This is a genomic window from Methylotuvimicrobium sp. KM1 (genome assembly GCF_044788715.1).
Classification (GTDB): Bacteria; Pseudomonadota; Gammaproteobacteria; order Methylococcales; family Methylomonadaceae; genus Methylotuvimicrobium.
The window spans coordinates 2,940,522-2,998,192 of sequence record NZ_CP173170.1; the positions used below are offsets into that span (position 1 = coordinate 2,940,522).

A 57,671-nucleotide genomic window follows, 5' to 3' on the forward strand; every position below is an offset into this window, starting at 1 on the left:
GGGACTCAGAAATTGTGGAGTCTGAGGAGGAGTTCTTGATGCAGCTAGAAAGGACCAATGTTGCGGTGTCGCGCGCTATGGCCAAGTGCATAATGATTATGCCGAAGTCACTCGCCTATCATTTGCCAAGCGACAAAAAGATCGCAGAATCTGCCAGAGCACTAAAATCTTATATCGATGAGTTTTGTTCTGAATCACAAAAGTATGTTCATCCGCTATCCAGCGGGGACAGAGAGTTCGAACTGAGATGGCATGAAAGCGTGTAAGCTAAACTCTTAGCACATGAAAATCGAACTCGGATGATGCCGTCGAGTTCGATTTCATTTGCCCAGCTTGTCGCTTTCCTTCATCAGCTGTTTTTGCATTTCTGACCGATACGACTTTCCAGCTAGCACCTGATGATTCAAGTGATTCCAAAAAAAGTTTTTTTGCATCGACTTTAGCAGAAGGAATGATTCCAAATCGGATAAACATTCTGAGCTGATCAGAAGTAGATAGCGCCATGTTGCTCCACACTTTCCCTAGCGATGCAGCGAAGACAGCTTGGCCACCATGATCCAATTGCTCATCGACACTATAATCGACATAGTCAGGACCACCCAAAAACCAGTTTCTTAACCACTGATCCTGCACATATGTACGCATCCCATAGTAAGGCGGTGAAGTAATGACCGTAGTAAAATCTCTTCTTGAGCTGTTAAATGATTCAATAAGTCGCGAATCACCATTCAAAATTTGCTGGAAACTTCCAGAGACTTTATCACCAAGACCATGCAGACGCAGCGTTCTTTTGCTTACGACCGTTAAAACATCGATCTTAGGCGGCTTCATGTTACGCTCTTTCCAGTACCTAACTGAGTAGTCTGGCTTGGACGAAAATGTGCGTGGCATCTGATTTGAGAAATAGGACGCCGTATCAATCGATTTAGTGAGAGGACCATGCAGCGCCCCCAAACAAACTGCCCTTAAGACAACCGATGCATCAGTCTCTCGTCTAATGTTAAGAAGCCCATTTCTGATTTTACATATTTGTGAAAGTGTGTCTTTGTGGTATGCCCAGTTGAAAAAATATGATGTGGGAACTTGGATATCTTCTACCGTGAAAAGCAACTTCTGAGCAAGCTCAATAACCTCATTGCTTTCACAGCTTGCGAGTTTTGCTCTGGCTATTGCTACCGCAACAGGAGAAGAATCTATGCCCCATGCATCTAACCCAAATTTTCGGGCAGCAAACAGCGAAGTTCCTCTCCCGCAAAAGGGGTCCATTACAACCGGTGATTCTGATTTGAGTCTCTTTAGAATTTTGGTTGGGTATTCCAAGGGAAACATTGTGAAATACGGACAGACTGCGTTTAGCGCATTTTCTGTCAAATTACTCATTTTCCCCATATTTCAAGAAGTCCAAATTCAGTGTAAATAGATGGAGGTATACTAGCTTATTTTGCCGCTATAATGTAAGCGTCCAACGCCACCATCTAAAAAACTTTCGTAAGCGTCCAGCCGAGCCACCTATTCGTACTCAACTGAGCATGATTTAATCCAGATGGTCGAAAGGCAACAGCTCGTCGATCCGGCTATTGGGCCAGGTAGGGAGTTTTTCCAGGGTTTCATTTAACCAAGCGGCGGGATCGAGGCCATTGAGTTTGGCAGTGCCGAGCAGGGTTTGGATGACGGCGGCCCGTTGACCGGCACGCTCGGATCCGGCGAACAGCCAGTTTTTTTTGCCCAGGGCAATGGGCCGGATGGCGTTTTCTACCGGGTTGTTGTCTATGGGTAAATCGCCAGTTTCGGCATATCGTGTCAGGGCTGGCCAGCGTTTTAACGCGTGATCGATGGCTTTGGCGGTCGCGGTATTCGGTGCGGTGCGCAACCGGGTTTGGTGCAGCCAGTCGTGTAAGTCCGTGAGTGCCGGCAGGCTTTTTTCGGCCCGAAGGGTTTGGCGCTCTCGGGATGTCAGTTCCCGCGCGTCGGCTTCTACCACATATAAGACCGCGATACGATTTAACGCCTCCTGCGCGATCGGGCTCTGATTGGCCTGATACAGATCGAAGAATTTTCGGCGCACATGCGCCCAGCACGCCAATTCGACACACGGTTCGAGTAGGCAAGATGATTCGGGATGCGCACGCGCCGTCGCAAACAGGGCTTTGTAGCCACTGTAGTCATCGACCAGCAGGTGACCGTGCCAGCCTTGTAGAAATTGCTGCGCATGCCGGCCACTCCGGCCGGCTTGGTAGTCGAAGACGAGGATCTTGGGGCCGGGTTGCAAATCGTTGCTGCGATAAGCCCATAAATAGGCTTTCTTGGTTTTGCCGTTGCCGGGATCCAGTTGCGAAACCGGGGTTTCGTCGGCATGCAAGCTATCGCGATGCAATAAGTGCCAGGTTAAACGATCGGCCAAGGGCTCCAGGGCGACGCCGAGGCGTCCGACCCAATCGGCCAGTGTCGAGCGGGACAAGATCACACCGCTACGGGCGGCGATCTGTTCCAATCGGTACAACGGCAAGTGATCGAGGAATTTGCCGATCAGCACCCAGGTCAGCAAGCCGACTGCCGCCATACCGCCGTCGATCACGGCTGGAGGAATCGGCGCCGCCGTGACGGTTTCACAGGCTCGGCAGGCATATTGCGGGCGGATATGACGATGGACAAAGAATTTAGCCGGCTCGACGTCCAGTTGTTCGGTGACGTCTTCGCCGATCTTGACCAAGTCCTTGCCGCACTGACCGCAAGTGCAGGATTCGGGGTCGTGACGGTGCTCGATGCGGGGCAAATGATCCGGTAAGGGCTGGCGGCCGGCGCGCGGACGTTTGGGGCGAACCACAGTATCACACGCCGGGCCGTCTTGAAGCTGCTCGACCTCGGCTTCGATAGCGGCAATGTCGGCATCGAGAGTTTCCTCGAACACGTCGCGTTGCAGTGGTGCCAGCGCTTCGCTCTTGGTGCTGAAGCGGATACGCTTGTAGTAGGCCAATTCGTAGGTCAGGGCGCCGATTTTGAGGTCTTTAGCCTGGATGTCAGCTTCTTTAGCCTCAATGGTTTTGGCGTCCTGAGCAGCTTGATCAAGAAGCGCCTGCAGCAACGCCGCGACATGGTTTTTCGCGGCGGGCTCCAGGTTCAATTGATCGAGTTCGGCCAGTGGATTCATGGGGCTTATTATACCCTATCAAGCCCTCTGAAGCACTTGATTCAACTGGGTTTCTACGAATTTTTACGTGTTTTTTTCAGGCCTTTTAGACTTGCCAATCGGCTGACGATGACGCCGATAAGCGCTGCCAATCGACCCCGGCAATCAACCATTGCCACTGCGCCTGACTCAGGGCAAATACGGTTTCGGAGGCCTTGGGCCAGGTAAACGAGCCTCGATGCAGACGGCGTTGACACAACCAAACGCCATTGCCGTCCCACAGCAACACTTTCAAACGATTACCGGCGCGATTGCGAAAAATAAACGCTGCCCCGGCGCATGGCGCATGTCCTAAGCGCTGTTGGACAATCGCCGACAAGCCATCGATGCCCCGCCTCATATCGACCGGCTCGACCGCCAGCCAGATTTGCGCCGGACTCTCAATCAAACCAGACATTGCAGCAACTCCCCGAGCCAATGCGGCGATACACTGACCGGCAGCTCTAAAACGTGGCCTTGCGGCCAACGTAACGACAACGAACCCGAGACCGCCGGCTCCGGTTGCAGCCGGACCGGTATCAATGTCGGCGCATCGGCGTCAACCGCTTGCCGAGCCAATCGGCACCAGCGGCCAAAGGTTTTGACGTTCAAACCCGTCTGACGGCAATACGCTGATTTCGTCAATCCGCTGGCTTGCCAGGCTTCGATGTGATGTTTCTGTTTGTCCGATAATGCCATGTGCTCTCCTCGTGGAAAAATCCTGAGGATAACAGTGGCTGCGAGGGATTTTTAGATGGTGGCGTTGGACGCTTACTCCCGTGTTACTTGATTGGTGTATTGGACAGGAGTAGGAAACTCCTCGCCAAACTCGGTGGGCCCATTGAGAAGAGGTAAACTTCCGTCGATATATGTATCAAAGCAATTTGAGCCTTTAGGAGACTGACCCATGACAATATCAGCTATTTCTTGAAGCTCAATCATTCCACTATCAGAAACAAACTCTTTGGACCTCAATGCATTTGTTGCTTGATCAACAGCAATAATGCTGGCATCGCAGTGACTAATTGTTTCCTCAGATTTTTTAAGGAGTTGCAGTAATATCGACTGTTTGTCTTCTGTGGGAATAACAAAACGCTGCTCGCTAAGCACTTTCCATTTAATAGTTGGTGATAATGAGCCTTCAGATATAGCTACCGCGCGATTCATAAACACATCTGACTGCATAAAAAATGGCAAAAATTCTGGTACTACATTTTTAGGATTTGCCTCCAGCACCATGGCGTGTGCGGAACAAATACAGTCCCAATCAGCAACCGCCACTTTGCGTTGATAGGCGCGTCGCTTACCAAAAATGACTTGTCCTTTTTTCACCAACAGCTTTTGGCCTGCAACATCGCTGGGTACACCATGACGCTTTATTTTTAGGCTATCTGCATCTAAATGTTCCAGGCCGACATAGATTTCTAGGTCAGTTTCGCTGGGCTCGACACGCTTAGAGATATGTTTGGCGATATCGCCAAACTTTATCATTTGCCAGCCTTCAGGTAATTGCTGTTCGCTCATTTATTGTTCCACCTTGCTTTCAACGGTGTATCCAAGCTTTGCAAGGCTTTGGAATAATTTATTAGTCTGTTTTTTTAATTGCACTCGGCTGACTTTCCACGCCTCGATAGCATGTTCAATATCGTGCACTTCGCCATTGTTTTGCGCTTGCACATAAAGCGGAATCGACAGGTTGTAGAGGTTCTCTTTAAGGGTGTCGATATCCACCAACGCAGCAATGTCGCTTTGCTTCTCGGGTTCAAAGTACGCCTCGCAAAGCACGGTCAAATCATCATCTGACAGGCGGCTGTGGGCGCGCTCGCGGGTAACGTATTCCACGCCATTGATAAACAATACTTTGTTTTTTCGCTCGGCTGGCTTGTTGCAATTGAGCACTACCACGCAGGATTCCATCGGCGAGTTGTAAAACAGGTTTGGCCCAAGGCCAATCACCGCTTCGATAATGTCGGACTCAATCACTTGTTTACGGATTCTTTGCTCGGAATCGCGAAACAACACGCCGTGTGGCCAGAGCATGGCGGCGCGGCCAGTATCGGGTTTCAGGCTAAGGATGATATGGGTGTAAAACGCATAGTCGGCGCAGCCTTGCGGTGGTACGCCATAGAGGTTGCGGCCATAGGGGTCGGCCGCAAACTTATCGCGGTTCCACTTTTTGATGGAATACGGCGGGTTGGCAAAAATCACATCAAACTGCTTGAGCTGGTCGTTTTCAATAAACTTGGGTTCGGCCAAGGTATCGCCGCGTAGCACATCGAACTCTTCAATGTCGTGCAGGAACATATTCATGCGGGCGATGGCCGAGGTGAGCAAATTTACTTCTTGGCCATACAAATGCACACTGCGCCATTCTTCACCACGTTCGCGCAGATCCATCACCGCGTTAAGCAACATTCCGCCGGTGCCGCAGGTGGGGTCGTAGGCGGTTTCACCGGGTTTCAAGCCCATGATGCGGGTCATCAAATGCACCACGGTACGGTTGGTATAAAACTCGGCGGCGGTATGGCCGGAGTCGTCAGCAAACTTTTTAATCAGGTATTCGTAGGCTTCGCCTAGATCGTCCTGGGCGACCGATTTAATCCCCAGCGGAATTTTACTGAAGTGCTCAATCAGATCAGACAGCAGGTGATCGGGCAGACGCTCTTTATTGGTCCACTGGGCATCACCAAACACGCCATGCAAACGCGGGTTATTGGCTTCGATTAAACGCAGCGCGTTTTGAATGGCTTCACCAATGTTTTTGCTGGTGTTGCGCACCTTTTCCCAACGCGCTTCTTGTGGAATATCAAAGCGGTGAAACATGGGCATAGCGGCGTATTCGGCATCGCCTTCGTGAATCTCCAACGCTTCGGCGTATTCTTCTAAGTACACATCCGACAGGCGTTTATAAAACAGCAGCGGGAAGATGTACTGTTTGTAGTCTGAGGCGTCGATTTGGCCGCGTAAAAACTCGGCCGCGCCCCAAAGGAGGTTTTCTAAATCGGTTTTATTCATATCTCAAAACCCTCTTGGATCAGTAGGGCTTCCAATTCGTCTTCGGCTTGTTCCAACGCGGCGAGTTTTTGTTGAAAATCCTTCAGCGCCTCTTCTACCGAGATGGTCTCTTCTTCCAGTGGCTTTTGAACATAGCGCGCAATGTTTAAGTTGAAGTCGTTTTCTTCGATTTCACTAACTGGTACCCAGCGGGCAACCCCTTCAATTTCTGCAACTTTAGGGCCCTGTTGAATCTGGCTTTGGTAGATGCCGTAGATTTCATCGGCTTGATCATTGCTTAGGGTGTTTTGTGCTCGACCTTTGGTGAAGATTTCTTCGGCATTAATGATCAGCATATGATCTTTATGAGTCTGCGGACGTGATTTGCGCAGCACAAGGATGCTGGCTGGAATGCCTGTGCCATAAAAGAGGTTCGATGCCACACCGATAATGGCTTCAATGCGATTCTCTTGTAGTAGTTTGGTGCGGATGGCGCCTTCAGCTCCGCCACGGAACAGCACGCCATGCGGCAAAACGACAGCCATTCGCCCCTTGTCGTTTAACGAGGCGAACATGTGCTGCACCCAGGCAAAATCGCCGTTAGTTTTGGGCGCCAGGCCATATTGTTTACGGCCGTAAGGGTCCGCCGACCAAAGATCATAGCCCCATTCTTTGAGGCTGAATGGCGGGTTGGCGATTACACAATCAAAGGTTTCCAAACGATCACTGACCAGAAACTTAGGGTCACGCAATGTATCGCCGCGCACAATATCGAAGTCTTCCTGGCCATGGAGAAACAGATTCATGCGCGCAATGGCTTCGGTGGTTAGGTTCTTTTCTTGGCCTTTGATTTTTAGCAGGCGTGGATCACCGCCGTTTTCTTTAACGTGATGGATGGTTTCCAGCAGCATGCCGCCGGTACCGCATGCGGGGTCATAGACACTTTCACCGGCTTTGGGGTCAAGAATATTGACCATCAAGCGAACAATCGTGCGCGGGGTATAGAATTCGCCGGCCTTTTTGTTGGCCTTATCTGCAAAACGTTTAATCAGGTATTCGTACGCACGACCCATATCGTCATCGCGTACGCTGGCGACACCCAGATTCACTTTATTGAAATGGTTAAGCAGTGTGCTCAACAGCTCGTCTGATAAGCGATCTTTGTTGGTCCAGCTGGCATCGCCAAAAATGCCATGGAGCTTTGGATTTGCCAGCTCGATGCCTCTGAACGCATCCTTCAGAGCCTGGCCGACGTCTTTCGTTCGATTGAATACATGGCTCCAGTGACAGTTTTCTGGAATCTGTATGCGATGAAACATATCGCCCTTGGCAAGCTCTTCATCACCCACTTGCGCCATGGCCTGCTCAAACTCCTCGTCGTACACATCGCATATCCGTTTGAAAAACAGAATCGGGAAGATGTATGTTTTGTAGTCAGAGGCGTCTATGGGGCCGGTGATGATATGAGCGGCGTGCCATAGGTGGGCTATGAGGTCTTTTAGGGATATCAACGTCATTAATGTTTGTTCTCTTGGGTTTCAGGCTCATAGCCTGGCGCGAGCTGCAGATTATCCACCCTTATACTGGCTTGTTACGTAGCCCAGACTTTTCGCTATCAGTGTTTGCGTTTCGACTCCCCCCATGTCAGGATAGTTGCCGCCATAGCGATATTTGGGATTGACGGTTAAGGTGATTTGCTCCAGTGGTTCATCGGGTGTCAGTTCGTCTTGCAAGCCATAGGCGTTGATGAACAAGCGGTTGTTTTCTTCCTCCAACTGTTGCATTTCCATGATTGTCTGGTGGTTTTGTTCCTGCCATTTGTATCAAATAAAAATCCACCTTCAGAATATCTAACTCCTAAGTATACCTTTAGCACTTCAAATTTCGGCAGTGCCGGAGGAGGTCTCGGGGTACTCGGTAAAGGCTTTGCTAGCATGGAGCTGGGCAAACTGTCATCACCTAATTCTGCTTTGACGTCTTCCGGCACCAAAATCTCGGTCGCGCAATGCGCTGATAAATGCAGCCAATTGATCTTGCCAAGGAAAATAATCGGGCTGGTGTTCAAGGCTATTTTCATAGTTTGAGGTCATCAACCGTTGCTATATCTTCTAAAACACATTGATCGGCTATTCGGTAACCTTGATCGAAATGTTCTATTAAGCGGTCGTTGAACGCTTCGAAACTAAGTCCGGCAATATGTGCGGCACTGGCGAAACTGATTTTACCTGCATGGTACAAGCTTGCCGCCAGGAAAAATTCAATGGCATGCTGAACCTAGTGGTTGCAAGACTTCTTCAAATTCGGGTTGTAATTCTACTAACATCATTGGCTCCCAATAGTGCTATCGATACAGCAGCCGGCATAGATTTTCTCTCTCGTACAAGGACTTTCATCAACGACGGGGCGACTAAAACGCTCGAAAAAAACATCCCATTCGCCGGCTGATTGAATAGGCTCTTCCTTACCAGCCGAAATAGAATTAGGTCGCCGCCTTGCGCGCACGTTGTTTGATCGTGTCTGCAATCAATTCTTGCAACCATTCATAGGGCGTTTTTCCATTGGAAGGTGAAAGTCCGCGACGACGAAGTTCGCAACCTTTTACCACATAAGGCCTGTAGCGCGGGACGCAGGCATAAAAAAAGGTGAACTGAGATCAGTTCACCTTCTTGAATTTGGTGGAGGCGGCGGGGATTGAACCCGCGTCCGCAAGCACTCCGCCACAAGCTCTACATGCTTATCCTGATCTTTTGATTTAACCGACAGCTACCCGTCAGGCCAAGAAAACCGTCGGCGATTCCGTTAGGATTTAGTGCGTCAGCTCCGGACAGGCATCGGCACGATCTTATGTGCTGTGACCCCTGAGTGATCCGAAGATCCTACCCGCATAAGCACAGATAGTCAGAGGAATGGTGGCTGTTTTTATGCAGCCAAAGCCATTGAGTAGTTTTCGTCGTTTGCGAATACTTTATTTCAGTAGGTTTTACGAGCTGTACTGTGCTCGGCATGCACTCAAGGTTTTGCTACCCACGTCGAAGCCATGTCGCCCCCTTAGTGTTGCGCGATATTAACAATTAAATTCAGCATTAGCAAATGTTAATTTATTATCGCACTTTGAACTTGCATCTTTCCATTTTTGCATCGTTCGCATATAAAGACCTTCTTAATGACCGACAGTTCCTTTGGTTTAAATTTAATTTTGGATAGGCTTGGGTGAGCAGTGAATAGTGAATAGTGAATAGTGAATAGTGAATAGTGAATAGTGAATAGTGAATAGTGAAATGATTCGTGATTTCAACTACTTGTCAAGCGCCGTTTTCACCTTTCACCTTTCACCTTATCAATCAACCAACATTCTAGCTAAACGACTATCACTTCGTATCGTTTCGATACTTTCTTGACTGCTCTCGCATTGTCGTATTATCTGCTCGGCTTCTGCCGCAATTTCGCTACGTTGCTGACAAAGTTTCTCGATGGCATTGACGATTTCCGCTTCGATTTGTATCAGCGCTATTGCCACACCTTTTTTTAAACCTTTCAATGCGGCTTTTTCGAGCGAGGGCTTGAGTTTCTTTAAGATAAAAAACGGAATCAGCCAACTGAGGCCTACAAACAAGCTGCTATGAATCGCAAAGTTCGCCCCCAGATAGTTACGGTAATCCAAACTGCTATGATAATAACCGGAAAAAACCTGATAACCGACAAAACTCATCGCGCCGAGCGGCAGTACGATTTCGCAAAACCGCATGCCTTTTAAAAAAGCACGATGCGCAGCATGCCCTGGATTGGCCAAGGCCTGCCTAACCGCGAGTTCGGTTTGGTCATACATGATTTTTTCGGCCTTGCCGCGTAATTGCAATAATTCGCGTTTTAGCGCGGCTGTCGCCAAGCCGTTAGCATCGGCATGAAGAATGAGGTCGTCGAGCGCATCCTCATAACGGCTTTGCACCCACGCGTCCCATAACTCGCTTTGTTGCTGTTTCGATGCTTTATCATGTTCTGCATAATAGCCGGCCAATTGTCGAAGCGGCCATTCGAAACCTTGCTGCAAGGTTCGACCGGTGTCCTGCCAGCTCCGGCGCCAGCGCTCGGACAGCTTTCGATAATCCCGGTCATTGCCGACATGTTTCAAACAATCGACCAAACTCATTTTCAATGCATCCTTTCGAGCCTGAGTGTTTCGAGATTCTAATTGCTTGACTGTGGTTTCGGTCGCAAGTGTCGCAATCGTCTCAGCCAAGTTTTCAAATTCGTCGGGGAAATCGGGCTCGCCGCAGGCAGTCTTGAAAATAATCGGGGCGTCAAATCCGGCCACGCTTAACTGCTCTTTAAAGTCGTCGTATTGCACCGCCTCCCCGCGATCCCATTGATTCATCACAAACAGCCAGGCATGACGCCCGCCTTCGGCCAGCAATAAACGCCAAGCCTTGTTATCCCGGTATCGTTCGGGACTGACGACATAAATCAACACATCGATATGCGGCAGCCATTGCAGCACGATTTCTTGATTGTGCAAGGCTGTACTATCGAAATCGGGCATATCGATCCAGATAACATTTTTATTCGTTTCGTCATCGTGCTCGGCCTGACGGATTTCATCGAACGGTAGGTTTTCCGGTAGTTTCGATAAATGCACCGCTCGATGGCGGTACATCGTCACCTCTCGCGACGTCGGACGCTCTACGCCGGTTTTTGCGATCGATTGACCGGCCAAACGATTCAACAATGTGCTCTTCCCGACACCGGTCCCTCCCATGAATGCAACGATCAAGGGCCGGGATGACGAACGGTCGATCAGCGACTCCGGCGTTCTCGAGTCGATCGCCTCGAGCTGTCTCGCCGTATGTTGGTCTATCCATCCGGCCGCTACTGCTCGTTCGGCCCAACGTTTGGTGTTTGCGACTAAATCAGAGTAATCGTAATCCATGTTTTTTATTCTTGAGTTGCTGCTCGGCTTGTTCTAATTGCTCCGGGGTAATATTGAAATAGCTGTCCGAGGACAATTGCTCGGGCAATTTGAACAAGGCCTCTCGAAGGCATTCGATATAAAGTTTTTGCCTGACAATTTGCAATTGCCGTTGCTTGAGTTCCGCTTCGACCTTATTCAAATAGCTCCCCATCGCGCTCTCGGTCAAAAATGAAGTCACCGATAACATCGCCGGGGCTATGATTAAATCATGCAAACCCAATCCACCGGCCTGAAGAGAAATGGCAACGGCCGCCGCATCGGTAGTCGCGCGGGTGGCTCTGAGACCGTTCAATACATAAGGCTGTTCCTGTAATTTTGCGTAGAGCCGGAAGGCCGCGCTTTCGACTTCTTGCTGAAAATCATTATGATAACGAAGCACGGCATCGTTGAATTCTACCAATAACGCATGCCGCCGATTGCGCAACAGTCCGATACCCCCCCGCCACCAAGCGCTGTCGCCATTTTGTTCTGTTTTTTCCAGCAAGGCATCCATGATGCGAATTAATAAATGTTCCGCCAGATGATTCAATAAAGCGACCTCATGACTGCTGTCGGTAATACGAGACCTCTTCATTCCTATTTTCATGACTTGCCTAATCGGCCAGGTTAGCGCCTTGCGAGTACCCACCAACACTCTTGCAAACCCGGGAATCTCTAATAAACTCAATAATTTCGCCAAGGCGCTTTGAAAAGTTTCATAATAACGAGGATGATTCAAGTAATCGTTTTGATACTGCGTCAACGACTGTTTAATGGAAGCATCGACAAGGCTTCGCCATTCTTGCAGCGCCATGTGTTCCGAGCGTACAGGCTCCAGCCATTCCTGCCAGTGCTTAAGCAGAAACTCTTGAACCACCTCATTGTTACGACGGCGATTGACTTGATGAAACAATTTCCGGACCGCGGACCGCTCGTTTTCCGGCCATGTCGGTGCGGCTTGTTTTTGATAGAATAACGGCACGATAGTCGGGCAATCGTCGCTTCTCGATTGTCGCCATTTTTCGGATAATGAACGGATTACGATATGTTCGCTACCTTCGGCCAATTTATTCACGCAAATTAAGGTCGGTTGACGCAATGTTTCAATCGAACTCATCAGCTCCCATACCGATTGGTCGGCATATTTCTCTTTGCTGACGACCAAAATCACGATATCGGCCAATGCAATCGAACGCATTAACGCCTCACTGTAACCAATCGCGCCGATCGAATCGAAATCGGGCGTATCCCAAACTAAGCACTCGGGCAATAAATCGGATGCTCCTATATTCTCGGTCAAGGCATAACATTCGAGCCTGTCCTTACGTAATTCGTCTTGGCGCACTTGTTGAAAACGTCCAAAGAAATGCTGTACGCTTTCGCAGTCTTCCAGTTTGACCGAATTACAAAAACCTTGCGCATGCACGGTAAAGCCAGCCAATGGACTCACACCGGCCTGAGAGCTGTTAAGCAATAGATTGACCAAGGTACTTTTTCCGGCTTGCGTCGGGCCGACTACGGCCACTTGCAACGGTTGAAAAGTAAAGCGTTTATGCATATCGGCCTTGCGAATCGATGCTTCGGCCAATATTTGCCGATCGATGCGTTGCTGATACACTGCCTTCACCGCATCGCTTGCGGTATGCGAAGAAACCGTTTGATAGCGTTGCTTTAGTAATTGAATAAATTCCAGCATATTGATGTGGCTTAGGTTTATAATCGCCAAGTAATTCGAGCGTTCGACTTTACGGCGGACACCGAACAGGAAAATGGTATTTCCGAAAAATTAATTAGCTAATTAACATTATTATAAGAATAGTACACCAGACACTATAACGATTGAGGTTAACCCTATGAGGATTCTATCAGCCCTTTTGCTCTCCGTATTGACTTTATCGCTAACCGCTTGCGGTAGATCGGAACAGATTAACGGGCGAAGCAGTAGTACCGCTTACCGGTCGGTTAAAATGCTAAAGGAACGCTTGCCCCCGGAAAAACGGATTGAATTCGAAATCTCGTTCTGGACCATTCGAGACGCTTACAAAGACACCAAAGAGTTTTTATCTCAAGTCGACGGCAAAAACCCGGACGAAATCATCGAAACAGGCCGAGAAATTTACCAGCAACGTAAAAACCAAGGCTTCAGAGAATACCAGCAATACAGTTCTTGGGAAGAAATGATCGATAAATACGCAAGGGAGCGCCGCGAACAAGACCGACACATTAAACCCGATAAAAGGGATAAAGCCAACGACGTACTTTACAAATTGTAAAAGACCGTACAAGGAAACATGTAGGGCGGATTCGTACCACGGATCCGCCCTTGCGACTTATACCTTCACACTTCAAATTTCGGCAGTGCCTAAGGAGGCACCGGGGGGCCTGGCATAGAGCCGACATGGACGTATTCATGGCGTCCTTTGCCGGGCCCCGGCGCCGAATTTTGATCTACGATGGGTAATTGATTTAATGACCGTAATCAACCCGCAGGTAAGGCTTTTTGCTCGACTAAACCGGCGATAAAGCGATTCGCTTCGAAAATGGTCTGCTCCATCGCTTGAACCAACTGCGTCATATCCATGCTGATTTCTATGAACTCATGCTCTAAAGCAGCAATCGCCTGCGCGTTGAGATTGTGCTTCAAAAACAATACCTGATCCTTGAATGCCGCCAATACCGGGTTGATTTTACTTTCGGCTCTGTGCATCGTTTTGATTAATTTAGCGTAATGTTGCTGGGATTGTCTTAATTGCTGTCGACTTTTGGTCTTCAACGAGCGATTAGTATACTCGTCGAGTTCAGCTTCCCATTCTGCAAACAACGCACCAGTGACTTCTTCGATCGCGCGAATGCGACAACCGAGCTCATCCGACTTCGCCTTACAAAAATCGTATTGTTGTTGCAATAAACGATATTTGTTTTCTAGCGTCGAATCGTCAACGACGACAATCGTTTTAAATCGCTCCAGAGCGTTTTCAAAATGAATTTTGGTTTCTTGCAAGCTACCGCAGGCTTGTTCGACATGCCTTACCACCATATCCCGCTTCGGGTGCCCCATCGACTCCTTGGCCTGATAATAGGCTTGACGGGCTATCTTGCTCACTAAACGCCCAACTGAATTGAACGTTTTTCGGGTTAAATTGTTATCTGCCATTAGAATTCATCTTTATTAACGACGCTTATTTTAAATCGGGCGTTTTCGGTAAATCCGGGAAATGCCCAGTCGACAAAACCTAATTCCGCAAGGTTATTTACGTCAGCGGTTTGCGAAACTTCAGCCGATTTGATCAAAATTAATTCATCGGCATCGAGTCTAACTGCGAGCCAAGCGGCAAGGCTATCGGAAGTCACATCCCAGCTAGCGGGAACACCGGCTTGGTTCAGTTCATTGACATCGGGAGACCAAATGACCGGCTTTCCTAGGTCGAGCTGCCGAACAATATCGGTACTCGAGCCAGCCAATACACAATCGCGATGCATCGAATGCATCAACAAGGCCATCTGCTGCATCGCCAAAAGGGCCATTTCGTGCGCAGTAATATCATCGAAGCGCCAACGCTGTTGAGCCTGCCGTACTTGCTCGGCAAAATCACCGCCGCCGGGCACCCAAACACTGCCTTCCCGGTAGAAAGCTGCCGCTTTGTCCAAGCACGATTTTAAAGCTCCACCACGCTCAAGACTACCGCCGAACTTTATGACCCGCAAGCCGGTTTTCATACAACCGTTAGCTGACTCAAAACCGATATCATCGCCGAGGCTTTGTCGAAGCACTCCTGGTATTCCTCTTCCATCACCGAGTCGTTCACGATACCGCCGCCAGCCCAAAAACGAATCCTTCCATCTGAATGCACTAAGGTTCTGATCGCGATATTGGTATCCATATTGCCGTCGAAACCCATATAGCCGATCGCACCGCAATAAACACCTCGCCGATGTGGCTCCAATTCTTCGATGATCTGCATCGCTCTGATTTTTGGCGCACCGGTAATCGAACCTCCGGGAAAACAGCTTCTCAGCAAATCCAAGCCATGCCGGCCTTCCGCCAATTCGCCGGTGATCGTGCTAACCAAGTGATGCACGGTCGCATAACTTTCGATATCGAATAAACGGGGAACTTTAACGGAACCGTTTTTGCAATTCTTACTGATATCGTTACGCAATAAGTCGACGATCATGACATTTTCGGCACGATCTTTCTTGCTGCTTTCCAACTGACTGATTTGATCGAGGTCGTCGGCGTGACTCGATTTCCTCGGGCGCGTTCCTTTGATCGGCTTGGTTTCGACAAAGCCGTCACGAAGCTTTAAAAAACGCTCCGGCGAGGAACTCAACACGGATGCCTCCGGCGTATTCATATATGCGCTAAACGGCGCCGAATTTAATTTTCGCAGTTTCAAATAAGCCGTCCAAGGATCACCATGGCATGGTGCACAGAAACGCTGGGCAAGATTGACTTGGTAACAATCGCCATCTTTCAAATATTTTTTGATACGGCTAAAGGCTTCGGCGTAGTCCGCCTGATCGAAGTTAGCTTCAACAGGCCCTGTAACATAAAATCCATTTTGCATCCCCTCTTCCGGCAATCGGCTAAACAATTTCGTTAAATTCGCCAATTGCGCCTCGTCGAGGTAACCGACCAAGCGGCTACGGCGCAGTTGATGATCGACAATCACAGCCCATTCGTAAATACCGACCGCCATTTCGGCAATATTTTCAGCATCTCGCGCTATGACAGGCATTTTTTCCAAGCGGCGAGCCAAATCGTAGGAAAAATAACCGATAGCGCCGCCATTAAACGGCACATCGTCGAATCCCGGCCGTTTCGGTAGTAATTGTTTTTTGACTAATTCAAAAGGATCGTCGGTCGATTCGCTGACAACAACACCCCGTTTGATCTTGGTGACATTTCCATGTGTGACTAAGGTGCAAACCGGATCGGCAGCCATGATATCGAAACAGCCTTGGCGACTAACCGGGTATCCGCTATCCAAAAACACCGCCCAAGGTTTACCGGAAAACGGTGCAAACAAGCGAGCACTATCTTCGAAATAAGGAAGTGGTTGATTGATGATTTTAGATAGCGACATTTAGTAGGGGAAGGGAATTAACCGTTCGGAGTCATCCAAGATTCCGCATCGTTTGAGAGCACAGCATCGAATGCCGATGAACAAGATAGTAATTTTATAACATCCTAGGGTATTTAAGAAACGCAAATGGAAACGATGCCAGGACAAGCGCATTGATCTAATTTCGGTAGTGCCCGAGGAAACGCAGGGGGTGTCCAAGAAGGCTTTGTATTAGGTCATCACTGAAAGCGCTACACGTTAAGCCTTCGGACGATCATCAAAACGTTTCGCATCGAGCGGCAGTTTATCGAATACCGGATGCCTGATAATGCCGTAAAGTTCCGGATAATAAACGCCGCCTAAATACAAGCCGTCGGGCGGCGCTGTGATTCCGCCTTGATCGCGATCCTTGATCAACAATAATTCTTGTGTCCAATCGATCGGCCGCTTATCTAAACCGATTTCGATCAACACGCCGGCAATGTTTCTGACCATGTGGTGCAAAAACGCATTGGCCGAAATATCCATAATGACCTTTTCCTGTTGGCGGTAAACATCGATAAAATGCATCATGCGGCGAGGACTTTTAGATTGACAGCCTTGCGCTCTAAACGACGAAAAATCATGGTCACCAATCAAATATTGTGCAGCTCGATGCATTTTATCGGCATCAAGCGACTGATAGCACCATGTGACTTGTTTGCGCAGCAAAGCCGATTTCATCGGCCTGTTCAAAATGACATAGCGATAAAACCGGGCAATAGCGCTGTAACGAGCATGAAAATCGAAAGCCGCCTGCTGCGCCCAAATGATCCTAATGTCATCGGGCAAATGAGTATTCCCGCCCATCATCCATCCGTACATAGATCGCTCGGCTTGCGTGTCGAAATGCACGACCTGTTCAAGCGCATGCACGCCGGCATCGGTACGCCCCGCGCAAATTACCGTGATCGGCTCATCGGCGATTTTAGACAGCGCGGTTTCCAGCTCGGATTGTACGGTTCTCCGCGCGGTTTGCCATTGCCAACCGAAAAAAGCGCTGCCGTCGTATTCGATTCCTAAAACGATTCTAGGCATCTCAATCTAATAATTTATTCATGAATATAAACTTCGGTATTGATCGCAACGCGCTCAAATAAATCGAGCAAATCGGCATTGATCATACGAATGCAGCCGTGCGATTCGGGCTTGCCCTTCATCAGTTCGTCGGGGCAACCGTGAATGTAAATATAACGCCAGGCCGTATCGACTGAACCATAGCGGTTTTTTCCGGGCTCGAGGCCGCCCAACCAGAGAATTCGTGTCAAAATCCAATCGCGTTCCGGAAATTGCTCGGCTAAGTCCGGTGAATAGATTTCACCGGTCGGCCTTCGCGCTTTGAAAACAGAATAAACAGGAAGGTCCTGACCGATTTTCGCGCGAATATTATGCCAGCCGCGCGGTGTGCATTCGCTACCCCTCAATTCGCCGGGACCGTTTTTTGCCGTGGAAACGGGATAAGACTTTATAACCTTGCCTTCATCGACAAGCATCAACCGTTGAGCGGGAATCGAAATATCTATGAATGAGTTGAGTGTCATAAGTTTATTAGTAAGCGGTAAGCGGTAAGCGGTAAGCGGTAAGCGGTAAGCGGTAAGCGGTAAGCGGTAAGCGGTAAGCGGTAAGCGGTAAGCGGTAAGCGGTAAGCGGTAAGCGGTAAGCGGTAAGCGGTAAGCGGTAAGCGGTAAAATGATGCAGCATTTAAATCGCTTGTCAAGCGCCGATTTCACCTTTCACCTTTCACCTTTCACCTTTCACCTTTCACCTTTCACCTTTCACCTTTCACCTTTCACCTTTCACCTTTCACCTTTCACCTTTCACCTTTCACCTTTCACCTTTCACCTTTCACCTTTCACCTTTCACCTTTCACCTTTCACCTTTCACCTTTCACCTTTCACCTTTCACCTTTCACCTTTCACCTTTCACCTTTCACCTTTCACCTTTCACCTTTCACCTTTCACCTTTCACCTTTCACCTTTCACCTTTCACCTTTCACCTTTCACCTTTCACCTTTCACCTTTCACCTTTCACCTTTCACCTTTCACCTTTCACCTTTCACCTTTCACCTTTCACCTTTCACCTTTCACCTTTCACCTTTCACCTTTCACCTTTCACCTTTCACCTTTCACCTTTCACCTTTCACCTTTCACCTTTCACCTTTCACCTTTCACCTTTCACCTTTCACCTTTCACCTTTCAAACAACGCAATCGATTCTACATGCGCGGTTTGCGGGAACATATTCATGACGCCGGCTTTTACCAGTTTAAAACCTAAATCGTTCACCAGAATGCCGGCATCACGGGCTAAGGTTGAGGGATTGCACGAAACATATACGATACTTTCGGGCTGCCAGTGCTTGAAATGATGCAATACCTCCGATGCGCCGGCTCGCGACGGATCGAGCAAAATTTTGTTATAGCGCTGTTTTGCCCACGGTAAATCGACAATCGCCTTACTCAAGTCGGCTGCATGAAACTCGACATTATCCAGATTGTTCAAACGGGCATTCGCCCGTGCATGATTGACCAGCGGCAAATCGCCTTCGATACCGACCACTTTTCCAGCGTAACGAGCCATCGGCAAGGTAAAGTTTCCAAGCCCGCAGAACAGATCCAGCACGACATCGTCCTTCGTCAGATCCAACGCTTCGATAACCCGATTGACCATAAGCCGGTTGATTTCATAATTGACCTGCGTAAACATCGCCGGCCTGAACCGGAATACGATATCGTGATCCGGTAAGGCATAAGTTGGGGTTACCACTGGTTCGCCATCAATCGGCGCGATCGTATCGGGGCCTTTCGACTGCAGACACAAGGTCACATTATGCTTATGCGCAAAAGACCGCATTCGCTCCTTATCCTCGTCGGTGGGCGGCTCCAGTACGCGTACCGCAAGCACGCAATCCTCATCGCCGATCGCAACTTCGATCTGCGGGATTTTCTCTCTGATCGTCAAGCCGCCGATCATCTCCGATAAAGCCATTAAGCGCGTTCCGACGACCGGATGCATGACCTTGCAGCTTTCGATCTCGGCCAAAAACGGTTGGCGCTTTTCGCGGAAACCGACGAGCACCCTGCCTTTTTTCGCGACATACTTGACGCCCATGCGCGCCTTGCGCCGATACCCCCAATGCGGGCCATCCAAAGACGGCCAAATTTCAGGAATATCGAGTTTACCGATGCGTTTAAACTGCTCTTTCAGCAATTCCTCTTTAATATGGATTTGCTCGCTTGAAGCGACATGCTGAAAACTGCATCCGCCGCATAGATCATAATGCGGACATTCGGCCTCGACGCGGTACTCGGCCTTACTCAATAGTTTGACGACACGTCCTTCGGCGAAATCGCGGCGAATATCGGTATAGACAAATTCGAGTTCCTCGCCCGGCAAGGCCGCATCAATAAATACCGCCTTGTCGTCGACATGGGCGACGCCTCGCCCATCGTGCGTCAGCGAGTCGATCACGGTTCTAACCGGTGTTTCCGGTAATTTTTTACGTTCCCTTTTTCTCCGCGCCATACTTATTTTTGTCTCCAACTGCCGTTCGGTGCTTGATACCACCAACCGGACCGAGCATTGCCGATCCAACGCGCGGCAAACGTCGATTTAATCTGAGTAAACCAATTGGGTTGGCCGTTGGCATTGGCGATGGCCTGGTAGAGCTTATTACGATCGGCGTTCTCGGCGGCCACCAAGCGATTGACTTGAGTTCGGTCTCGCAAAGGCACGGCAGAAGGATCACGGACCACTAAAAGACCGTCCGAACTGATGCCTATATAGCCTGCATCGTAATACGGTTTCAATGACGAAAAACGGTTTTGCATCGATGCGGTCAGACGTCTGATTTCGGGCGAGTCGATCGACAGATCGGCTTGTTGTGCATGCGCCGGCGCAATCACGACATTCAATACTCCGTCGATCAATCGATAAAACACGATCTTCAACGACTGTAAGTCGCTTTGGGGCTTTTGAGATGAATCAGTCGTTTGCTGTATATCTTTAATGATTTGATCCGCCGCTTTTTCCGCAGCAGCGGCGGGAAAATAGATATTAATCGTTACACATGCCGTTAGCAGCAAGGCGCCGATAATCGATATTTTTTTCATGTTTGACTCCGGTTACTCGATGACCATGTCGTCCGACGCTATCGTAATGCGTTTCAGACGCTCCAATAAAACATTCCAATCAACGCGGAGATTATACCCCATCACATCGATTCTCGGCAGGCCGCCGCCTTTGACGATGTAATACCCTTTCTCGGCCGGTTCCGCACCTGTCAACTGGCACACACCATTATGCAAATAACAGCCGATGCCGAGACGCTCGTAGCCGAAAGTCTCGAAAAAACCTAAAAAGGTTCTTGAAATCAAGTCGGTGGCCCCGCCTCCGCCGATACTGGCTAAATTTTCGACTGCGGTTTGGCTGATTCGGCGACTCGAATCGTCATCATCCGGCGTGCCTAACCATGCAAAAAAAGTCACTGGTTGCCAATTTTCCAAATAGAGATCGCGAACGAAACCGGACAAGCGCCCTTCAATACCGCCGAATTTAAATTTGCTCGTCAATTGTTCCAGATCTAGATTATCAATCTCGATTGAGCCATACACTTGAGAAAAATCACTGAATAAACCGGTAGAAGCAAGCTGACCGATCGAAATTCGGCCGTCGAACACATCAATCGTCAACTCGCCATCCAAAGCAAGCTTATTATCCCGGTAATCGACGCCGGGAATTTTGCCGCTAATCGTTCCGCTCATCGGCGTCCAGTCCAAGGCCTGCGTCAACTCTTCCAATAAAATATCTTCCAATTCGCCGATAAAAAACAAATCGTGCTCGTCGTTATCGCGTGCAGTCCAATCGAAACGTTCGATAGCTAGAGCACCGCCAAGTAATGGTAATCGCGTTTTATTTAATAGGCGAAACGAGGTCGCTTCGGTCAAAAACGATATTTTAGCTGAGTCAATCGGCACATTACCCAGTTGTAACTGTTGCCAAGCAAAGACCGAAGGTTTAGCAGGACCTTCTCGAGCAGACCAATGCAGCGACCCGATTCCATCGGTTAAAGCCAAGCGAGATTGATTGTCACTTACGTTTAAACCATCGATATCCACAGCCAGATCGAGCATCGTATTATGATGTATCGAAGCGTCGGCGCTTAAACGCCCGGACAGACGCATGCCTTCTGCCGGAGTACCTAAGAGCAGCGAATCGAGATAATTGCCGGACACAGACTGCAAATTTTCCGCTTGGACAAAAAACCGTCCCTGCTCGAGACTCAAAGAAGGAATCGTTTTAACCTGACCGCTGCCGGATACCTCGAATACGCCGGGATGACGAAAATCAACATGCGCGATGTCCACTCGCCGCGAATCGGCATGCCAAGTACCCGCGCTATTGATCGAGACAGTTTCAGGCGGCAGCTTGACAAACCAGGGCTCGACATACAATGCTCCTTTGGAAAATTCGGCGCGGCTTAACCATTGCCAATTGCCCGTTACCGAATCGGCCCGGAAAGACCATACGGCATCGATATCTTCGCCGGCAAGACTACCGTCCGTAACCTGTCCGGATAACCCCTTAAGACTGGCATGGACGGAAAGCTTATTTAATTCAATTCCGGGTCCTTCGGCAGAGAAATCGATATCGGCACGCCCTGCGCCTATTTGAAAATCATCGGAATCGATAAAAGGTTTGATAGCGTCGCTTTGCAAGCCGCGCGAATTTACTTGAAGCGCCCAGAGCTCCTCTTCGACCGAGGCATGTACGTCAATTTCGCCGCCGCCGGCTTTGAGCCGTTCGATGCGTACTTCACTACGGTGGGGTCCGATACTGAAACGAAAATCGAAAGCCGGCGATTGTAACCAAGCACTATTGATTTTCGCCCGGCCTTTGAAACAATGGATTTCATCATCGCGCCAACTGAAATCCGAACATTCGATGCCGACGAATGTTATTTCATCGAAGGGCGCGGGAAGACTGAGAGATTGCACCGATAAAACGATATTTTGAGACGGCGCCGCTAAATCGGACAACCGAATCTCAACACCTTCAAGCTGCCAACCTTCAGCTTCGATCGTAGCTATTCTCAAGCCAACCGAATCCAATGCCATTACCGTTGAAGACATCAACAAACACGAGGAAATTCCAAGCGTTTTCATGGCACATAGTAGCCAAAGGACGTAGCGATCAACCGGGAAAAACACCGGTCGACAAATAACGGTCGCCACGATCGCAGATAATCACAACAATCACCGAATTTTCAACTTCTGCAGACAACCTCAATGCAGCGGCAACGGCTCCGCCCGACGATACCCCGGCAAAAATACCCTCCTCGGTCGCCAGCGCCCGCATTGTGGTTTCGGCAGTTGCTTGATCGATATCGATAATTCTATCGACGCGGCTTCGGTCGTAGATTTTCGGTAAATATTCCTTCGGCCATCGCCGAATACCGGGAATTTTCGAATCGCCTTCCGGCTGAACGCCGACGATTTGAATCGCGGGATCTTGTTCTTTTAGATAACTCGATGTCCCCATGATCGTCCCGGTCGTGCCCATCGAGCTGACGAAATGCGTGATACGGCCTTCGGTATCGCGCCAGATTTCAGGACCGGTACCTTCATAATGCGCGCGCGGATTGTCCGGATTGGCAAACTGGTCGAGAATTCGGCCTTTGCCTTCACGCTCCATCTGCCGGGCCAAATCGATCGCGCCCTCCATGCTCGATGCGGACGGCGTCAAGATGATCTCGGCGCCGTAAGCCTTCATCGATGCCCTACGTTCCTCGCTCATGTTATCCGGCATGATCAAAGTCATTTTATAGCCTTTAATCGCGGCCGCCATGGCCAATGCGATACCGGTATTGCCGCTGGTCGCCTCGATCAAGCGATCGCCCGGTTCAATTTCGCCGCGCGCTTCGGCATGCTTGATCATACTCAACGCGGGCCGGTCCTTTACCGAACCGGCTGGATTATTACCTTCCAGTTTAGCTAAAATAATATTCGACGAATCTCCGGGCAAGCGTTGTAATTTAACCAGAGGAGTATTGCCGACACAGGATTCTATCGTTTTAAATGTCATGTCTGAATTGTCTAAAGTAAAGTCATTGCTGTGAGGAAAATAAAGCTAGGGATTTGGACCTAAATAACGTCCCTGCCAATAGTGTCTATTTTCCAGCTCTTGAAAAGATTTTTCGGCTAAGTCTTGCTTTCGATCGAAGACGGCTCTAGCGGTATTTCGAATGCGAACAGACTACCATAACCCTCGCCTTTCGATTCGGCCCAAATTCGCCCACCATGGTGCTCGACAATGCGCCGGCATAAGGCCAAGCCCATTCCGGTACCCTCGAAACGCGTTCGCGGTTGCAAGCGGCTGAAAAAAGCGAACAAACGATCAATCTGCGCCGGATCGATGCCAATGCCATTATCCTTGATACGCACTTGCCAAATGCTATTGTCCCGTTTTGAATTTATTTCCAGATGCGGCTTATGTCCTTCGCAATATTTAACCGCATTGCCGATCAAATTCTGAAACAAACGAATCATTTCATCCGGACTCGCATACACTTGCGGCCATTCGCCGTCGATATCGATGATAGCCTTCGACTCGTTGATGATGGCCGCCAAACCGGCGAGCGACTCGTTGAGCATCTCGAGACTTTCTATCCGGCGCATCGCCTCGGTTTTACGACCGATACGGGAAAACTCGAGTAATGACATAATCATCGCATCCATGCGTTTAGCCCCTTCAAGCACGAAATTAAAATTAAGCTGACCGTCTTCGTCCAATTTATTATTCAAATCGTTCGCTAAGAATTGCAAATGCCCGGTGATACTTCGCAAGGGCTGACGCATATCATGAGAAACGCTGTAAGCAAATTGTTCGAGATCGGCATTCGATTGCTGCAAGGCTTCAGTTTTTCGCTCGAGTTGCTCGGTCGCATGCCGACGCTCCATTTCACTCGCGGCACGCGTTGCAAACACTTTCAATAGAGACAACATGAATTCGGGATCTTCGGTCGGCTTGACATCCATCACCCCCATATGCCCCAAAAATTGGCCCTGACTATCCGACAACGGTATTCCTACATAACTTTCTACGGCGTTTTGTTTTAGCCAAACATCATCCGGAAAATGCTCGGCGACTTTTTCGGAAAACACGCTAATCCGTTTTTTAATAACATTCTCGCAAGGCGTGCCGCAAATATCGTAACTAAAATTTTCGCCGACCATTTCACCGTTCCAAAACGCGATCGTTCGCGCTTTTCGAAAATCATTGCCATCAATTTCGGCAACGAAAGCAAAACGCATGTTCAATACGTTCGCCAAGCATTCAACCAACGATGCAAAAAAAGTTTCCCCAACAACGGACGACGTTCCTTTAATAATCGCCTCCAGCGTATTACGCGTTTGCGTCAAAAGCTCGGTCTTTTGTAACACACGCCGACGTTCCGCCTGTAATTTCTTATTGACCCTCCATAGACTCAAACTCAATAACGAGATCAAAGCGGCAATGACTACAGCGGAAATAATTTGCAGCGAGTAACGCTGCCAAACATCCTCAAGCGTAAAACGGGGGGGTGAATCGAAAGGAGGTAAACGCAAGTCTCGCAACAAATCCGCCACAGCGGTGTAATCGGCCGGAATGTTAAAACCACGAATGGCTAATTGGTGTGTAACCTCGGGATTGTCGGTTAATAAGAATAAAGCGGCTACAACACGACGAGCCAGCGTTTCGTTAATATGAGGCAAAGACGCAATAGGCCATTCGGGAAACAAACGCGTCGATATCGCAGCAGGAAAATCGGGTAAATCTTGACGATTTAGTACATGCACTCGGGTCAGGTCGAGTTTTCCTTGCAGAGCCATCGACTCAAGCACACCGCTACGCACAAAACCGACCTCGGCATCGCCGTTAAATACGGCTTCTATGACCCGGTCATGAGGCATCCCTGTTATCAATGGCTTAAAATCCTGACCGGCATATAAATTATTTTTCATTAATTCATGAGCCTGCATTTGGTAGCCGCCCAGCGACCGGGTCGTAGCAACGGCAACGGTTTTTCCGCGCAAATCGGTCAATTGCCGTAACGACTTACGATCGGCCAGTGTAAAAATAACGCCGCCAAATGCTGAAAGCGCTTGATCACCCTCACTTTTAACCAAAGTTGCCAAAGGCGCCGACAAACCGCTTCGGTAAGCCATTAGCCAATAATGCGATGGATTCGTTAAAATAAGATCGATTTGACGCGTCGCGACTGCCTGCTCCAACTCCTCATAATCCATTGCCTCGACACTAAATTCGCAATCCGGAACCGCTTGATTCAAAATATCCGCTAGCGGTTGATACTGCTTCTGAATATAGTCTTTAGAACGATAAGCCAAGACGCCTATTTTCAGAGGTTCGGCCAAAACAGTTGACTCAAAAAGAATGCACAAAAAAACTAGTCCGACACAACAAGAAGCGTTATTGTAAATCCCAGCAAATTTTTTCATCGGACCATCCTGCGTCCAACAAACATCAGCCCCCGCAATTCATACTCCCTTTTGATCGAAAACCCGCCTAAGAATAAAAGGTATGGGGTATGGTTAGCGAGGGTGTCGGCAGCAGGGCAGATTTTTTGCTCCTTGCAAAATCTGCATTCACGCCATCCATGGCGTTCGATTGCTGCCGTCAAGCCCTCATGGATGGGTTCACGGCGGTCCTCGCTAGCCACACCCCATACCTTCATAAAGTTAACCATTTTTTGAGTATACCTATCGCACATCAAATTTCGGTTTTTTAAAACCCTAACCCCAGCAGCCCTCTCCCACTATGGGCGAGGGAGTAGAATCATAAGCGCCAACTTAAGGAAAAACGCGTCATTCCGCCAGGGATTGGCGGAATCCAGGGCCAGGGATGGCAATGCTTAGCTTCACACTCATGTAACCTGGATATCGGCAATCCTGTCGATATGACGAATAAAGCCTCAAATGCACTATAGAATAGACACTAAGTTGGCGCTTATGGGGAGTAGAATGCCCACATTTCATGTGCGATGGGTATATATACCCATCGGAGATCAAAATTCGGCACCGGGGTGCCCGTCAAAGGACGCCGTGAATACGTCCATGTAGGCTCTATGCCAGCTCCATGCTGGCAAAGCCTTTGCCGAGCACCCCGGCGCCTCCTAAGGCACTGCCGAAATTTGAAATGCGAAAGGTATATAAGGAAGTAACGCTTCTTACTGATCTCTCAAGCGTTGCAACCAACTTTCCGCCGGCTCGGGTTTACCGTATAAGTACCCTTGATAAATCACTCGGCTGCGAGCTTTCAAAAAATCGCTCTGAGCTCGAGTTTCCACCCCTTCAGCCACTACTTGCAAGCTCAAATGTTGCGCAACCGCTAAAATAGTTTCGACCAATGCGGCATCGTTCGGATCGGTTGGCGCATCTTGAATAAAACTTTTATCAATTTTTATTTCATGTATCGGCAAGCGTTTTAAATAAGCCAAGCTCGAATAGCCGGTACCGAAATCATCCATCGAAAAATGAATGCCCATCGTCGACAACGTAGTCATTTTAGCCACCACATCTTCGAGATTACCGATCATTAAGCCTTCGGTCACTTCCAAAACCAAATGTGTCGGATCGGCGCCGCTCAGCATCAATTGCCGCTTTATTTCCCCTACGAAGTCCGAACGTTCGAAATGCCTCGGACTAATATTTACCGAAAGCCGAACCGAACGGCCTTCGCCATCAAGTTCGGCTAATATCCTGCAAACCGAACCGAGCATCCAGCGATCGAGCGCTACTATCAAATCGGTCGCTTCGGCCAGCGGAATAAATACTCCGGGCATGATCAAGCCTCGTTCGGGATGTTGCCAACGCACCAGGGACTCCGCTCCAACCTGGACACCGTCGCTATCGACCTGTGGCTGCAAATAAAGCTTGAGTTGTCCTTCGGCGATCGCCGTACGCAGTTCGCCTTCGAGCTTGAAACGCTCCTTGACCGCATCACCCATCGTAGTTTCGAAGAACACAACACGTCCTCCGCCTTCGGTTTTAGCGCAATGCATGGCCATATCGGCCTGGCGTAATATATCGATTGCTGTTTCACCGATTCCTTCGGAACACAGTGCGATTCCAACCGCAGCATCGAGATGCAATAGCTCTTTGTCGACCTCGAAACCGCGGCGCAATTCAGCTCGCAGTTTTTCCGCCAGCGCTAACGCGTCTCGTCCGAACGCTTCTTGCGTAGGCGATTGGCGTGTCAGCAAAACGGCAAATTCGTCGGAATCCAATCTTGTCAATAAATCATCATCACTCAATGCATCAAACAAGCGGTTAGCAACGGTTTTAAGCAATTCATCGCCGATCGCCAGTCCGCGAGCTTCATTAATATCCTTAAAACGGTCAAGATTTAATATGAGCACGCCGGCACATCGACCGTTCCGATCAGTACTAATCAAGGTTTGCTCCAATTCCTTCAAGAACAGAGCACGGTTGCCAAGACCGGTCAGCGGATCGCGCCACGCCAATTTTTCGGCCGCCTCTTGTGCACGCCTGATTTCGCTTAGATCGGCAAATACGGCGATATATTGCGTCACGTTCCCTCGCTCATCCCTAACCGCGCTGATCGTTTCCCATTCCAGAAACAGCTCTCCGTTCTTGCGTCGATTCCAGATTTCGCCGGCCCATTCCCCTTTATTCTGCAACGATCGCCACATTTCAGCCCAAAACAATTTACTATATCGCCCTGAATTTAACAGGCGAGGGTTTTTTCCTTGCACTTCAGCTTCGGTATATCCGGTAATGCGCGTAAAGGCCGGATTAACGGTGATAATGTTCGCATCGGCATCAGTCACCATGATCGCTTCGCCGGCCGTCTCAAAGACACGAGTGGAAAGTCTATGGCGCGCCTCGGCTTGTTTACGCTCATTAATATCGCGCCCAACCACAACCAACCCTTTACGGCGACCATCTTCATGAAACAACGGAATTTTAACGATCTCAAACGTTCGTGAAGATCCGTCGGGGCGGGGAATTTCTTCTTCAACCCGGGAAATTACTCCGGATTGCCAAGCTTTTTCGTCGCTGGCTTCACAGGCCAAAAAAGCCTCTTTATAAAAGTCTTGGTAAGCCGCTAGCTCGGAATCTTTTTTACCTCGATAATCAACATGCTCCAAACCAAATAATTTCAAATCGAAATCGTTTGCTTCGAGCCAACGCCCTTCGCCATCCTTAAAGCAAACGATATCCGGCATCGCATTGATTAACGTACGCAAATGCATGCCGGTTTCGGCCAAACGTTGCTCAAGGCGTCCTCGGCTAACCGCATAACGAATCGCACGCACCAATCCGTCTGTTTCGAAACGACCTTTGACTAAATAGTCCTGGGCTCCGCAATCCAATGTCCGCAATGCGAATTGACTATCGTCATTACCGGTCAAGACAATCAACGGTAAAGTCTCTGCGGCTTGACGAACCGCATCCACAGTACTGAGCCCACTCGAGTCCGGCAAGGTCAAATCGAGCAAAACTACATCGAGCAAACCATCCTGCAACTGGCGTTTAGCTTCGGTCAAGGTTGTTGACCAAATAATTTCGAAATGGACGTCCCGAGACGCACGCAAAGCCTGACGCACCAAATTAGCATCGCCGGGATCGTCTTCCACCATTAATACCCGGTAAGATCCGGTGTTTGACATCATTTTTTAAAGGTTTGAAAGATAATAATCATCATTGGAAATGAATTATAAAGGTATACGAAAATTTTTGATTCATTGGTTATTTTTTTTACTTTTCCAGCTATCACTTATCATCGACTGTAATATTTTATCAATCCAGCCATCTAAGGATTTGGTCGTAAATAACTTCCCCATTTTACGGAGGGTTCGGTAGCTCGATTGGCAGGTGTCGGCGGCAGGGCAGATTTTTGCTCCTGCAAAATCTGCATTCACGCCATCCATGGCGTAATCAAAATCTGCATTCATGCCATCCTTGGCAATCAGTCGCCGCCGTCAAGCCTACACGGACATATTCACGGCGCTCTGCCAAGCGAGTGACCGAACCCTCAACAAAGCGCATAGTTCCAGGACGTTATTTATCACGAAATCCTAAGTTGCTTGTAAAATCAAATGAATAAACTAAGCTCATTTGTATAGAATCCTTTATAGTGATTGAACTCATAGCGCTCCGATTCCGCCCACAACCAACCGATTTTTACAATTCGATACAAGACCCAAAACAACTGACTAGAAGAGACTTTTCCGACCCAAGGATGATCGTGGCCTTTGTCTATTCATGATAACTTGACTACATGGACATTCACACTCATGCCGTTTAGAACCGATTACGACTACTCCACCGAAGAAAACATTCAATTCATGCATCGCATCGTTAAACTCATGATGCGAAATAAAATCACCCCAACCCCAATCAATTATGCCGTATTTTACGAATATACAGCGAGTTACAATGACAACCTCAAGGCCGCCGTCGACCAACTCATTGGCGAAAATAATCCTTTCGACATGGAGACCGGCCTAGCTTTATATAAAAAACATATCTGTCACGCGGCGCTGGTGTCGTTCGACAAAATCAATCACGATATACAAAGGATCATTAATCATACCGAAAAATCGGTTAATGAAACCCAGCAAAAAGCATCCGAAGCCAGCGATAGTTTTGAGGAAAAATCGATACGCCTGGAAAGCATAACGAATTTGGAAGAATTGAAAACCGTGCTGACCGAAATTGCCGGCGAAACAAAGGGCTTGATTGACACCAGCGATCATTTTAAGTCACAACTGGAAGCCGCTAATCAAGAAATGGAGCAGCTGCGCAAGGAACTTTCAAAAGTCAAGGAAGCGGCGACTGTCGATGCACTTACCGGTCTATTGAATCGCGGAACATTTGATGAGACGCTAACCAACCTCCTCGAGGAATCGAGCGACAAAGACATTTGCCTCACACTATTGGATCTGGACCACTTTAAGCAGGTCAATGATAAATTCGGACATTTGATCGGCGACAATGTGTTGAAATTCACCGCATCGCTACTGAAAAAGTATAGCGAAAAACATCATTATGTTGCTCGTTACGGGGGTGAGGAATTGGCCATCATCATGCCCAACACTTCATTATCCGCAGCGCAGGATATTGCCGAAAAAATCAGAACATCATTACAAAATAGCAGACTAAAACGCAAAAATAGCAACGAATCGATCGGCACCATTACGTTATCGATCGGTATCGCGACTCGAAAACAAAACGATACAATTGAAAGCTTTATCTTACGCGCCGATCAGGCCCTATATAAAGCCAAAGAAACCGGGCGTAACAAAGTTATTTGCGAATGGGCCATTGACGCAATCAGCCATTGTTAATGAAAACACCATTCAGCCGAAGCGCTTCAAAACCTACTTTGCGATTTTGTTTAAAGTCCTTGCGGATGGCCTCCCTTTCGAGCAACAAATCTTCGGTAAACTCTACTTGAAGATGCGCCATTTATCATTCATCGAGTTTTTGTTGGGAAAGTTCGTTTTATGATGACATGGGTAAATCTTAACGCATTCCATTAAATTCCACTGTACTCTAAACCAAACTTTGATTCACATCGGGTACGGTTTAATTGATAAAGTTGCACTGACTCATCAATTATTTTAAGGATTTCGCGAAAATAACTTCCTGGAGTTTTGATTTCATCTAGGGTTCTGTGACTCGCTTGACAGGACGATGCCCCGGCGCCGAATTTTGATCTAAGATAGATATAATTCAATTAGCCGATGTCACGTCGACAAAAATGTAGGCTATAATTTTTAATTATCGAATACATACAGGAAAGCTCATGAGAAGAATTTACTTTTTGTCCCCGGACATTGGAACCACACATAAAATCGTTGACGAACTTCGTTTGGAAGGGATCGAAGATAGACACATACACATACTGGCCAAACGCGACACGCCGCTTAATGACTTACCCGAAGCTTCGGAATTTCAAAAAACCGACTTTGTCCCCGCAATGGAACGTGGTGCTGCGTTAGGTGGGGCAACAGGACTACTCGCAGGACTCGTTGGTTTACGATTTGCAGGATTTGCTATTGCCGGAGGACCGGTTCTGGGTGTCTTGCTCTACGGTGCGACAATTGGCACAATCATGAGCGGTCTGGCCGGCCTCGAAGTTGGTAATTCGCGCGTCAAGGAATACTCCGAAGCAATCGAAAACGGCGCGTTCTTGGTCATGATCGATATCCCGACAGAGCGCATCGATACCATCAGCCAATTGATCGTCAAACATCATCCGAGCGCGAAATTCGAAGGTATCGAACCGTTGCTACCGCCATCCTATTGATTTGGGAATGGCCATGAAAATTGCCGTCGCCAGTCAAAATCGCAAAGAAGTGACCGGCCACACCGGCCGGTGTAGAAAATTCTGGATATACCACATCGAACACGACAGCATTACCGGGAAGGAGCTTTTAGAACTGAGCAAGGAGCAGTCTTTTCATGAAACATCCCGATTCGAGCCTACTCCGCTGGATGATGTAAACGTTCTGATCTGTGGCGGCATCGGTGACGGTCTCGCGCGTCGATTAGCGGAAAAAGACATCAAAGTCCTCGTCACTAAGGAGACCGGTCCCGATCTAGCCATTGAAGCCTTTTTAAAAGGCACATTAATAACGGAACCGATCGAACATCACGAACACAAGCATCGGTGAACAGGATCGTATTCTCGCGCTGACCGAATATTTATATCTATCGCTTGCAGGAATAAATCCTCTTTTTACATAACTGTGCAAAACCCGTGGAGTCGAACAATGAAAAAAGCCCAATGGTTCATTATCCTTCTGGTGGCAGTCATCCTATTTCTGCCGATTTCGAACTTGATTGGCTTGTCCGGCGAAAACGAGCCGATCGAAGTGATTGCCGGTAAATCGGAAGCTTTTGCGAAGGCTTCGCGGGTTTTGCAAAACAAATGCGTCGATTGCCATTCGCCCGGCATGACCCGAATGCCGATCTATTCTGGCCTACCGATCGCAAAACAACTGATGGAGCACGACATCGAAGAGGCCAGCGAACGGTTGTTGCTGACGAAAGAAGCCTACAGCGGCAAGGAAAGCTTCACACCATTAATGCTGGCCCGATTAGAAGGCGTTATCCGCAATAACAGCATGCCGCCGGCGCTATACCTTCTGATGCATTGGAACGGCAAGTTGAACCATGACGAAAAAACGACGCTACTTACCTGGATCGCAGAAGAGCGCGCGAAACATCCATGGAGCAGGGACGCCGCCAATCAGTTCAAGGGCGAACCGGTGCAACCGCTGCCGCTTTCGGTCGATCTCGATCCCGAAACGGTCGCACTCGGCGATAAGCTATTTCACGACCGCCGGCTGTCCGGAGATGATACGCTGAACTGCGCGTCTTGCCATGACCTGACGCGCGGCGGCACCGATCAAGCCAAAGTCGCGACCGGCATTCGCGGCCAGTTGGGTCCGATTAATTCGCCGACCGTTTATGTCGCGATGTATAACCTCGCGCAATTCTGGGACGGACGTGCAAAAGACCTTCAAGAACAAGCGGCAGGACCGGTGGCGAACCCGATCGAAATGGGCGCGGTCTGGGATGAGGTCGTCGAAAAACTCAAGCAAGACGAAGCCTATCAACAAGCATTCGCAAAACTGTATCCGAATCAAGGCTTGACCAAAACAACCGTCACACATGCGATTGCCGTTTTCGAGGAATCGCTGGTTACACCGAATTCCCGCTTCGATCAGTATCTACGCGGCAATACGAGCGCGCTGACCAACGAGGAAAAAGCCGGATACGAACTGTTCAAGACGCATTGCGCATCTTGCCACTCCGGCCCTGCACTCGGCGGCTTGTCGTATGAAAAAATGGGAGTCGCGCGCGATTACTTCAAACAACGCGGCGGCGAGTTGACCGAAGTCGACAACGGTCGTTTCAATGTCACTCAGGAGGAAAAAGACCGTCATTTCTTCAAAGTGCCGGTGCTGCGCAACATCGAACTGACCTTCCCTTACTTCCACGACGGTTCGGCCGAAACGCTCGCCGACGCAGTCCGCATCATGGGACAGGTTCAGCTCGGCAAAAACTTCAGCGGCGATGAAATCGGCAAGATGGTCGCGTTCCTGAAAACGCTGACCGGCGAATACAGAGGCAAGCCGCTTGGCGAATTGACCGCCGAGGACATTCGCTGACCTGGCTCGATACACGGCAGCTTAATGATTGCCCTCCCCCTTGAAAAAGGGGGATTGAGGGGGATTTATATAAAAAATCTCCTCTAACCCTGAGGTATCCCCACGAAATAGCCAAATAAAACAATTTTTTGGCTGAAAATTGGTTGATAGATATATTTATTTTTTATCATCATTCCTACGCTCTGCGCCACTGCCATTAAGTTAAGCCGTCACAGAGATAAGTAATACTTGCATTCAGGCTCTAATGTGCCTCAAAAGCTTGCCATCCATGGCACTGGATTCCGCCAGTCCATGGCGGAATGACGGGTTCCCCTTAACTTAATGGCAGTGATGCTCTGCGTGGGAACGAGCGTTTTGTGGGGATACCTTAGCCTCTAACCCCTCTTTTTCAAAGAGGGGAATTGAATACTTACCATTCACTCGGTTGAAACACCTATGCTCGATATCGACCACGACATCAACGACCTTTCTCTGGTGGATCAAGGCAGTGAACGCATCGAATGGGCTTTTTCGGAAATGCCGGTGCTGCGCGCGATACAGGAACGTTTTCAGCAAGATCGGCCATTGGCCGGGGCACGCATTAGCGGTTGTCTGCATATCACCACCGAAACCGCAAACCTGGCCCGCACACTGAAAGCCGGCGGCGCCGAGCTTGTTTTATGCGCTAGCAATCCGCTCAGTACGCAAGACGATGTCGCGGCTTCTCTGGTGAAACATCATCGGATTCCCACCTTTGCGAAACGAGGCGAAGACAACGACACCTATTACCGCCACATCGAAAAGGCGCTGGATCACCGACCTCAACTCACGATGGACGATGGCGCCGACTTGGTCAGCGAACTGCATAAAAATCGCCGAGAGTTACTGGACGATATAATCGGCGGCAGCGAAGAAACCACGACCGGCGTGATACGGCTGCGGGCGATGGCGGCGGATAAAGCCCTCAAATTTCCGGTGATCGCGGTCAACGATGCGATGACCAAACACTTGTTCGACAACCGTTACGGCACCGGTCAAAGCACGCTCGACGGCATCATTCGCGCTACCAATATTCTGCTGGCCGGCAAGACCTTCACGGTGGCGGGCTACGGATGGTGCGGACGCGGCATCGCGATGCGCGCAAAGGGCCATGGCGCACAGGTCATCGTCACCGAGGTCGACCCGCTCCGGGCGCTGGAAGCGGCAATGGACGGTTTTCGGGTCATGCCGATGCTTGAGGCGGCCGCCTGCTCGGATTTCATTGTCACCGCCACCGGCGACAAGCATGTACTGGATATAGCGCATTTTGAGGTCATCAAAGACGGCTGCGTGATCGCCAATTCCGGCCACTTTAATGTCGAGATCAACATACCGGCGCTCGAATCACTGGCAATCGACAAACACAGTCCGCGCCTCCATGTCGAAACCTATACGCTGGCAGACGGCCGTCAGGTCCGCTTGCTGGCCGAAGGACGCTTGGTCAACCTCGCCGCCGCAGAAGGCCATCCGGCCGCCGTAATGGATATGAGCTTCGCCAATCAGGCCTTGAGCATGGCCTATTTGTGGCGGCATGGCGCCGATCTCGAAAATGCCGTACATCCGGTGCCAACCGAAATCGATAATCAGGTCGCACAAATGAAACTGGCGGCGATGGGGCTCACTATCGACACATTAAGCGCGGAACAGCTGCATTATCAGGCCTCGTGGCAGGAAGGAACTTAATCCTAAATTCGACAGTTCAACCATGAAGCACATGAAGTTCATGAAGGATTTCAAGAAATTACCTAAATCTTATCGCTAACCTTTTGGGTGAGCGGAAGCTCTATTCAAACGCGTAATAAGTTATTGAATTATCTTCCGCGGATTCAACTAACAAGTTCCTATTCTTCATGGTGAAATGCTTTTTCTAGGTTAATGGATCGGAACATCTATCATAACGGAGACATACCATGACCCAAGAAATCAAAGCCCCCGTACCGCCCTTTACCGCCGATACCGCGGCGCAAAAAGTGCGCATGGCCGAAGACGCCTGGAATTTGCGCGACCCGGATCGCGTCGCTCTGGTCTATACCGAAGACACGGTCTGGCGTAACCGGGCTGAGTTTCCGCAAGGCCGCGAACAAGTGCGGCAGTTTTTGCAGCGCAAATGGGCCAAGGAACTGGATTACCGCTTGATCAAGGAGCTATGGGCCTTTACCGACAACCGCATCGCGGTGCGCTTTGCTTACGAGTGGCATGACGATTCCGGACAATGGTTCCGCAGCTACGGTAACGAGAATTGGGAGTTCAACCCGCAAGGTTTCATGCAGCGGCGCTTTGCCAGAATCAACGACCTGCCGATAAAACAAAAACAACGCTTGTTCCACTGGCCGTTGGGCCGTCGGCCGGACGATCACGCCGGTTTGAGCGATTTGGGCTTGTAACTAGTGGCTTGGAGGTGAAGGGAAGGCTGACAAACGGTATATCACTCCACTTGAATTCAATTGATCCAAGCGTTTTTCTATTCCGGCATCTGTCATGGCCGATTTAATTCGCGCATTCCGCGACGGCGGCCAAGTTACGGACACTCCGCCAAGCAAGCACCGTCTCAATGCCTAATCTTGTAACCCGTCTTGAACACCCACCACACGAAAGTCAGGCAGGTCATGAGAAAACCAAACGTCATGCCGATGCTGACGGCGACATCCACGTCAGCTATGCCGTAAAAGCTCCATCGAAAACCGCTTATCAAATACACTACCGGATTGAATAGCGTGATCTTCTGCCACAGTGGCGGCAACATATCGATGGAATAGAACGCGCCGCCTAGAAAGGTCAGCGGCGTAACGATCAACATCGGGACCACTTGAAGTTTCTGAAAGCTATCGGCCCACAGGCCGATAATGAAGCCGAATAGACTGAAAGTCACCGCAGTCAGCAACAGAAAGGCAACCATCCACACAGGATGGGCGATCTCGTAGGGTACGAAAATGCGTGCCGTGCCCAGAATGAGCAGGCCCAACATCACCGATTTGGTCGCGGCCGCTCCCACATAACCGATCAGCACTTCGAACCACGAAACCGGTGCCGATAATAGCTCGTAAATAGTCCCCGCCCACTTGGGCATGTAGATGCCGAAAGAGGCATTGGAAATGCTTTCGTTCAGTAAATTCAGCATTACCAGCCCTGGGATGATGAAGGCGCCGTAACTGACATTGTCGATGTCGCCCATACGCGAACCGATGGCTTTGCCGAATACGACGAAATACAGCGAGGTAGTCAGCACCGGCGCTACGATGCTTTCCGACAGCGTACGAAAGGTACGCGCCATTTCAAAATGGTAAATGGCGCGAATGCCGTAAATATTCATTCCTGCTTCCCCTTGGGCCGATGTACTAGGCTGACGAAAATGTCCTCCAGTGAACTCTCCCTGGAGCGTAAATCTTTGAATTCTATGTCGAGCTCGCCGAGCGTGCGCAACAGATCGGCAATCCCGGTTTCCTCTTCCTGGGCGTCGAAACTATAAACCAGGGCGTGTCCATCGTCGGAGAGCACTAACGGCCAAGCGCTCAGTCCGTCCGGGATGCTGGTCATCGGCCGCCGCAAAGTCAGCGTGAGCTGTTTTTTGCCGAGCTTGCGCATGAGCACCGTTTTGTCTTCTACGACGATCAGTTCACCCTTGCTGATGACGCCGATGCGGTCTGCCATGTCTTCGGCTTCCTCGATGTAATGAGTGGTTAGAATGATCGTGGTACCCTGAGCACGAAGCGCCCGCACCATGCGCCACATGTCGTGCCGTAACTCCACATCCACGCCGGCGCTCGGCTCGTCGAGAAACAATATCGTTGGCTCATGCGCGAGCGCCTTGGCAATCAGAACCCGGCGCTTCATACCGCCCGAGAGCGTCATGATTTTTGCGTTCCGTTTATCCCACAAGGACAGGTCGCGCAGGACCTTTTCCAAGTGGGCTGCATCGGGCGCCTTGCCGAACAGGCCCCGGCTGAATTTGACCGTCGCCCAGACCGATTCAAACGCATCCGTATGCAATTCCTGCGGCACCAAACCGATGGTTGCCCTCGCCGCGCGGTAGTCTCGCATGATGTCGTGTCCGTCGGCGATGATGGTTCCGGAAGTGGCCTTGACGATGCCGCAGATGAGGCTAATCAACGTCGTCTTGCCCGCACCGTTGGGTCCGAGCAAGGCGAATATCTCGCCGCGTTTGATGTCCAGGTCGATTTTATTGAGCGCCTGGAAACCGCCGGCATAGGTCTTGTTGACGCCACGCACGGAAATGATGGGGGTGGAGCTATTGGCGGTCATCGCCGCCGTGGCTGTTTTCATAGACGAATATGATATAGAAAGTGGATTTTAACTTCGGTTGCCGAATTCATGCGCAATCGTTTCATGACTCGGGTTTACAATCAAGCCGGCCGTGGAATTGGGTTCGTTTTTTCATCGCGCAGACCGACTCCCATCAAACGGTTATATGGTGTTGGACGATACGTTGGACGGCAACGGCAACCGCTCATCCTAAAAAGAGCAGTTGATAAGTATTGTAGACCGTTCGTGCTGAGCCAAGTCGAAGCATGAAGGGTCTACAACACTTACACCGGATTGGTGAAGCTTCAAACTACCGTTCACCCTTCGACAGGGCACTCCTGAGCGCAGCCGAAGGGGCTCAGGGCGAACGGTAGTTTGAAGCTTTCCTGCTCTTTTTAGGCTCATACCAGTTGCCCATTCCTATAGTCGGCCATGGCCTGCTCGATTTCTTCTCGTGTGTTCATCACGAAAGGCCCGTACTGAGCGATCGGCTCTCCTAACGGCCGGCCGACCAACAGCAAGAATGCCGCTGCTTGCTCTTCAGCCAAGATTTCAATCCAGTCGCCATCGGAAAGAACCCCGGCACTGTGCGATGCCAGGATACGTCTATTTGCCTTGGGTCCTATCGCCAATGTGCCCTCATAGGGATAAACAAAGGCATTGCGATCTTTAGTTATCGCGAGGTTAAAATTTTCGCTCGCAGGTAGCCTGACATCCAAAAACAAGACCTCGGTGCTTATCCCCTGAATCGGCCCGGCGATGGGATTGCCGGCGATGTCGGCAATCCCCGCAATAATTTTGACTTGCCCGCCGCCCGGCAATTTTTGCAACGGAATTTCTTCAGGCCGGACATCCTGATAACCGGCCGGTTTCATTTTCTCCCTTGCAGGCAAGTTGACCCAAAGCTGAAAGCCTCGCATGCGGCCGCTTTCTTGTTGGGGCATTTCAGAATGAATAATTCCGCGGCCGGCGGTCATCCACTGCGCGCCGCCGCTTTTTAAATCGCCCCGATTGCCGAGATGATCCTGGTGCAGCATGTGCCCCTCCAGCATATAGGTAACGGTCTCGAAGCCGCGATGCGGATGATCCGGAAAACCGGCGATGTAGTCGTCGGCATGTTCGGAAGAAAATTCATCCAGCATCAAAAAAGGATCGACCCGCAGTGCTTGCGTTTGTCCAAGGCTGCGACGCAGTTTAACGCCGCCGCCGTCCGAAGTCGCAATGGCTGGAATGATTTGTTGAAGCGTGCGTATGCTCATGTCAGTTTCCTCATGTTAACGACCTCCTATTTACAGCGGTCGAATGATGCGAAGCTTATTCCTTGACGGCTTCGACCGGGATGGTAAGGGTCACCTCGTCGCTTACCTGCGGTGCGTATTTGCCCATTTCTAAGTCAAATTAATCGTGAGTCACGAGCAGAGCATGTGATTATGTCATGCGACTCCCTTTTGATTGAAAAACCATCTAAGAATAAAAGGTATGGGATGTGTTTATCGAGGAGCAAAAATCAGCCCCTGCTGCCAACATCCTCGCTAGCCACACCCCATACCTTCATAAAGTTAACCATTTTTTGAGTATAAAGGGAGTAGATTGCAAGACCTGGTAACATTCTCTTCGCTATGAAATCTCTAAAGCGTAACCACCTCGACGCGGGTCGCCAATGCCGAAAAAACCGTCCGGCGAACTGCCGACCGAATGCGTCCCCCCAAAGAATAGATTGCGGTTGCCCCAGACTTTATGATTCGGATGATTTTTCAGAAGCCGGGCGACTTCGCTGTCATCAAAGCCTCCCTCTAAGCTGAGCAATCCGTCTTCATGATGAATGCGAGGATGCGTGACAGCCTGATCCAGCGACATCTTAAAATCGATCAAATTGAGTAGGACTTGCAGTATAGCCGTGCGCAGCCGGTTGGAACCCCCTGAACCCAAAGCGAAGCGCCGTTTATCCGGGAGCATCACGATGCAAGGGGCCATCATAGAGGTCATTCTCTGATGGGTCGGCCAATGATGAAAACCCTTGGGGTTGAGATCTTGTTCGCCCAGCATGTTATTGAGTATGATGCCGGTCCCCGGGATCAACAAACCGCAGCCCTCGCCATTGCTGGTAGTCAGACTGGCGATATTGCCCTGACCGTCGATCACGCTGATTTGCGTGGTTCCCCTGGAACAGATGGGCGCCGGTTTAATTTGATTACGATAGGCTTCGACGTTTTCCGCATCCAAGACATGCTCTCCGGGATGGTGCGTGTGATCGTCAAGGTAGGCGTCGATGCGCGCCTTATTGGTCATATCTTGAACCTGAGCCAGCAAATCGAGATACGGGGCCGTGCTTGGGCTATAGCGAGACAGGTCGAAAGCTTGCAGCAGTTGCAAAGCAAAAGCAATCAACGTGCCTCCGGAACTGGGGGCGGGATTGGTCAGCACGGTGGCTTCGCGATAATCGATCGACAACGGCTTGCGTTTGACCGGCCGATAATCATTGAAATCTTTGCCGACCAGGTGCCCGCCTCGTTCGGCACACAGTCTTATGACGGCGCGCGCGATCTCACCCTGATAAAAAAACGCATCGCCCTCGCGAGCCAGCACCTCAAGGCAATCGGCTAAATCGGGCAGATACAATACTTCCCCTTGCTGCAGCAATTGGCCTTGATGCGTTTTGCTGCCAAAGGTTTTACGCGTGTCGGGATAGGCCAGGTAAATCGCCTTGACAATATCAAAGATATAGGCCTGAAAGGCATTCATGACCACGCCGCCGCGCGCCAGTTCGATCGCAGGCTCGGCCAGAACCGTCATCGGCAGCGTACCGAGTTCACGATGAACCGCGAACAGCCCTTTGACGGTACCGGGTGTCGCCACCGAGCCCAAGCCGATATGAAACTCCTGCCGGACCGTTCCGAAATCCGCGGAAATCGGAAAAAAATCCGTGTCTTCGACCGCTCGTTTAGTGACCGGCGTTTGCACGAAAAAATCATACAATAGATTGTCGCCGGCCGCGGTTTGGGCCATCAAAAAACCGCCGCCGGCCAATGAGGACAGCACCGGCTCAACCACACAAGCCGCCAAATGAGCGGCAATCACCGCATCAAACGCATTGCCTCCTTCGCTGAGAATATATCCCGCCGCTTTTGCAGTTTGCTCATGGCCCGCCGCCACCACGCCCTTTTTTTGCATTTTATACTGGACTCCGACTCGTCTGTTCCGGAAAAGGCTCCTATCATCTTAATTTCGGCAGTTTAACCATGAGCTTCATTGTTTGGATTAAAGTCATAAGTACAATCCTTATAGTCATGCGGCTTTACGCTCAGGCTGTTCAAGTAGATCGATCGCCAGAAACCAAATCGTCTAGAAAAGGTAGAAAAGGGGTTTAATTAATAATTCAACCTGACCCTTTTTTTGAACTCTGAACTATGTGTTGGCACACGTATGTTGCTTGCTGCTTACCATGGGCGCAACATTCAACATACCGTTGGTCGTCTGACATATTCACTTCGCCTCATAACGTAAAACTTAGGGCGTGCAACTCACGGACGCTAAGACCCAAAGCTTGATAAATTACAAAACTTCAAAAACCGCCATGAGGCGGCACGTCCCTTTGAGCGCCATGTTAGAGCGTCCGTAAGCCGGTGTACACAACGTAAGCGAGATTGACTACTGCCAAACCGATCAGTGTAAAAATGGTGACTTGCATTCCCAGTATGCGATAACGAAGGCTTTCGGTCAGCAAGCCCCTGGCATGCAAGATGCGACCAACGAGCACGGCAATACCGCCGGAATGCACGAGGGCTGCATGAGCCCCGCTTAACTCAAGCAGAACGAGCAAGATGAGAGAGATAGGGATATATTCTGTTGCATTTCCCTGGGCTCGGATCGCAGCTTGGAGTTCAGGTTCGCCTCCATCGCCGAGACGCACTTTTTTTCCCGGCGCAACTTTATGACCCGAAGCGACAACCAGACAATCAATAGTGCCAACATCGCAGCATACAAAGAACTTATCATATTTCCTCCCAGTGATGCTTTAACGTAGAGCTAACCGGGCGCGGCACGGGAAGCTTGAAAATAAATCCGTATTTTAACCGCGCTCCGCTTGAGCGCCATGTTAGATTTATTCATCAATGCACTCGTCTTTGGTTTCGTACAAAGACCTATCTGATTCCAGTCGCCGAGCCACAAGCGGCAAAGCGCCGCACATCAACGAATTCCACAAGGCGGTGCTGTAATCGCTGTTCCACTTTTCAGCACGTTGGTGAGTATGTACATAGTGGCGGAGCTTTGAAAATGGCAGCATTGGAATTACCTCGTTTGGCTTCGAATGTGCTTTTTCAATAGGAAAAAATCGTGCGTAATCAGCACAAACAAAACCACACGCGAATGTTGCTTCGATGAAATTTTCGTATTCCGGCATATCACGAAAGCGATTGAATTCTTCGAGCGACAATTCCGTTGTCGATCTGAACTGACGTGAGCAGGCTTCTTCAAGCTTACGAATTGCCTTCGCTAAATGAAGCGACTGCACCTCGTAAATTGGTGTTCGCTTAGATACAGGGCCGAGCTTAATCTTCAAGATGCGCTCTCCGTTATGAGGTTACGAAACATGTGTGTAGGTTTCGTCGTAGATGTCGCGGATCAGCTTACCGTTAAACGTCCAATATGGGCCGGGCGCAACGTTGTATTCGAACTGAAGTACTTGGCGGGTAGCAGCGGTAAGCGACATTTCATCATCACCTAAACGCACTTTCTTTGGCGCAGTTACTAGAACTGTGGCTTCAGTCTTTGTTGACACAAGTGATGACCCAACAGGTATTCCCATTTCATCGAAGTTGAGCTGTGGCCGCTTAGCTTTGAGTTGCTCTCCGGCAAATATTGATTGCTGATCGATGGTTGTTGGTAAGTTGGCCACCTCTTGGGTGGCATCCTCCGTGTGGAGTAACTTGAGAATTGCAATGGCTTGCACAGCCTCAATCTCGAAGAACTCACGGCCCGGATTGGGACGGGCAGAAGAAAATGCAATATGAAGTGCTTTCTCAACCTCATCTGCATTTTCAACTTTGCAAGCGAACTCCAGCTTAAAAGGTACGGGAACGCCGGTCGAATATAACTGGGCGAGGCCGGAATGTGTCAATGACTTTGAGACACCAAGTTGATTTATTTAGTGTCTAATTGTTGTGTATTTATGGGTCGAGGTTCTCCTTTGTGTTTATAGGCGGATTAATCCAAACGGCGTTAGGCAAGCTGGGTGGCAAAGGGCACTTTCCTTTGAATCGCTTTGGATTGGCGAGGAAGGCAATCTCCAGGGTTTTTGCGCGTGCTTGGTATACCGTAGCCGCTTGGTCGAAATGGACGGTGGCCGGGGTCATGTAACCGATGCCCGAGTGGCAATGGGACTGGTTGTACCACGGGAAGAAGCGTTGGCAATGGCTGCGGGCATCCTCAAGGCATCCGAAGCGGACGGGGAAATCAGGCCGATATTTCAGGGTTTTGAACTGGGCCTCGGAATAGGGATTGTCATCCGAGACATAAGGCCGGCTATGGGTCTTGGCGACATCCAGATCGACCAGTAAGGCAGCCACGGGCTTGCTGCGCATGCTGGAACCGCGATCGGCATGCAGCGTCAGTGTATTCGGCGGGATGTTGTGCTTGGCCACCGTCTCGGCGATCAGTTGCTCGGCCAGTTCGGCGGTTTCCCGCGGGGCGACCATCCAGCCAACGACATAGCGGCTAAAAATATCCAGGATCACATACAAGTGGAAACAGGTCCATTTAGCCGGGCCTTTGAGTTTCGTGATATCCCAGCTCCAGACCTGGTTAGGCGAGGTGGCCAAGAGTTCCGGCTTGGTGTAGATCGGGTGCGTCCGTTGGCGCCTACGCTCCGCTGACTGGCCGTCCGCTTCCAGAGCACGATACAAGGTGCGCACCGAGCCGATGTAGCGCCCCTCGTCCAGCAGAGTAGCATAAACAAAATACGGTGAGCAGTCGGCGAAGCGTTCGCTGTTAAGCACCTCCAGGAGTTGCTGCCGCTCATTAGTCGAGAAAGCCAGCGGGGCGGACGGACGGGGCACCCGCGTTACCGACACAGGCGCCAGGTGGCGCCGACGGGCATCCTCGCGATAGACCGAACTGCGGTTCAAATTCAGGGCTGCACAAGCCGGAGCCAGGCCGACCTCCGGGGCCAACTGGTTAAGGGCTTGCATCAGCTGGACTCGCTCGGCGTCTCGTCCGTCGGCAGTCCGAACAAGACGCAAAGTTTTTTTTGGACATCAATAATGGCATTGGCCTGAGCGAGTCTACGACGCAGGCGCTCATTATCCTGGGTAAGTTGGCGCACACGACGGTCCTCGGCCTGAGCCGGATCGGTCTTGCGCCCGCGCTTTTGCGGCGCCAGCGCGGCACGCTGATCGGCAGCACGCTGATCGGCAGCACGCTGTTTGCGCCAAGTGGCTAATTGGGATGAGTAAATCCCTTCTTTGCGTAATAGGGCGCCAATCTCACCCGGCTGAGTACAGCAATCAGCGGCATCCAGGATGCGGCGCTTGTCGCTGCTGGTAAATTGTCGGCGCTGGGCGGTGGCAACCACCTCCGGATCGGGCCGCGCGCCGGAGGTCGCGTTTCCAGCCGCCCTACGGGCGTCTTCCAACGCGACCTCCGGCGCAGTTAATTGTGGTGATTCCATGGTCTCTGCTTTTGATTTGCTCATGATTCTGGCCTACCTTTATACTCTAATTTCCGAGGGGTCGGTGTCTCAGGTCATATTGGCACAGGAGGGGCGAACACTAATGTCCTCCTGTGATGTCTTGCCAATCTTCACCAGTCCAGGCATTGCGGGATTGGTAAGTACATAAACGATGCTCAGTTGTGGCATTAAAGTACTCGCAAAATCTAACGCCCAAATCAGCCGCGCGTTTTTTGCGTCGGCTGCATTTGTTTGTTAGCTGTGAGGTCTTGCAAAGAACCTGAGATGTATTTGTGAATGATGCTCGACACAAAGGTTTGGTAAGGAATACCTTCCTCTGTGGCTCTAGACTGGATAGCCGTTAAATCTCTGTTGGAGATTCGAATGTTTATTCTTTTATCTTTCTTAAATGTGTTACTGGCAATTGCCTCCAGCTCTTCTCTTCGAGACTCTGTTAAAACTGACTCAAACTCCCCAGCCTCAACAGCATCAAGGAGCTCTTTCTCTTCTTTGGATAACTTGGACTTGCTCATGATCTACCTCCAAGGTACAGCTTGGTAAATTTTCTACTGGGAATGATCGTTTTCAAAAATATCTCATCAACACTTTCTACATAGGGGACAAGATAAGCGTACTCCCTGATACAAATGACGAAAATCCGTTGATTGGGGTAATTTGAAGCATTAGGGTGGGCGATATCATCCAACAGACCACCATGCTCAATGTGAAAGATCGCCTCCTCAAAGGATACGCTCCTATTTACTATAAGCTCCCGATTTTTATCAGGGTTCCAATTGTAGATTTTCATGGATGGAAGTCTAGCACAAATGTGTGCATTTTGTCTTCAATAAAACTAACGACCCGCATAACTGGAAAAATGTGGCGTAGTGAGGTACGAACGTAGCTACATTTTTTCCATGTTGATGCGATGGTTAGGCCACGGCCGAGGCGCAACGGGGCCTGGTGTGTGACTACTCATGGAGTGAGACATCAATTGCCTTGAGTCTATCGGCAACAGGCAGGCGGGCAGACTCCGGCAGGTGCCCCAGTCCCATCGCCGTCTCCTCAATGAAGCACAAGTGCCGGGCAATGAACTCGGCCGACTCGCCACGGGCCAGGTAGCGATAGATCTCGCCAATGTACGAGTCGTACTCATCGCGAGGCCACTCCGGATCATCCATGACACCGATTGGATCCCAATGTTCAATTAGCACCTTCCTAATCGCCTCAGTGATGCTCTTTGCTTGGGTCTTGCGATCAGTCATGTGCGAGGCCTAACGTTTCGCGTAACAGGCGTCCAAAAGCATAGCGAGGAACGAGCGACGCTTTTGGGCGTCCTGGTTTACGCGCTTGTTAGCCATTATTTGCTCTATATTCATCAAATATTTTTCTTAGCTCAGAAAACGGCTTTAAACCTTCCGTTTCTGGGTTTGCTGGTAATCTTTGGTGGTCGATATATCGAATTCCCGTAACAACGTCATATTCGCCCAAGGCCATATCCAGAAGTATATATGCCCCGGATATAAATGCATTTCGTTCTTCTTCTGAGTATTCCCGGTGATAGATAATTAAATCAAAGTATCCATCTTGAATCCGGTAGTATATCCAAATGTTGGCCGGGTCAAATTCTTTTCCAGCATAATCTAACTTGAATCTAGCGTAATTGTCCATTCTTGGCCTGAACGCAACAATAGACCATTTTTTAAAGCTAGGGGCTGCTTCCTTTAATGTCTTGACAGCGGGGAATAGTTCTTTTAATCCATCCGCACTAATGATGAACTCACGTTTACCATTCTGTTCCTGCGATATTTCGAATACAACACCCTCTTTGTATTTTGAAAGTTGTTCTGAGATTTCATCAAGAACTGGCTCTTGATTGTTTTCAAATTGATATATCTTCGACTCATTTTTTTGGAACCACTTCCAAAACCTTTGTTCTTCCGTTTCTTTTGCAAATAGTCCCATAGGCATCATCACCAGCATTGCAATTGTTAATAGATTCTTCATTTTGTGTGGCTTACGCCCCAGATCAGCCGCGTGCCGCGAGCGCAGCGAGTGGCACGTCGGCTGGAGTGCCTGGTTATGCCTCATTGCGCGAGCTTGAACCACAGTGGACGGAATGGCAAAGCAAGAAAAGCCACAACAGCGAAACTGGCCGGCGCGAATAAAAATGCACTGAGGCCAAACCCTATGGAAGCAAGCAACGCCGCCGGGAGAAGCGCGGCGGCGGTTAGCAGCAAGAACGACGTTCTGTAGAAGCGCTGCCGAGTGAGAGCCTGCCTTTTGCAGAGAAGCCAACCGGCAAAGGGAAACGCAATGGCGACAAACAGGATGGCAGCGAGTAGGTGCGCCAAGATTATGGCTGAGCCCTGAGCCTCTGATGCTTCGACGGGAGGGCCATGCTGAATGTCGTATGCAGCGTAGATCATCAGAGCAGCCGGAATAACGGAGGCAGCCAAAGTAGAAATGGCTGTTGCTCGCAGATAGCGAGGGGCCGGCAAAGCGGATGTCTTATCTCGAGGCATAACGCCTTGCTCACCGGAAAATTGGGAGCGCAGCGAGTAATTTTTCCGAGTGCAGCAACTTGTTATGTGTATCGGCGATCATTAACTGCACAAACCATTGTATTAAGCTCGTCAATTATTACTTGTGGCGCTCTAACATCAATATCTCTAAATAGGATTTTATCCATTTCGGCTAGTAACTTTCTTGCATCTGACATTAGGTATTCACCAGTCTCAGTAAAGTGAATTTCTTTCTGCTTGCCAGCGCCATCTATTTGCTCAAGATAACCCAACTGGCAGAGCTGTTTCACAGTTTTCGCGACCATCTGTCTTGTCACGTCTAAATTTCTTGCTATTTCTGAGCCATGGTTCACTCCGCACTCGAGAACACTGAGAAAAGAAAGAAGGGACGGCGTGAGCGATGCATAACCCTTTTCTAATAGGCGCTGAGAAAGATATTTTGTAATGACATCATTTAGCCTTTGCGCGCTTTGAATGAGCTGCAATGACTGAGATTCCACCAGCGGAACCCCTCTTTGTGTAAACCTGGTTGACATAAGACTCCTTAGCAGCTACTCTCTATGTCAACCAAGTATACATAGGAGAGCTGATTATGTTAATTCTAAAGAATGTTATGCGTGCAAATGCTACTAGCTGTTTAGCTTTCGGGGGGCTATTCGCTCTACAACCCAGCCTGGTGGCAAATTTCTTAGGCGGCGCGTCATCAGCCCCTCAAATATACATCCTGATTCTGGGCATTCTATTGATACTGAATGGACTTCATCTGCTTTGGGCGTCAAGAGTTCCTTTGCCACGAAAAGAACTGATTTTGTATTTTTCAACAGGCGATTATCTTTGGGTGATCGGATCAATAGGGCTAATTGTCTCGGGAGTATGGATTACGACCACTGCTGGGGTATTGGTCGCGAGTGCTGTTGCCGTCATGGTTGGTCTCTTCGGGGTCCTTCAAATGACGTGCAGAAAAGCAATGGGGCACTGCTAGGCATAATTGACACATAATGCCTACAGCAGAGGCAAACCGGAGCGCAGCGTAGGTTTGTCCTGCTGACTGTATTTGTTAGCGTCAATGTTCATATTCAAATATCTGAGATTCATACAGCTGCCTATTTACGAAATTAAATAGATCTTCTAAATACCAATAGAGTGCTTTTATTTTTTCAGTTTCTATATGTTTTCTTTCCAGTCCATTAGAAACATATAGTGAATTCCTGCCTGCTGTGTGTGCGACATTGTGGCGATACCTTTCATTAGCTCGGAAGGAGCTCCAATCGATAGTATTTCCATTTACCTCTGTTTTAAAACTTTTAATGTCGATAGTAAGCTCGGTCTTAAGCAGCTTAATTCTTTCTTCCTGAACATTAGATTTATAATTATCCTTCATCCAGGAGTCTTCTTCGATGTCTTTAATAACTGGATTAGATAAAAATTGCCTGCATTTATTTTCATCCCATTTTAGGATTAACTTGTCATTCTGCTTGAACTTACCTGAACTATTACCCCAAACCAATATAATGGTGTTTGCGATATAAAATTCGAAAATTGAAAACGCATTAACTATGAATTGATTCTTGGCAAAGCCCAACATTTCTTCACTATGCTTTTCAAATTCTTCATGAGACCCGTGAAGACCTCTTCCATGTCTACTCCCTGCATCAGTCTCTCTCCACTCAGTGAAGTAAGTGTTTGGAACTTCATAAGGGCCTTCAACTTCAAGATTTTTCCTTACGAGCAACCCAAATTCCGTGTAGCGAAAAAGACCTATCGAAGAAGAAAGGTCATTACTCGCGATGACTGTGGGCCATAAAATTGGATGTTTGAGTCGTAAAGGCATATTTTCACGCTAACTATTGATTCCCAGGCAAATCTGCCCATACAAGTCGATATTACCGGTATTTTCAGGCACTTTTGCCTTGATATTTGAAAAACCGCGCATAGTTGCCTCGATAACTTGATATTAGCTGACAATCCAAGCAGATTTGCCCGCCTATTAAATTGCCGCTGACTTTAGATGGTACTGTTTTCGAAGTCAAGTTCAAGTTCGCAAGCTCTACCGGTTGTGGCGTGCGAAGGATCATGCGTCTCAAACATTATTCCCTGCATACCGAACGTGCTTAACTGTGATCGAATAAGGTAATTCGTCAGGTTTCATCGAATGACGGGAAGATAATCTTTATTTGAAAACAGCGAAGCCAAAATCGAAGCCTTTTGGATTGATCTGGCAACACAATGTCGCCGGATCGACGCAAAATCAGGCGATGAACGCTTTGGTGTTTTTGTACAAACAAGTTCTCGACAAGCCGTTGGAAAAGCATATCGATGCAATTCGCTCCGGTAAAAAACGGCACATTCCGGTCGTGTTGTCGGCGGATCAAGTGAAACAGGTATTGGCGCGTCCGGAAGTCGTTCCGCAGCTCGCGGCAAAAATTCTGTACGGTAGCGGATTACGGATTACCGAGGCGGTCAGGCTCAGAGTTCAGGATCTCGATTTCGAATACAAACAGATTCCAGTGTATTCCGGCAAGGGCGACAAAGACCGGGTGACAACCTTTTCCGCGACGTTGATGCCGCTGCCGCGCAATCACCTTGATAAGGTCAAGCTGATTCAAAGCCGCCGTCGTCTCGGATTCCGCGTGTCGGCAATGAGGAAGGGCAATGGTTGACTCAACAATGACGGTCATGGGTTAACGCTGCAATCAACGGATCGAATAGTTCGAACAAACTCGATAAAGCGCGTCGACAGCCTCCTTGTCTCGGCTGTAGCTGCAAACGACTTCGCGCTTGTGCTCATAGTAGCGCCCGGAATGTTGCTGGGCGCCCGGGTCGGTCGCGAGCCATACCGGCGTTTCGGCGCCCTGATCCGGTGTTTCGTGGCCGCCGAATCCCAAATCGTTGCTCAATTTCGAATTGACGTCGCCCGGATGGCAGGCATTGACCGCAACTCGGTAAGGCAGCAGTCTTTCCGAGAAAGCCGCGCTCAGCATGCGGTCGGCCTGTTTTGACTGCCGGTAGGCGCTGTCGTTGTCATAGCGCCTACGGGTAAACTCCAAATCGTTCAAATCCAGGCCGCCGGCCCAGTAGCTCGCGACATTGACGACACGGGCAGGCGCCGACGCTTTCAATGTATCGGTGAACGCGTCGATCAATCGAAAATAACCGAGCACGTTGGTGGCGAACTGCATTTCGATGCCTTCGGAGGTTTCCTGTCGGTTGCACGGCGTGCAGGCGGCATTGTTGATCAATGCATGCAGCGGACCGGTCCAGCGCTCCGCCAAACCAAGGATTTCGAGATGCTCGCTCAAGTCGGCGAGCTCAAAGCGCACTGCTTCGTTCCCGGTGGCAGCGATGATTTCCCGCACCGCTCGTTGTGCTTTATCGCCATCGCGGCAGACCAATACGACTTCGGAATTCGGCTTTGCCGCCAGTTGCCGCGCAATGGCTTTGCCAATCGCCCCGGTGGCGCCAGTGACCAAATAAACCCGTGCACCGGAACTTTGAGCGCTTGATGAATAAAGAGATGAAACCATGAAACCGCACTCCATCGATGGATGTTTAGATCCGTATATTATCGTGTAACTGTCGTTTTCAATGAATCAATCCTCGTAACTATTCAGCGCATTTGGTCGGTTTGGCGTCGGGTATTGATTTCTAAGGACGCGTAAATACGTCCCTGTAAGCTCTGACTGCAACGTCCTGTTGCAGACAGCCTTATAAATCAATGCCCGACACCTTCTTATATATGACTTATGCTGAAATCCTCTTTCGTTGCCGCGACGACAACGAATGCACATTGCCCCCGCCCTGCCCTTAGCGATTCGATCTCCCGAGTTTCGGGTAATGGGCGGGCGAGCGTCTGGCCCCAAGCGTCGATCGAGAAACAGGTTTCCAGCAGAAGTTGCTCCACCTCATCAGCCGAAATGAATGTGGCTTCGCGGTAAAATACGCTCTCGTCCTGATGCGCCAGATAATCTTGTCCCAAGGCGCTTTCCCTATCGATAAAACCGATCACAAGGCGCCCGCCCGGCTTGAGCACACGATGCGCCTCGGCAAGCATCTTCACTGGGGAGTCGACAAAACAAATGGTCGTTACCACCAACGCGTAATCGAAGGTGCCGTCTTCGAAAGGCAGATTCTCGGCCACGCCTTCCACGACCTTTATGCCTCGCGCCTCAGCATGGCCCAACATCGCTCGCGATGGGTCCACGCCAACCTGTACCCCCAACGGCGCCGCGAAGCGACCGCTGCCGACGCCTATCTCGACCCCGTAGCCTTCCCAGGGCACGAATGGCCGCAGCGCCAGCAATTCCGAGATATAAGCAGCCTCGTGCTTTTCGAACCACGCCTCGTAACGTTGATGATGAGCCTCGAACGGCGCCGCCCTAGCCATGTCGCAACTCCTGTCGAAGGCGGCTATCCGCGTTCCTATTCATGGCCGCACCCGTGTCTGCCGCGCCGACCTTCCCCGCCGCCATGTCCACCGCGTCCGGATGATCCTTGCACACATCGTTGAAACGCCGGCAGGTGGCGCTGCTGCGATGCATCCCGAAGATTGCGGAACACGGTCAAAATATCCGGTCGCTCCGTGGCTTGAATTAGACGTTCGTATATTTCGGCATTGGCGATTTCGGCGGCGACGCCGGCTTCGCAAGCTTCTTGCAGACTCGTATAACGCTCAACCTTTCCCAACCAGGGATTCTCGGGAATGGTTAACCCATAGCGAGAAAAAAGGGTGGAAAGCGCTTCTATGTGTCGGCTTTCCGCATCTCGTATGTTGCTGAACGGCGGCACATCGCCAAAGTCGGCAATGACTTGATCGTAAATCGCCAAGGCCCGGTATTCATCATCCAACGCCTCGTTGAGGGCGGCGATTTCAGTTTCGGTGAGCCGGTTCATGGTTTATCCTCCAAGGTGAAAGAAAGCGACGGTTGCGATGCCCGCGAGCAACAGCACTATTTGGCGTAGCGATGTCAGCAGACTAGTATGCCGGTGCAAGGCCGGAATCAGGTCGGCCGTCGCGATATAGATGAAGCTGGCGGCAGATATCGCCAAAATATAGGGCGCCGCCTCGCGAGTCTCGACCAGCCAAAAATAGGCGATCAGTGCGCCGGGCAATGTGGCGATGGATGATAGTCCATTAAACACCAAGGCTTTCACACGGCTGTAGCCGTTGTCGAGCAGAATTGCGAAGTCGCCGACTTCCTGCGGAATCTCGTGCGCAATCACCGCCAATGCGGTAGTGACGCCCAATGGAATAGACGTAAGGAAGGCTGCGGCGATCACCACGCCGTCCACAAAATTATGGAAGGCATCGCCGATCAGAATCAACGGCGCGGCATGGCTATGTACTTCGCATCCGCTATTGTGGCAGTGACGCCAGATGACGAGTTTTTCCAAAACGAAAAAGCCGACCATGCCGGCCAAGACCGTCGCCATGACGGCGATCGCCGGAGCCTGTTTCAGCCCGGCGGGCAACATGCCTAGAAACGCCGCGCCGAGCAGCGTGCCGGTCGCGTAGCTGATCAGGCAGGGAACGAGGACCTTACGAATGCCTTCCGGAAAAAACAAAAACAAGGCCGCACCGGCAATTGCACCGATACTGCCCAACAGGCTGAATCCGATTATCCATAGTAGCATTCGTAGTACCTCGATCGATTTAACGCAACATGCCCAGCACGATCATATCAGTGGCCTGCTCGGGGGAAAGCCCGTGCGCGATCAAGGTCTCCATTTGTTTCTTGTCGACCGTGCCGATAGCCGCTTCGTGAGTGATCTTCGCAAGCGGATGACTGACTTTGACGACCGGCGTCGATTGCCCGACCGCTTGATCCTTGATGATTTCCATGCAATCCATGTGGCCGCGCGCACCCTCGGCGCAGCCCTCTGTGATGCCGACGATGTCCGCCCGGGCTTCGCCTTCCAGCGCGACGCGGCTTTTGATCATGCTGCGCGAGAACAGGCCGTTTAGACTGACTTCTTCGTTGATTTTGATCGTATCGTCGTCATGTCCGAAAACGCGGGAAACAATCTCGACGACCGCATAATCGTCGGCCTGTATCGATTCATTCAAATCGAGCCGCCCGACCCTGCCGGATGTCAACGAGAAATCCGAGCCGTAGCGCGCATGCTTGCCGACTTTGATCTGTGCTGTTGAGTTGACCTCGATGCCACCGGATAGCCCATGAATATGACTATCGGTGAAATGCGCCTGCGCTCCGTCGCCGATCTCGATGAGCTTCTGCATAGTGTGTTTGACGACTTGGGCATTCGCGAACAGGCCGTGCGCGATGAAATCGGCCTTGGCGCCCGGTTCGAGCACGATATGAACGCTAAAGTTTTGACTACCGATGCCATGCAGCAGCGCGAAGCAAAGATGAACAGGATTCACGATGTGTGTATCGCGTTCGATCCTGATGTCGACCTTCGTCGATTCAGGGTTTTCATCGATCTTTATCGAAAGACCCGGAATCGACCGATGACTGAGCAGCGATTGCCCATCCGCCGCGATATGCGCGGTTTCACGGTCGTCCAGGATACCGCGATCGATGCCGCTCGCGTTCAGTAACGGAATGAATCGATCAGTCAGCGGCATAGTCGCACTCCCGGCCGTTACAAACGACACAATGTCTGGCCTTGTAATTTTGGATGATCTTATCCGGCGCGCCGGTCATGACGACTTTGCCGCCGCACAGCAGCGAAGCCTTGTCGGCAATGCCGGCCACTTCTTCGCGATGCGTGATCAACAGAATCGACGACCCGTTTTGTTGTATTCGCTTGATCACGGCCAGGATACTCCGGACCGAGACCAAATCGATGCCGGACACCGGCTCGTCCAGAATGCAAAGCCGGGGCCGCAATGCCAGCATGGACGCCAGCTCGATGCGTTTTCTTTCGCCGCCGCTCATCGACTTGTCCAACGGCCTGTCGAGATAGTCGGCGGGGTTCAATCCGACCTGGGCTAAGCATTGCGATAAATCCGCTTGACCCCGGCCAATGCTCAAATAATCGCGCACCGAAATGCCTTCGAACAAGGCCGGCTCTTGCCAGACCATCGAGATGCCTGCCTGGGCGCGTTCGTACATCGTCCAGGCGCCGATGTCTCCTCGGCCGTCAAAGACGATTTGCCCGGAACTCAGCCGAAAACCCTCGCTGCCGATGATCAAGCGCGCCAGGGTGCTCTTACCGGTGCCGTTCGTGCCGATCAGCGCATGCACATCCCCTTCGTCGATAGCAAAATCCAGACCGTCCAGAATGTTTTTCTGTCCCACCCTATAAACAGCTCGACGCAGCTCCAGCAAAGCCATACGTTTAAGACTCCGCTTCGACAGTCGCTTCGGAGGCGGAACGCAAGCGTTCGGGTTCGCAGCGCTGATCGCGGCCGGTCAGCTCATCCATTTTTCTGAACATAGGACCGACCGGCGATTGCTCGATGCCGGTAAAATACAAGCGGCCGGCATTGACGACGACGAACACCGAACTGACATGATGCAGCAGCGCGGCAAAAATCGGATTGAGCAAGCCGAATGTCGCCAGCGCCAGGCCGACGCTGTTGAAACCGACGGCCCACAGATAATTTTGCCGGATGATACCGCCCATTTTATGACCGAGCCGCAAGATCGTGACGAGATCCTGAGCATCGTGACCGAGAATGACCACATCCGATGAAATGATCGCCAGATTGACATTCTTGTGCCCGCCGATCGCGATGCCGACATTGGCTGCGGCCAAAGACGGTGCGTCATTGACGCCATCGCCGACCATCGCCACTTTGCCTTGCGACTGAAATTGCTTGACCAGCGTGGTTTTGTCCTCCGGCTTGCAATTGAAATAGTATTCGTCGGCGTGGATGTAGTCGGCCACGCGCTTGGCCTCCTGTTCTTCGTTATCGCCGGTCGCGAGCACGACCTTTTCGATGCCGCAGGCACGGATCGTATCGGCCAAGCCCCGCATTTCCGACAGCATGATATCGCGAATGACGATGACGCCCTGGACTTGCCGGTCGACCGCCAGCCAGATCGCGCGGCCGGTATAGTCGATAGCCGGCAATTCGATGTCCTGAAGACTCAGCGTTTCGGCGCTGCCCATCAGAATTTCCCGACCTTCGATCCTTGCCTTGATGCCACGGCCCGGAAGGTCCTCGGCTTTCTCGACCGGCAGGAAGGCAGTCAGGCCCTGCTTTTTCGCATAATTGACGATCGAGTGCGCTATCGGATGATCGAAACGCGATTCGATCGATGCGGCCAGTTCCAATAGACCCTGTGTCGGCAGGCCCATTTCGACGACCCGACTGACCTCGGGTTCGGCCAACGTGACCGTGCCGGTTTTATCCAGAATCAGCGTTTTGATGTCTTGCATGTTTTCCAGCGGCTCGCCGCCACGGGCCAGAATATTCGAGCGGGCCAGACGCCCGATATTCGCGGCGAACGCGGTCGGCGTCGCCAGCGCCCAGGCGCAAGGGCAAACCACCGCCAGCGCCGTCGCCATCAAATGCAGGCTGCCGGTGATGTAGAGCAGCAAAAAGGCATAGGCCGTGACCGACAGCAACAGAACCTGTACCGTGGTATCGGCGCGCCGCTGCAGATCCGATTTTTTCTCCAGACTGTTTTCGATTTCCTGCGTGATCACCGAAAGAAACGAATCGTCCCCGTTTTTGTCGGCCTTGACCTGCAGCGGCGCGCTCAGATTCAGCGTGCCCGATGTCACGCTGGCCCCGGTCTCCTTATATACCGGAAAAGGTTCGCCGGTAATCGTCGATTCGTCGATCGCCGAGGCGCCTTCGATGATGATTCCGTCGATCGGAATCATTGCGCCTTTCGCGATCAGCACTATAGCGCCTTGTCGAACTTGGTTGATCGACACTTCCACGATGTCGCCACCCTGCAGCATCTGCGCGGTTTTTTTGCCTTCCTGAATCAGGCTTTCGATCTTTTCCCGATTCTTCCGGATGATCGTGAACGAGATGTACAAGCCCAGGCCGATGAACCAAGCGACCATCGCCCCGCTCAACGGCGCGCCATCGATCAGCGTCACGGTCATGACCAAAACGATCAGCAGTTCCGCCGAAACCTTGCGCAAGAACAACACGCTTTTCAACAGGCTTTCGAAATAGAGCGCCAAACAGAACAAATAAAACGGAATACCCAGCCAATACAAGACCGGCAAGTCATAAAGCGCATCCAGCCCGAATAAAGCTACCGGAATCACCGCCGCGATGACGCGCAGCAGCATGATGTCTTGGCGGGGACTGATCTTCAGCAGTTCCGCATCGATTTTGTCGAAATAGGTTTTATCAATCATGTTTGTACCCTTTATCAGATGTAGGTCGGGTTAGCGTCAGCGTCCTCTCGTTCCCACGCTCCAGTGTGTGAAAACGCATAACGAGCTCAAATACAACGTACCACTCTTAAAGCCGGTATCGGTTCCCACGGAGGACCGTGGGAACCAGGAAAAACGTTGGGTTACGCTGACGCTAACCCAACCTACGTTTGTTAAGGCCGCCCCAATAACGAAACACCAACACAACCGCAACGGCGATCATCGCAATCCCGGCCAGCCAAGCCGTCGAGGTTTCCGGATGCTCGCTAAAGGTCGCCGACTGATAAAACAGCGTCGCGGTCAGATAAGCCAGCCCCGTGGACCAGAGTACCATGAACGACGACCAGCCGAGACTGGATTCCCGGTAGGCGGCCGCCGAAGTCGCGATGCAAGGGAAATACAGCAAAATAAACAACAGATAGGCGAATGCGCCGATCGTGCCGTCGAAATGCCGATGCAAGGCCTCGACAAACGAATCTTGGCCGACCGACGGATTGACCGGGTCGGCACCGAACATCTTTTTCAGTCCCATCGGGATGGCCATGAAGGCCCGTTCTACCGCATCGCCCAAGTCGAAGGACTGAACCTGCCGGGCGGAAGCCGCCTGCCCGGTTTCGGCATAGATAGTTTTCAGCGTGCTGATGACGACGACTTTATGCAGGATGCCGGTGAACAATGCGACCGTCGCCGGCCAATTTTCTTCGTCGATACCCATCGGCCCCAACGCCGGCGTTACCGAGCGTCCCGCAGCGCTCAGCACCGAATGTTCGATGTCGTTCGGTTTGAAGCCGCCGTCCGTCCCGAGCGAACCGAGTATGTTCAAGAGCACGACCATCGTGATGATGATTTTTCCGACCCGCACAACGAAGGTCTTGACCCGGGTCCAGCTGTTAATCAATACATTTTTCAGCTTCGGCACGTGATAATTCGGGATTTCCATCATCACCAGCGAGAATTCCTCTTTCAGAAACGTGTTCTTCAGCAGCAAGGAGGTCAGCACGGCGAAGAAGACGCCTATCGAATAAAGCATGAATACGATCAAGCCGCCGTGGTCCGGGAAAAAAGCCGCGGCGAACAAGGTAAATACGGCCAGCCGAGCGCCGCAGGTCATGAACGGATTCAACAGGATGCTCAACAACCGATCGCGCGGATTCTCCAGAGTCCGGGTCGCCATCATCGCCGGCACGTTACAGCCGAAACCCAGAATCATCGGCACAAAGGCCTTGCCGGGCAGTCCCAGGACACGCATCAAGCGGTCCATCGCAAACGTCGCCCGGGCCATGTAGCCCGACTCCTCCAATACCGAAATGAACAGATACAGAAAACCAAGAATAGGAACGAACGCGGCCACTTCCCGGATGCCGTTGCCGACACCCTGGGCCAACAGCATGATCAGCCATTGCGGACTGTCCAGCAGCGCCAAAAAATGCTCCATGCCATCGACAAAAATCGCCTGCATCAGGTCGTTGAAGAACGGT

57 protein-coding genes and 1 other RNA gene (2 of these 58 cut by a window edge) are annotated in these 57,671 nt (G+C 50.4%); 10 read left to right on the forward strand and 48 right to left on the reverse strand.

The features are described 5' to 3' along the window. On the forward strand, positions 1-266 hold the 3' end of the coding sequence (locus ACINK7_RS12575) for an AAA domain-containing protein (protein ID WP_404355595.1). The gene continues 3,946 nt to the left of window position 1, outside the view; the window shows 266 of its 4,212 coding nt (coding positions 3,947-4,212); its start codon lies beyond the left edge, outside the window; its stop codon occupies positions 264-266. A 1-nt stretch (position 267) separates the two neighbouring features. Here the strand turns inward: ACINK7_RS12575 and ACINK7_RS12580 are convergent, their stop codons facing one another. The 12 genes from ACINK7_RS12580 to ACINK7_RS12635 form a co-directional block, all read right to left on the reverse strand. After that, positions 268-1,380 (reverse strand): DNA methyltransferase, encoded by a 1,113-nt coding sequence (locus ACINK7_RS12580; RefSeq protein ID WP_404355597.1) that lies wholly within the window; start codon positions 1,378-1,380, stop codon positions 268-270. A 154-nt stretch (positions 1,381-1,534) separates the two neighbouring features. Beyond that, a complete protein-coding gene (gene tnpC, locus ACINK7_RS12585) occupies positions 1,535-3,148 on the reverse strand; it encodes an IS66 family transposase (protein ID WP_404355494.1) in 1,614 nt (537 codons plus the stop codon). An 85-nt stretch (positions 3,149-3,233) separates the two neighbouring features. After that, complete coding sequence (tnpB, locus tag ACINK7_RS12590) at positions 3,234-3,584, reverse strand: IS66 family insertion sequence element accessory protein TnpB (RefSeq protein WP_404355496.1); 351 nt, start codon at positions 3,582-3,584, stop codon at positions 3,234-3,236. Continuing rightward, positions 3,572-3,865, reverse strand: coding sequence for an IS66 family insertion sequence element accessory protein TnpA (gene tnpA / locus ACINK7_RS12595; protein WP_404355498.1), 294 nt, complete (start codon positions 3,863-3,865; stop codon positions 3,572-3,574). Before tnpA ends, tnpB begins: the two co-directional genes overlap by 13 nt. Before the next feature lie 72 nt (positions 3,866-3,937). Then, the gene (locus ACINK7_RS12600; RefSeq protein ID WP_404355598.1) at positions 3,938-4,690 is read right to left on the reverse strand and encodes a restriction endonuclease subunit S; all 753 of its coding nucleotides are present in this window, start codon (positions 4,688-4,690) and stop codon (positions 3,938-3,940) included. Continuing rightward, positions 4,691-6,181: an N-6 DNA methylase gene (locus ACINK7_RS12605; protein WP_404355600.1), complete on the reverse strand. Its 1,491-nt coding sequence runs from the start codon at positions 6,179-6,181 to the stop codon at positions 4,691-4,693. It abuts the gene before it with no gap. After that, complete coding sequence (locus ACINK7_RS12610; RefSeq protein ID WP_404355602.1) at positions 6,178-7,677, reverse strand: N-6 DNA methylase; 1,500 nt, start codon at positions 7,675-7,677, stop codon at positions 6,178-6,180. Before ACINK7_RS12610 ends, ACINK7_RS12605 begins: the two co-directional genes overlap by 4 nt. A gap of 51 nt (positions 7,678-7,728) precedes the next feature. Next, positions 7,729-7,950, reverse strand: coding sequence for a hypothetical protein (locus tag ACINK7_RS12615; protein ID WP_404355604.1), 222 nt, complete (start codon positions 7,948-7,950; stop codon positions 7,729-7,731). A gap of 283 nt (positions 7,951-8,233) precedes the next feature. Further along, entirely contained in the window at positions 8,234-8,398 is a 165-nt protein-coding gene (locus tag ACINK7_RS12620) for a hypothetical protein (protein ID WP_404355606.1), read from the reverse strand. A 435-nt stretch (positions 8,399-8,833) separates the two neighbouring features. Further along, positions 8,834-9,208: a transfer-messenger RNA gene (gene ssrA, locus ACINK7_RS12625) on the reverse strand. Positions 9,209-9,497: 289 nt separating this feature from the next. Further along, positions 9,498-11,084 carry a GTPase gene (locus ACINK7_RS12630; RefSeq protein ID WP_404355608.1) on the reverse strand — a complete coding sequence of 529 codons (1,587 nt, stop codon included), beginning with the start codon at positions 11,082-11,084 and terminating at the stop codon, positions 9,498-9,500. Next, complete coding sequence (locus ACINK7_RS12635) at positions 11,065-12,801, reverse strand: GTPase (protein WP_404355610.1); 1,737 nt, start codon at positions 12,799-12,801, stop codon at positions 11,065-11,067. Before ACINK7_RS12635 ends, ACINK7_RS12630 begins: the two co-directional genes overlap by 20 nt. 157 nt (positions 12,802-12,958) lie before the next feature. On the opposite strand from ACINK7_RS12635, the gene ACINK7_RS12640 reads away from it, so the two are divergent. Further along, positions 12,959-13,378: a hypothetical protein gene (locus ACINK7_RS12640; protein WP_014149050.1), complete on the forward strand. Its 420-nt coding sequence runs from the start codon at positions 12,959-12,961 to the stop codon at positions 13,376-13,378. 206 nt (positions 13,379-13,584) lie between these two features. Here ACINK7_RS12640 and ACINK7_RS12645 read toward each other — a convergent pair whose 3' ends face one another. The 13 genes from ACINK7_RS12645 to ACINK7_RS12705 all read right to left on the reverse strand — a co-directional run bounded on the left by ACINK7_RS12645 (position 13,585) and on the right by ACINK7_RS12705 (position 29,184). Further along, complete coding sequence (locus ACINK7_RS12645) at positions 13,585-14,259, reverse strand: DUF2959 domain-containing protein (RefSeq protein ID WP_404355613.1); 675 nt, start codon at positions 14,257-14,259, stop codon at positions 13,585-13,587. Continuing rightward, the gene (locus ACINK7_RS12650; RefSeq protein ID WP_404355615.1) at positions 14,259-14,822 is read right to left on the reverse strand and encodes a uridylate kinase; all 564 of its coding nucleotides are present in this window, start codon (positions 14,820-14,822) and stop codon (positions 14,259-14,261) included. The genes ACINK7_RS12645 and ACINK7_RS12650 overlap by 1 nt, the downstream gene beginning before the upstream one ends. Beyond that, on the reverse strand, positions 14,819-16,192 hold the full coding sequence (pabB, locus tag ACINK7_RS12655; RefSeq protein WP_404355617.1) for an aminodeoxychorismate synthase component I: 1,374 nt from the start codon (positions 16,190-16,192) through the stop codon (positions 14,819-14,821). The genes ACINK7_RS12650 and pabB overlap by 4 nt, the downstream gene beginning before the upstream one ends. 237 nt (positions 16,193-16,429) lie before the next feature. Further along, a complete protein-coding gene (gene truA / locus ACINK7_RS12660) occupies positions 16,430-17,248 on the reverse strand; it encodes a tRNA pseudouridine(38-40) synthase TruA (RefSeq protein ID WP_404355619.1) in 819 nt (272 codons plus the stop codon). A gap of 14 nt (positions 17,249-17,262) precedes the next feature. Next, entirely contained in the window at positions 17,263-17,751 is a 489-nt protein-coding gene (locus ACINK7_RS12665; protein ID WP_404355620.1) for a L,D-transpeptidase family protein, read from the reverse strand. A 7-nt stretch (positions 17,752-17,758) separates the two neighbouring features. Then, positions 17,759-17,911 carry a hypothetical protein gene (locus ACINK7_RS12670; RefSeq protein WP_404355622.1) on the reverse strand — a complete coding sequence of 51 codons (153 nt, stop codon included), beginning with the start codon at positions 17,909-17,911 and terminating at the stop codon, positions 17,759-17,761. A 487-nt stretch (positions 17,912-18,398) separates the two neighbouring features. Next, entirely contained in the window at positions 18,399-19,733 is a 1,335-nt protein-coding gene (rlmD, locus tag ACINK7_RS12675; protein WP_404355623.1) for a 23S rRNA (uracil(1939)-C(5))-methyltransferase RlmD, read from the reverse strand. A 2-nt stretch (positions 19,734-19,735) separates the two neighbouring features. Continuing rightward, on the reverse strand, positions 19,736-20,320 hold the full coding sequence (locus tag ACINK7_RS12680) for a YdbL family protein (RefSeq protein WP_404355625.1): 585 nt from the start codon (positions 20,318-20,320) through the stop codon (positions 19,736-19,738). Between the two features lie 12 nt (positions 20,321-20,332). Next, positions 20,333-22,339, reverse strand: a complete 2,007-nt coding sequence (locus ACINK7_RS12685) for a C4-dicarboxylate ABC transporter (protein ID WP_404355627.1) — start codon at positions 22,337-22,339, stop codon at positions 20,333-20,335. A gap of 61 nt (positions 22,340-22,400) precedes the next feature. Next, positions 22,401-23,291 carry a cysteine synthase CysM gene (cysM, locus tag ACINK7_RS12690; RefSeq protein WP_404355629.1) on the reverse strand — a complete coding sequence of 297 codons (891 nt, stop codon included), beginning with the start codon at positions 23,289-23,291 and terminating at the stop codon, positions 22,401-22,403. Between the two features lie 116 nt (positions 23,292-23,407). Continuing rightward, entirely contained in the window at positions 23,408-25,621 is a 2,214-nt protein-coding gene (locus ACINK7_RS12695) for a PhnD/SsuA/transferrin family substrate-binding protein (protein ID WP_404355631.1), read from the reverse strand. Between the two features lie 812 nt (positions 25,622-26,433). Continuing rightward, a complete protein-coding gene (locus ACINK7_RS12700; protein WP_404355632.1) occupies positions 26,434-28,902 on the reverse strand; it encodes an EAL domain-containing protein in 2,469 nt (822 codons plus the stop codon). A gap of 69 nt (positions 28,903-28,971) precedes the next feature. Further along, positions 28,972-29,184 carry a hypothetical protein gene (locus ACINK7_RS12705; RefSeq protein WP_404355634.1) on the reverse strand — a complete coding sequence of 71 codons (213 nt, stop codon included), beginning with the start codon at positions 29,182-29,184 and terminating at the stop codon, positions 28,972-28,974. Between the two features lie 318 nt (positions 29,185-29,502). On the opposite strand from ACINK7_RS12705, the gene ACINK7_RS12710 reads away from it, so the two are divergent. After that, entirely contained in the window at positions 29,503-30,579 is a 1,077-nt protein-coding gene (locus tag ACINK7_RS12710; RefSeq protein ID WP_404355636.1) for a diguanylate cyclase, read from the forward strand. On the opposite strand, the gene ACINK7_RS12715 is transcribed toward ACINK7_RS12710, so the two are convergent. Then, positions 30,566-30,700, reverse strand: a complete 135-nt coding sequence (locus ACINK7_RS12715; RefSeq protein ID WP_404355638.1) for a hypothetical protein — start codon at positions 30,698-30,700, stop codon at positions 30,566-30,568. The two genes, ACINK7_RS12710 and ACINK7_RS12715, sit on opposite strands and share 14 nt — an antisense overlap. 340 nt (positions 30,701-31,040) lie before the next feature. Here ACINK7_RS12715 and ACINK7_RS12720 point away from each other — a divergent pair, with 340 nt between their 5' ends. From ACINK7_RS12720 to ACINK7_RS12740, 5 genes are all read left to right on the forward strand, one after another. After that, positions 31,041-31,544, forward strand: coding sequence for a DUF1269 domain-containing protein (locus ACINK7_RS12720; protein ID WP_404355640.1), 504 nt, complete (start codon positions 31,041-31,043; stop codon positions 31,542-31,544). Between the two features lie 13 nt (positions 31,545-31,557). Beyond that, the gene (locus tag ACINK7_RS12725; protein ID WP_404355642.1) at positions 31,558-31,911 is read left to right on the forward strand and encodes a NifB/NifX family molybdenum-iron cluster-binding protein; all 354 of its coding nucleotides are present in this window, start codon (positions 31,558-31,560) and stop codon (positions 31,909-31,911) included. A 99-nt stretch (positions 31,912-32,010) separates the two neighbouring features. Further along, a complete protein-coding gene (locus ACINK7_RS12730; RefSeq protein WP_404355643.1) occupies positions 32,011-33,414 on the forward strand; it encodes a cytochrome c peroxidase in 1,404 nt (467 codons plus the stop codon). Between the two features lie 435 nt (positions 33,415-33,849). Further along, complete coding sequence (ahcY, locus tag ACINK7_RS12735; protein WP_404355644.1) at positions 33,850-35,115, forward strand: adenosylhomocysteinase; 1,266 nt, start codon at positions 33,850-33,852, stop codon at positions 35,113-35,115. Between the two features lie 227 nt (positions 35,116-35,342). Further along, the gene (locus tag ACINK7_RS12740; RefSeq protein WP_404355646.1) at positions 35,343-35,816 is read left to right on the forward strand and encodes a DUF1348 family protein; all 474 of its coding nucleotides are present in this window, start codon (positions 35,343-35,345) and stop codon (positions 35,814-35,816) included. 164 nt (positions 35,817-35,980) lie between these two features. Here the strand turns inward: ACINK7_RS12740 and ACINK7_RS12745 are convergent, their stop codons facing one another. The 13 genes from ACINK7_RS12745 to ACINK7_RS12805 all read right to left on the reverse strand — a co-directional run bounded on the left by ACINK7_RS12745 (position 35,981) and on the right by ACINK7_RS12805 (position 47,420). Next, positions 35,981-36,742, reverse strand: a complete 762-nt coding sequence (locus ACINK7_RS12745) for an ABC transporter permease (protein WP_404355647.1) — start codon at positions 36,740-36,742, stop codon at positions 35,981-35,983. Further along, the gene (locus ACINK7_RS12750) at positions 36,739-37,713 is read right to left on the reverse strand and encodes an ABC transporter ATP-binding protein (RefSeq protein ID WP_404355648.1); all 975 of its coding nucleotides are present in this window, start codon (positions 37,711-37,713) and stop codon (positions 36,739-36,741) included. The genes ACINK7_RS12745 and ACINK7_RS12750 overlap by 4 nt, the downstream gene beginning before the upstream one ends. 380 nt (positions 37,714-38,093) lie before the next feature. Next, positions 38,094-38,951 (reverse strand): pirin family protein, encoded by an 858-nt coding sequence (locus tag ACINK7_RS12755; protein ID WP_404355649.1) that lies wholly within the window; start codon positions 38,949-38,951, stop codon positions 38,094-38,096. Between the two features lie 358 nt (positions 38,952-39,309). After that, positions 39,310-40,863: a gamma-glutamyltransferase gene (gene ggt / locus ACINK7_RS12760; protein ID WP_404355651.1), complete on the reverse strand. Its 1,554-nt coding sequence runs from the start codon at positions 40,861-40,863 to the stop codon at positions 39,310-39,312. 433 nt (positions 40,864-41,296) lie between these two features. Next, on the reverse strand, positions 41,297-41,602 hold the full coding sequence (locus ACINK7_RS12765; RefSeq protein ID WP_404355653.1) for an MAPEG family protein: 306 nt from the start codon (positions 41,600-41,602) through the stop codon (positions 41,297-41,299). A 192-nt stretch (positions 41,603-41,794) separates the two neighbouring features. Next, positions 41,795-42,253 (reverse strand): hypothetical protein, encoded by a 459-nt coding sequence (locus ACINK7_RS12770; protein WP_404355655.1) that lies wholly within the window; start codon positions 42,251-42,253, stop codon positions 41,795-41,797. 21 nt (positions 42,254-42,274) lie between these two features. Next, a complete protein-coding gene (locus ACINK7_RS12775) occupies positions 42,275-42,838 on the reverse strand; it encodes a GIY-YIG nuclease family protein (RefSeq protein WP_404361447.1) in 564 nt (187 codons plus the stop codon). A 22-nt stretch (positions 42,839-42,860) separates the two neighbouring features. Then, a protein-coding gene (locus ACINK7_RS12780) for an IS3 family transposase (protein WP_404361448.1) occupies positions 42,861-44,359 on the reverse strand; the annotation gives its coding sequence in 2 pieces (ribosomal slippage) (positions 42,861-43,915 and positions 43,915-44,359; 1,500 coding nt in all). A 218-nt stretch (positions 44,360-44,577) separates the two neighbouring features. After that, positions 44,578-44,892, reverse strand: coding sequence for a CopG family antitoxin (locus ACINK7_RS12785; RefSeq protein WP_341326350.1), 315 nt, complete (start codon positions 44,890-44,892; stop codon positions 44,578-44,580). Positions 44,893-45,330: 438 nt separating this feature from the next. After that, on the reverse strand, positions 45,331-45,624 hold the full coding sequence (locus tag ACINK7_RS12790; RefSeq protein ID WP_404355658.1) for a hypothetical protein: 294 nt from the start codon (positions 45,622-45,624) through the stop codon (positions 45,331-45,333). A gap of 88 nt (positions 45,625-45,712) precedes the next feature. Beyond that, positions 45,713-46,366, reverse strand: a complete 654-nt coding sequence (locus ACINK7_RS12795; protein ID WP_404355660.1) for a hypothetical protein — start codon at positions 46,364-46,366, stop codon at positions 45,713-45,715. Between the two features lie 80 nt (positions 46,367-46,446). Then, the gene (locus ACINK7_RS12800) at positions 46,447-46,884 is read right to left on the reverse strand and encodes a hypothetical protein (RefSeq protein WP_404355662.1); all 438 of its coding nucleotides are present in this window, start codon (positions 46,882-46,884) and stop codon (positions 46,447-46,449) included. 62 nt (positions 46,885-46,946) lie between these two features. After that, positions 46,947-47,420 (reverse strand): hypothetical protein, encoded by a 474-nt coding sequence (locus ACINK7_RS12805; protein ID WP_404355664.1) that lies wholly within the window; start codon positions 47,418-47,420, stop codon positions 46,947-46,949. A gap of 56 nt (positions 47,421-47,476) precedes the next feature. On the opposite strand from ACINK7_RS12805, the gene ACINK7_RS12810 reads away from it, so the two are divergent. Next, on the forward strand, positions 47,477-47,866 hold the full coding sequence (locus ACINK7_RS12810) for a hypothetical protein (RefSeq protein ID WP_404355666.1): 390 nt from the start codon (positions 47,477-47,479) through the stop codon (positions 47,864-47,866). A gap of 81 nt (positions 47,867-47,947) precedes the next feature. Here ACINK7_RS12810 and ACINK7_RS12815 read toward each other — a convergent pair whose 3' ends face one another. Then, positions 47,948-48,616, reverse strand: coding sequence for a hypothetical protein (locus tag ACINK7_RS12815; protein WP_404355668.1), 669 nt, complete (start codon positions 48,614-48,616; stop codon positions 47,948-47,950). 478 nt (positions 48,617-49,094) lie between these two features. On the opposite strand from ACINK7_RS12815, the gene ACINK7_RS12820 reads away from it, so the two are divergent. Next, positions 49,095-49,544 carry a tyrosine-type recombinase/integrase gene (locus ACINK7_RS12820; RefSeq protein ID WP_404355669.1) on the forward strand — a complete coding sequence of 150 codons (450 nt, stop codon included), beginning with the start codon at positions 49,095-49,097 and terminating at the stop codon, positions 49,542-49,544. A gap of 33 nt (positions 49,545-49,577) precedes the next feature. On the opposite strand, the gene ACINK7_RS12825 is transcribed toward ACINK7_RS12820, so the two are convergent. The 8 genes from ACINK7_RS12825 to feoB form a co-directional block, all read right to left on the reverse strand. After that, a complete protein-coding gene (locus ACINK7_RS12825; protein ID WP_404355671.1) occupies positions 49,578-50,408 on the reverse strand; it encodes an SDR family NAD(P)-dependent oxidoreductase in 831 nt (276 codons plus the stop codon). Positions 50,409-50,614: 206 nt separating this feature from the next. Next, entirely contained in the window at positions 50,615-51,268 is a 654-nt protein-coding gene (locus ACINK7_RS12830; protein ID WP_404355673.1) for a class I SAM-dependent methyltransferase, read from the reverse strand. A 35-nt stretch (positions 51,269-51,303) separates the two neighbouring features. Beyond that, entirely contained in the window at positions 51,304-51,774 is a 471-nt protein-coding gene (locus ACINK7_RS12835) for a DUF2202 domain-containing protein (protein WP_404355675.1), read from the reverse strand. A gap of 3 nt (positions 51,775-51,777) precedes the next feature. Further along, positions 51,778-52,515, reverse strand: coding sequence for a ZIP family metal transporter (locus ACINK7_RS12840; protein ID WP_404355677.1), 738 nt, complete (start codon positions 52,513-52,515; stop codon positions 51,778-51,780). 19 nt (positions 52,516-52,534) lie between these two features. Then, a complete protein-coding gene (locus ACINK7_RS12845) occupies positions 52,535-53,470 on the reverse strand; it encodes a SufB/SufD family protein (RefSeq protein ID WP_404355679.1) in 936 nt (311 codons plus the stop codon). Next, positions 53,457-54,182, reverse strand: a complete 726-nt coding sequence (locus ACINK7_RS12850) for an ATP-binding cassette domain-containing protein (RefSeq protein ID WP_404355681.1) — start codon at positions 54,180-54,182, stop codon at positions 53,457-53,459. The genes ACINK7_RS12845 and ACINK7_RS12850 overlap by 14 nt, the downstream gene beginning before the upstream one ends. 4 nt (positions 54,183-54,186) lie before the next feature. Next, positions 54,187-56,175: a heavy metal translocating P-type ATPase gene (locus ACINK7_RS12855; RefSeq protein ID WP_404355683.1), complete on the reverse strand. Its 1,989-nt coding sequence runs from the start codon at positions 56,173-56,175 to the stop codon at positions 54,187-54,189. 172 nt (positions 56,176-56,347) lie between these two features. Then, positions 56,348-57,671, reverse strand: the 3' portion of a protein-coding gene (gene feoB / locus ACINK7_RS12860; RefSeq protein ID WP_404355685.1) for a Fe(2+) transporter permease subunit FeoB. The gene runs 1,205 nt beyond the window's last position; the window shows 1,324 of its 2,529 coding nt (coding positions 1,206-2,529); the start codon falls outside the window, past its right edge; it ends in the stop codon at positions 56,348-56,350.

Bases quoted from the DNA above. Each gene is read 5' to 3' on its own strand.
- ACINK7_RS12580 (WP_404355597.1), bottom strand. From the start codon at position 1,380: ATGAGTAATTTGACAGAAAATGCGCTAAACGCAGTCTGTCCGTATTTC.
- ACINK7_RS12785 (WP_341326350.1), bottom strand. From the start codon at position 44,892: ATGAGCAAGTCCAAGTTATCCAAAGAAGAGAAAGAGCTCCTTGATGCT.
- ACINK7_RS12790 (WP_404355658.1), bottom strand. From the start codon at position 45,624: ATGACTGATCGCAAGACCCAAGCAAAGAGCATCACTGAGGCGATTAGG.
- ACINK7_RS12825 (WP_404355671.1), bottom strand. From the start codon at position 50,408: ATGGTTTCATCTCTTTATTCATCAAGCGCTCAAAGTTCCGGTGCACGG.
- ACINK7_RS12835 (WP_404355675.1), bottom strand. From the start codon at position 51,774: ATGAACCGGCTCACCGAAACTGAAATCGCCGCCCTCAACGAGGCGTTG.
- ACINK7_RS12720 (WP_404355640.1), top strand. From the start codon at position 31,041: ATGAGAAGAATTTACTTTTTGTCCCCGGACATTGGAACCACACATAAA.
- ACINK7_RS12830 (WP_404355673.1), bottom strand. From the start codon at position 51,268: ATGGCTAGGGCGGCGCCGTTCGAGGCTCATCATCAACGTTACGAGGCG.
- ACINK7_RS12840 (WP_404355677.1), bottom strand. From the start codon at position 52,515: ATGCTACTATGGATAATCGGATTCAGCCTGTTGGGCAGTATCGGTGCA.
- ACINK7_RS12750 (WP_404355648.1), bottom strand. From the start codon at position 37,713: ATGAAAACAGCCACGGCGGCGATGACCGCCAATAGCTCCACCCCCATC.
- ACINK7_RS12810 (WP_404355666.1), top strand. From the start codon at position 47,477: ATGTTAATTCTAAAGAATGTTATGCGTGCAAATGCTACTAGCTGTTTA.
- tnpC (WP_404355494.1), bottom strand. From the start codon at position 3,148: ATGAATCCACTGGCCGAACTCGATCAATTGAACCTGGAGCCCGCCGCG.
- ACINK7_RS12745 (WP_404355647.1), bottom strand. From the start codon at position 36,742: ATGAATATTTACGGCATTCGCGCCATTTACCATTTTGAAATGGCGCGT.
- ACINK7_RS12670 (WP_404355622.1), bottom strand. From the start codon at position 17,911: ATGCTGCATCATTTTACCGCTTACCGCTTACCGCTTACCGCTTACCGC.
- ACINK7_RS12605 (WP_404355600.1), bottom strand. From the start codon at position 6,181: ATGAATAAAACCGATTTAGAAAACCTCCTTTGGGGCGCGGCCGAGTTT.
- ACINK7_RS12795 (WP_404355660.1), bottom strand. From the start codon at position 46,366: ATGAAGAATCTATTAACAATTGCAATGCTGGTGATGATGCCTATGGGA.
- ACINK7_RS12855 (WP_404355683.1), bottom strand. From the start codon at position 56,175: ATGATTGATAAAACCTATTTCGACAAAATCGATGCGGAACTGCTGAAG.
- ACINK7_RS12635 (WP_404355610.1), bottom strand. From the start codon at position 12,801: ATGCTGGAATTTATTCAATTACTAAAGCAACGCTATCAAACGGTTTCT.
- pabB (WP_404355617.1), bottom strand. From the start codon at position 16,192: ATGTCGCTATCTAAAATCATCAATCAACCACTTCCTTATTTCGAAGAT.
- ggt (WP_404355651.1), bottom strand. From the start codon at position 40,863: ATGCAAAAAAAGGGCGTGGTGGCGGCGGGCCATGAGCAAACTGCAAAA.
- ACINK7_RS12845 (WP_404355679.1), bottom strand. From the start codon at position 53,470: ATGCCGCTGACTGATCGATTCATTCCGTTACTGAACGCGAGCGGCATC.
- ACINK7_RS12740 (WP_404355646.1), top strand. From the start codon at position 35,343: ATGACCCAAGAAATCAAAGCCCCCGTACCGCCCTTTACCGCCGATACC.
- ACINK7_RS12600 (WP_404355598.1), bottom strand. From the start codon at position 4,690: ATGAGCGAACAGCAATTACCTGAAGGCTGGCAAATGATAAAGTTTGGC.
- ACINK7_RS12700 (WP_404355632.1), bottom strand. From the start codon at position 28,902: ATGATGTCAAACACCGGATCTTACCGGGTATTAATGGTGGAAGACGAT.
- ACINK7_RS12610 (WP_404355602.1), bottom strand. From the start codon at position 7,677: ATGACGTTGATATCCCTAAAAGACCTCATAGCCCACCTATGGCACGCC.
- ACINK7_RS12725 (WP_404355642.1), top strand. From the start codon at position 31,558: ATGAAAATTGCCGTCGCCAGTCAAAATCGCAAAGAAGTGACCGGCCAC.
- ACINK7_RS12705 (WP_404355634.1), bottom strand. From the start codon at position 29,184: ATGAATGCAGATTTTGATTACGCCATGGATGGCGTGAATGCAGATTTT.
- ACINK7_RS12680 (WP_404355625.1), bottom strand. From the start codon at position 20,320: ATGAAAAAAATATCGATTATCGGCGCCTTGCTGCTAACGGCATGTGTA.
- ACINK7_RS12630 (WP_404355608.1), bottom strand. From the start codon at position 11,084: ATGGATTACGATTACTCTGATTTAGTCGCAAACACCAAACGTTGGGCC.
- ACINK7_RS12645 (WP_404355613.1), bottom strand. From the start codon at position 14,259: ATGGCAGATAACAATTTAACCCGAAAAACGTTCAATTCAGTTGGGCGT.
- ACINK7_RS12715 (WP_404355638.1), bottom strand. From the start codon at position 30,700: ATGGCGCATCTTCAAGTAGAGTTTACCGAAGATTTGTTGCTCGAAAGG.
- ahcY (WP_404355644.1), top strand. From the start codon at position 33,850: ATGCTCGATATCGACCACGACATCAACGACCTTTCTCTGGTGGATCAA.
- ACINK7_RS12640 (WP_014149050.1), top strand. From the start codon at position 12,959: ATGAGGATTCTATCAGCCCTTTTGCTCTCCGTATTGACTTTATCGCTA.
- ACINK7_RS12755 (WP_404355649.1), bottom strand. From the start codon at position 38,951: ATGAGCATACGCACGCTTCAACAAATCATTCCAGCCATTGCGACTTCG.
- ACINK7_RS12850 (WP_404355681.1), bottom strand. From the start codon at position 54,182: ATGGCTTTGCTGGAGCTGCGTCGAGCTGTTTATAGGGTGGGACAGAAA.
- ACINK7_RS12685 (WP_404355627.1), bottom strand. From the start codon at position 22,339: ATGTCTTCAACGGTAATGGCATTGGATTCGGTTGGCTTGAGAATAGCT.
- tnpB (WP_404355496.1), bottom strand. From the start codon at position 3,584: ATGTCTGGTTTGATTGAGAGTCCGGCGCAAATCTGGCTGGCGGTCGAG.
- ACINK7_RS12730 (WP_404355643.1), top strand. From the start codon at position 32,011: ATGAAAAAAGCCCAATGGTTCATTATCCTTCTGGTGGCAGTCATCCTA.
- tnpA (WP_404355498.1), bottom strand. From the start codon at position 3,865: ATGGCATTATCGGACAAACAGAAACATCACATCGAAGCCTGGCAAGCC.
- ACINK7_RS12650 (WP_404355615.1), bottom strand. From the start codon at position 14,822: ATGAAAACCGGCTTGCGGGTCATAAAGTTCGGCGGTAGTCTTGAGCGT.
- truA (WP_404355619.1), bottom strand. From the start codon at position 17,248: ATGCCTAGAATCGTTTTAGGAATCGAATACGACGGCAGCGCTTTTTTC.
- ACINK7_RS12800 (WP_404355662.1), bottom strand. From the start codon at position 46,884: ATGCCTCGAGATAAGACATCCGCTTTGCCGGCCCCTCGCTATCTGCGA.
- ACINK7_RS12805 (WP_404355664.1), bottom strand. From the start codon at position 47,420: ATGTCAACCAGGTTTACACAAAGAGGGGTTCCGCTGGTGGAATCTCAG.
- cysM (WP_404355629.1), bottom strand. From the start codon at position 23,291: ATGACATTTAAAACGATAGAATCCTGTGTCGGCAATACTCCTCTGGTT.
- rlmD (WP_404355623.1), bottom strand. From the start codon at position 19,733: ATGGCGCGGAGAAAAAGGGAACGTAAAAAATTACCGGAAACACCGGTT.
- ACINK7_RS12665 (WP_404355620.1), bottom strand. From the start codon at position 17,751: ATGACACTCAACTCATTCATAGATATTTCGATTCCCGCTCAACGGTTG.
- ACINK7_RS12615 (WP_404355604.1), bottom strand. From the start codon at position 7,950: ATGGAAATGCAACAGTTGGAGGAAGAAAACAACCGCTTGTTCATCAAC.